Origin of the sequence: Rhodococcus sp. NPDC076796 (assembly GCF_040702765.1) — a bacterium.
GTDB lineage: Bacteria > Actinomycetota > Actinomycetes > Mycobacteriales > Mycobacteriaceae > Rhodococcoides.
The window spans coordinates 518,537-576,207 of the sequence record NZ_JBFBMS010000003.1; the positions used below are offsets into that span (position 1 = coordinate 518,537).

Below are 57,671 nucleotides of genomic sequence, written 5' to 3' on the forward strand. Positions count from 1 at the left end.
GGCGCAGGACTTCTGAATCTCGAGGGCACGCTGGGAATCGGAGCACGCGATGACGGTTGCGGCAGGCTGCCCCTCGGCGATCGGGCGCGCGAGATTCGGCCCGGACAGGCACGCGACCCGGCTGGGATCCGCACCGGTGACCTGAGAGATCACCTGGCTCATCCGCATGAGCGTTCCGGTCTCGATTCCCTTCGCCAGGGAGAGCAGCGTTGCGTGCGGCGGGATGGAGTCGGTCCACGCCTCGAGATTGGCCCGCAGACTCTGCGACGGCACGGCCAGCACCACGATGTCGGCTCCGTCGAGTGCGCGGACGGGATCACTCGTCGCGCGGATCGACGACGGCAGCTCGATTCCCGAAAGGTAGTCCTTGTTCTCGTGGTCGTCGGTGATGGATGCAGCGAGTTCCTCGCGGCGGGCCCACATGGTGACGTCCGTTCCGGCATCGGCCAACACCTTGGCGAATGCGGTTCCCCACGAACCTGACCCCAATACCGCTGCTCTGCTCATTCCGCCAACCCCTCGCCTACTTCGCCGATGCCCTGTCCACGCGCGCATCACCCTAACTCGCAGACCTGCTCGGGCGGTCGGAGTCGGCACAGATCCATGACGCTGGCAGGATCGAGCACCATGGGTGCATCACGAGACGACCACGGCGACCGGGCCGGCGCGTCGCCGGACCCTGCCCGCCGCGCCGTCAGGGTTCTCATCGCGGTGAAGGATCTCACCGCGGCGAAGTCGCGCTTGGCGGCGGAGTTCTCGGCACCCGACCGGACACGATTGGTGCTCGCGATGCTCAGCGACACCGTGGCGGCCGCAGACGCGGTGTCGGTGGTCGATTCGGTCACGGTGGTGACCCCGGATCCTCTCGTCGCAGAGACCGCCCGCAGAATCGGTGCACGAGTGTTCGACGAACCGGTCCGCGATCCTGCGCTGCTACCGGACGAACGCCTCAATCACGCGTTCGCGGCAGCTTCGCACGTACTGCGGCACGGTCACGTCGACGCGGATGTCGGTGGGCGCGAGACCGTCCCCGCACACCGCGTCGACGTCATCGCGTTGCAAGCAGACCTTCCGGCGATGCGTTCGGCAGAACTCGCCCAGGCCTACAGCGGTGCCCGACTGGGAGGCAGATCACTCGTGGTCGACCATCACGGCACGGGGACCGCCGCACTGATCCTCAAGGACTCCCCCGACGAGCTGGCACCACTGTTCGGACGAGACTCCGCACGCCGCCACACCGCGTCGGGCGCACGGGAACTCGACGGCGCGTGGCCGGGTCTTCGACTGGACGTGGACACCGCCGACGACGTCCGCAGAGCGCACCGTCTGGGAGTCGGACCGGCCACGGCGGCCGTCCTCCACTCGCTCGGGTGGAGTGACGAAGCATCTGCGACGACTGCATGAGCGTGCGGACCGGCACGGCAGTCGAGTGAACACGGACCCGAGTTCGGCCATCGGAGTTTCACCCACGCCGGGTTTGGGGGATGATCGTGCGGTGAGCAAAGACGACGTGCAGCCAGCGAACCAGGATCCGCCGATCGAGACCGGAAAGGCCACCGGTTCGGATCCGGCATGGAGCGCTCCGATCGCGGCGACTATGCCGAGTATCCCCTCCGCGCTACCGGCTGCTACACCCGAATCGGTGGACGCCGGCACCGTGCTCCCCGAAAATCGCTATCTCAACCGGGAATTGAGCTGGCTCGATTTCAACTCACGGGTTCTCGCGCTCGCGCAGGACTCGTCGCTCCCTCTGCTCGAACGGGCGAAGTTCCTCGCGATCTACGCGTCGAATCTCGACGAGTTCTACATGGTTCGGGTTGCCGGCCTAAAGCGCCGTGACGAAACCGGTCTGTCGGTTCGCTCCGCCGACGGTATGACTCCGCGCGAGCAGCTCGCGGTGATCGGGCAGCGCACCCAGGAGCTCGCGCTCAAACATGCGCGAGTGCTGCTCGATTCGATCCTTCCCGAGCTCACCGCCGAGGGAATCGCGATTATCCGGTGGTCCGATCTGGACAGCGACGAGCGCGCTCGACTGTCGGAATATTTCACCGAGCAAGTCTTTCCGGTTCTCACGCCACTGGCCGTCGACCCGGCCCACCCCTTCCCGTACATCAGCGGTCTGAGCTTGAATCTTGCTGTGACAGTGAAGGATTACTCCACAACCGGTGAGCACTTCGCCCGTGTGAAGGTTCCCGACAACGTGGATCGCTTCGTGCGGGTCAAGCGCGGCGAGGGCAACCACCGCATCGACGCCTTCCTGTCGATGGAGGAATTGATCTCGGCTCACCTCGATGTTCTCTTCCCCGGGATGGAGGTCGTCGAGTCTCACGCGTTCCGTATCACGCGCAACGCCGATTTCGAGGTCGAGGAAGACCGCGACGAGGACCTCCTGCAGGCACTCGAGCGAGAGCTCGCCCGCAGGCGCTTCGGCTCACCTGTCCGCCTCGAGATCGCCGACGACATGACCGAGCACATGCTCGAATTGCTGCTTCGCGAACTCGATGTCGATCCGGGCGACGTCATTCAGGTCCCCGGACTGCTCGATCTGTCGTGCTTGTGGCAGGTCTACAGCGTCGACCGTCCCAACCTCAAGGATGCCCCCTTCGTCCCGGCCACCCACCCGGCATTCGGTGAGCGCGAGACCCCCAAGAGCGTCTTCTCCACCCTGCGCGACGGCGACGTCCTGGTACATCATCCCTACGATTCCTTCTCCACCAGCGTTCAACGCTTCATCGAGCAGGCCGCGGCCGACCCGCAGGTGCTCGCCATCAAGCAGACGCTGTATCGGACCTCGGGAGATTCCCCGATCGTCAACGCGCTCGTCGATGCCGCCGGAGCGGGCAAGCAGGTCGTGGCACTGGTCGAGATCAAGGCGCGTTTCGACGAGCAGGCCAACATCGAGTGGGCACGCAAGCTCGAAAAGGCGGGCGTGCACGTGGTGTACGGGCTCGTCGGCCTCAAGACACACTGCAAGACCTGCCTGGTCGTGCGCCGAGAGGGGTCCGTCATTCGCCGGTACTGCCACATCGGTACCGGCAACTACAACCCCAAGACAGCACGGATCTACGAGGACGTGGGTCTGCTGACGTCGTCGCCCGAGATCGGGGCCGACCTCACCGATCTGTTCAACTCACTGACCGGATACTCGCGAAAGTCCAAGTACCGCAATCTTCTCGTGGCCCCGTACGGGGTGCGGCGCGGCATCGTCGAACGCATCGAGGCCGAAGTCGAACACCTCAAGGAGGGCCGCGGCGCCGGAATTCGGCTCAAGGCCAACGCCTTGGTCGACGAGCAGGTCATCGACGCGCTCTACCGAGCATCGATGGCAGGGGTTCCGGTCAAGGTGGTGGTGCGCGGAATCTGTGCACTCAAGCCAGGAGTTCCCGGTCTGTCGGAGAACATCGAAGTCCGTTCCATCCTCGGCCGATTCCTCGAACACTCGCGAGTTCTGCACTTCCAAGGCGCGGACGAGTTCTGGATCGGCAGCGCAGACATGATGCACCGCAACCTCGATCGCCGAGTCGAGGTGATGGCTCAGGTCAAGGATCCTCGACTGGCGAACCAGCTGAGCGAGATCTTCGATTCTGCCCTCGACCCCACCACTCGATGCTGGGAGTTGGGACCGGACGGCGGCTGGGTCGCGTCACCGGCTCAGGGTGAGAAAGTTCGTGAGCATCAGGTGGACTTGATGCGCAGTCGGAGGAATCAGGCGTCCTGATGGGCACTTCCGACGGCTCTCCCCGCGCCAACATCTTTGCGGCGGGCTCGATCCTGTGGCGACATTCACCGAGCGGCGACTCGGGCGTCGAGGTCGCCCTGGTGCACAGGCCCAAATACGACGACTGGTCGTTCCCCAAGGGAAAGCTCGATCCCGGTGAAACAGCTGTCGACGCAGCGGTCCGAGAGGTCAAGGAGGAGACCGGATTCGACTCACGACTGGGACGGTCGCTGTCCTACGTCACCTACCCGATCCCTGGGCACCGTCGGGTCAAGAAGGTTCTCTACTGGGCGGCCGAGGTCACCGGGGGCGAGTTCGTCCCCAATGTCGAGGTGGACGAAATTCGCTGGGTAGCGCCCGAGGAGGTCGGCCGCGAACTCTCGTATCCCATGGACCACAAGATCCTTCGGCGGTTCGTGGCCAAGCCCGCCGACACCTCCACGGTGCTGTTGGTTCGGCATGGCAGTGCCGGGTCGCGCTCGCGGTACAAGGGCAACGACGTCGATCGTCCACTCGACAGGACCGGACGTCGACAGGCCGAATCCTTGGTCTCGTTGCTTCGGGCATTCGGCGGCGATGCCGTCTATGCAGCCGACCGCGCTCGATGCGTCCAGACGGTCGCTCCGTTCGCGGAATCGTTGGGGGTGGACATCACTCCCGAGCACCTGCTGTCCGAGGAAGGGTACGCCGACGACCCTCGCAAGGGGCGACATCGCGCTCGCGACATCGCCGAACTGCCCGGCACCCCCGTGGTCTGCAGCCAGGGAAAAGTGATCCCCGACTTGATGCGCTGGTGGGCCGAGAAAGACGGAATCACGTTGCCTGCCAACAGGAACCGCAAGGGTAGCGTATGGGTGCTCTCGCGCCGTGACGGCAGGCTCATCTCTGCCGACCACATCGCCAGTCCCTTGCCCACCCTCACCGCCGACGGCTGAGCGGCTCGACACTTACGACAGAAGGCCCCCGACTCGATCTTCGAGTCGGGGGCCTTCTGCGGTATCAACGCTGTCACACGTGCAAGTGGAGCCTGCAGGCTCTACTTCTTCGCTGCGCGCTTCGCGGGTGCCTTCTTGGCCGGAGCCTTCTTGGCCGGAGCCTTCTTTGCAACGGTCTTCTTGGCCGCTGTCTTGGCCGGAGCCTTCTTGGCGGGAGCAGCAGTCGTTGCAGCCTTGCGCGCAGTCGTCTTGGCCGGAGCCTTCTTCGCAACGGTCTTGCGCGCGGTGGTCTTCGCGGGAGCTGCCTTCTTGGCGGCGGCCTTTGCGGGAGCCGCTGCCTTACGAGCCGTGGTCTTGGCCGGTGCTGCCTTCTTGGCGGCAGCGGTGGTTGCCTTGCGGGCGGTCGTCTTCACGGCCGCCTTCTTCGCAGCCGTCTTCTTCGCAGCCGCAGTCTTCTTGGCCGGAGCCGCAGCCGCACCGCGCTTGACGGCAGGACCGGTGGCGGGCAACTTCTGTCCACCCGCGATGACGGCCTTGAACTGTGCACCCGGACGGAATGCCGGGACGTTGGTCGGCTTCACGCGAACGGTCTCACCGGTGCGGGGGTTACGGGCAACTCGCGCTGCGCGACGACGCTGCTCGAACACGCCGAAGCCCGTGATCGTGACACTCTCGCCGCGGTGTACTGCACGCACGATGGTGTCGACGATGTTCTCGACAGCCTCTGTGGCGCTCCGCCTATCAGACCCCAACTTCTCGGTCAGGGCGTCAATCAGCTCTGCCTTGTTCATGGATTTCCTCCGCTATATGGTGGCCCATCGTCGGACCGACTACTACAACGGTAAACCCCAAGTCGTCAAGAGTCTATGCGCCACGCCAATTTTCATTCTGGTGTCGCGGAATGATTCACGGCCGCAAAGCGTGTCGGACCGCTGCTCGGTCAGCTTTCGGTGGGTGTCTCGATCCGCGCCGGAAGGGTCAGGGGTTTGTATGACGGCCTTGACTTTTCGTACTCCGTAATGGCCTCTACCTGGCGTAATGTCAATCCGATGTCGTCCAGACCCTCCAGCAGACGCCACCGCGTGTAGTCGTCAATCGCGAAGCGCACCACCAACGTTCCAGCCGTTACGGTCTTGTCGACGAGGTCGACAATTATTTCCAGACCGGGCTGTTCTTCTAAGGCTTTCCACAGCAATTCGACGTCCGACTGGTCCACTTCGGCGGCCAGCAGCCCGGCTTTGCCCGAGTTTCCGCGAAAGATATCGGCGAAGCGGGAGGCGATCACAACCCGAAATCCGAAGTCCGAGAGCGCCCAGACGGCATGCTCGCGTGACGATCCCGTACCGAAATCGGGCCCGGCAACGAGCACCGAACCTCGGTTGTAGGGCTCGAGGTTCAAGATGAAGTTCGGGTCCGAGCGCCAGGCGGCGAACAACCCGTCCTCGAATCCGGTCCGGGTGACGCGCTTGAGGTAGACCGCGGGGATTATCTGGTCGGTATCGACGTTGGACCGTCGTAGCGGAACTCCGATACCGGTGTGTCGAGTGAAAGCTTCCATCGAATGTGCTCCTATGAGTTCGATCGATCCGAGCGAAGACGCGTTCAGGCGAGATCCGCCGGAGAGGACAGGGTTCCGCGGATTGCAGTTGCCGCCGCAACCAACGGTGACACGAGATGGGTGCGACCGCCCTTGCCCTGCCTACCCTCGAAATTCCGGTTGGACGTCGACGCCGATCTTTCACCCGACGCCAGTTGGTCCGGATTCATTCCCAGACACATCGAGCAACCGGCTTGACGCCACTCCGCTCCTGCGGCCGTGAATATCTCGCCCAGACCTTCCTCTTCGGCCTGCGCTCGCACCCGCATGGAACCGGGTACCACCAGCATTCGCACTCCGTCGGCAACCCGGTGCCCTTCGAGAACGGATGCAACGGCCCGCAGATCCTCGATTCGACCGTTGGTGCACGAACCCACGAACACGGTGTCGACGGCGATCTCGCGGATGGGTGTGCCCGCTTCCAGACCCATGTACTGCAAAGCCTTCTGGGCTGCGACCCGCTCGCTCTCGTCGACCATCGCCTCCGGGTCGGGCACCGTATCGCCAAGTGGCGCACCCTGACCCGGATTCGTTCCCCACGTGACGAACGGCGTCAACGTGTCGGCGTCGATGTGGACCTCGTTGTCGAACACCGCATCCGGATCGGTCGCCAGTTCGTTCCACGCCGCGACCGCCGCGTCCCAGTCGGCTCCCTGAGGAGCGTGCGGGCGCCCCTTCAAGTATTCGTAGGTGATCTCGTCGGGTGCGATCATGCCTGCCCGCGCTCCGGCTTCGATCGACATGTTGCAGATGGTCATTCGCGCTTCCATCGACAGCTTGCGAATGGCCTCACCGCGGTACTCGAGGACGTAGCCCTGACCGCCGCCGGTGCCGATCTGTGCGATGACAGCGAGGATGAGGTCCTTGCTCGTCACACCGGGGGCCAGCTCACCGTCGACGGTGATCGCCATCGTCTTGAAAGGACGCAGCGACAAGGTCTGCGTGGCCATGACGTGCTCGACCTCGCTGGTACCGATGCCCATCGCGATCGAGCCGAAGGCACCGTGCGTCGAGGTGTGACTGTCTCCGCACACCACGGTCATGCCGGGCTGGGTGAGACCCAACTGTGGGCCGATGATGTGCACGATGCCCTGATCGAGATCGCCCATCGGGTAGAGCCGAACACCGAATTCCTCACAGTTGCGTCGAAGGGTGTCGACCTGTGTGCGCGAGACCAGATCGGCGATGGGCGCGAAGATGTCGGCTGTCGGGACGTTGTGGTCCTCGGTCGCGATCGTCAGATCGGGACGCCGGAGTCCACGGCCGGCCAACCGGAGTCCGTCGAACGCCTGCGGGCTCGTCACCTCGTGCACCAGATGGAGGTCGATGTAGATCAGATCCGGCTCACGCGCTCCGCCTTCTCCGCCGCCTCGGACCACCACGTGCTGGTCCCATACCTTCTCCGCCAAAGTCTTCGGTGTTTCGGACATCGCTGTCGCGGACCTCGTCTTCCCTGTCGTCGTCGCGCCGGTGGACGGGCTGGTCCACCTCGCGTGATCGTCTCGACATCATGCCCCTGGCGCGCACCGAAGATCTCGTAGTTGTGCAATCTCAGCATGCGGGAGGCTAATATCGTTCTATGAGACAGCATAGCCCCAACGGCCTCGTCGACAAATCGAGCGGTATCGGTGTCCTCGACAAGGCGATGACGGTGCTGCACGCGGTGGCCGAGAAGCCCTGCAATCTCAATGATCTGTGCGCTCGAACGAGCCTGCCCCGGGCCACGGCCCACCGCCTCGCGGTCGGCCTGGAGATCCACCGACTTCTGGTACGAGATGCCGACGGTCTGTGGCGGACCGGGCCGGGACTGGGAGAGCTTGCGGCGAGCGCATCGGATGCCCTGCTCGATGCTGCCGCCTCGGTACTTCCACGGCTGCGCGAAATCACCGGTGAGAGTGTGCAGATCTATCGGCGCGAAGGGACGGTGCGGGTGTGTGTGGCATCCATGGAGCCGCCGACCGGACTTCGAGACACCGTGCTCGTCGGCGCACGTCTGCCGATGACAGCAGGATCGGGTGCCAAAGTCCTTCTTGCATGGGCAGATTCGCAGACCCAACGAACAGTTCTGCCCGATGCAGAATTCAGCGAGCGCATTCTCCTCGAGGTTCGGCGGCGCGGTTGGGCACAGAGTGCGGGCGAGCGCGAACCGGGCGTGGCGAGTGTTGCCGCGCCGGTGCGCGACAGCAACGACACTGTGGTGGCGGCGATCTCGGTGTCCGGACCGATCGATCGAATCGGACGCAAGCCCGGGGCGCGCTGGGCTGCGGATCTCCTGGCGGCCGCGGACGCTCTGCACAAGCGACTCTGAGGGAAACCCGCAAACCTGTCGGCCCGAGGAAAACGAGCTGATCGAGCTGCGAGAGTGGGGTACCTTCGTCTCGAGCGGCCTACCCGGCCGGTCGTCGACTGCGAGGAGTCACCCATGCCCGAATCCGGCAGTGAAGAACTGAAGAAGAAGTTCCGCGAGGTTCTGGAACAGAAGAACAGCAAGTCCCACAATTCCGTCGAACACAAGGACGGTGGACCGAAGGTCAACAACGCCCACGGTCCGGCCGACCATCAGAAGATGTTCCGCCGCAAGAGCGTCTGAGACGCTCGCAGCGAAACGACAACACCCTCTCGATCCGCGGATCGAGAGGGTGTTGACTGTTGTAGCCCCGACGGGATTCGAACCCGCGCTACCGCCTTGAGAGGGCGGCGTCCTAGGCCGCTAGACGACGGGGCCAGGAACTTCACCTGCAGTGTTGATCGAGCTTGTAGTGCTGAGCCAGCTTAACTGCCTCGGCCTCGGCGACAAAATCGCCTTCACCTGCTCGCTGGGGTACCAGGACTCGAACCTAGAATGGCGGTACCAGAAACCGCTGTGTTGCCAATTACACCATACCCCAATGGACTTGAATCGAATTGCTCATCACGATCGATGTGCACTGCGTTTCGAGCCGGGATAGAGACTATCAAAGGTGACTACCCATTCTCCAAATCGGCTGCTCAGAGCCACCGAAACCGCGCCGTGGACGGGTCGCGAGCGGTCTGAGGCACTGTCTCACCGGGACCCGCGAGCCCCCTCTACGCCTCGTCCGACGAGTGGAGCACACTTGTTCTCCGTGACCGATCGCAGACCCCGCCGAGTCCGATGAAGGTTCTGCTCGTTCCTCAGGGCGAGCAGGCCGTGCTGACGTACCTCGCCGACGACGGCTCGACGCAGAGCGATCCCACAGTGGTCGAGGATCCGGTCGCGGCCGTAGCCGAGCTCGAGCGAAACGAACGGCCGAGGTGGGTATGGGAAGACACGAGCCGGATCTACCCTCGGTTGCTCGAACGAGGGGTTCGCGTACGCCGCTGTCACGATCTCGCACTGGTCGGTGCAATTCTGGCGATGCGGGCCGGCTCCGCGACTGTCCCGTCGGCTCCCGCCGACCTGCGACCGGGTCTGTTCGACGCGAACCCGAACTCCGATCCCGCGGCAGTGCTCACCGAGTATCGGCGTCAGCTTCGGGACATCGGTGACGATCGCGCACTGCACCTGCTGGCAGCGGCCGAGTCGGCCGGAGGCCTGGCCGCAGCGGAGATGACCTTCGACGGGTTGCCATTCTCGGCCTCCGCGCATCGCCGTCATCTCGACACGATGCTCGGCGCTCGGCCGCTCGACGGATCCCCTCCCCCGGCTCTCGTGGAACTCGAGAACCAGATTTCCTCGGCGTTCGGCCGACGCATCAACCCGGCCTCGCCCGCGGAGCTGGTGGCCGCGTTCGCGCGCGTCGGAATCGAACTGACATCGACTCGCGCGCACGTCATCCGCGACATCGACCACCCGGCAGTTCCGCTGCTGTTGCGCCACCGTGATCTCTCGAAGCTGCACGCCGCGAACGGGTGGGCATGGCTCGACGCGTGGGTTCGCGACGATCGTTTCCGTCCGGTCTATGTTCCCGGCGCTGTGGTGTCGGGCCGGTGGGCCAGTCGCGGCGGAGGCGGCCTTCAAATTCCGAAACCCCTGCGCGCCAGCGTGATCGCCGATCCCGGCTACACCTTCGTGGCCGCCGACGCCGGTCAGCTCGAACCACGCATCCTCGCTGCGATGTCCGGCGATCCCCGCATGGTCGCCGCTGCAGGCACCGCAGATCTGTACGCACCGGTGGCGGCAGAATCGTTCGGCGGCGATCGCAGTCACGCCAAGGTCGCCGTTCTCGGGGTGCTGTACGGCGCGACCTCGGGTGAGGCGCGCGCTCTGCTGACGCGACTACGGGCCTCGTTTCCCGGTGCCGTCGCACTGGTCGAGGAGGCCGCCCGCGCCGGTGAACGGGGCGAGGTCGTTCGTTCGTGGTTGGGACGGGCCTGCCCACCGCCCTCGGCGCAGTGGTGGTCTACCGGTGACGCACACGCGCGGGGCCGGTTCACTCGCAATTTCGTCGTGCAGGCCACCGCCGCCGAGTGGGCGCTGTGCTTGCTGGCCGATCTCCGTGGTCGGTTGGCCGGGAGCGGAGCCCGCAGGAGCGAGCATAGTTCCCGGACCCACAGCGAGTTGGTGTTCTTTCAGCACGACGAAGTGGTGGTGCATTGTCCCGTCGCAGATTCCGATCGTGCCGCCGAAGCGATTGCAGCATCGGCGTTGTCGGCAACTCGGCTGATGTTCGGCGACACGGCCGTCCGGTTTCCGATGGAGACGAGAATCGACCGCTTCTACGGCGCTTCGGCTGCCGGTTCGGAGCCGGATTCGGACTGACCTCGCGGCGGGCCCACGAACGTCACGTCGATGTCCTCGAACGGCTTGCTGCGTTGCGCTTCTGCCTGCCCGGTGTAGGTGAGCTTGTCGCCCTCGGTCAGTTCGACGTCGTCGGTGAACGGGGCCAGCAACGCTCGCGGAAAGAGCCGGTCGACGCGAACCACGTTGATCTCGATGCACATCACGATCGACACCGACGTCACGTACAGAAACGCCAGCAGTCCCAGTACGACGGCGAACACACCGTTGGTGACGGTCGCGTTGCTGACGACGTACTTCACGTAGACACTGCCGAAGGTCTGCAGCAGCTGCCAGATCAGACCGGCAACAACGGCTCCGGGAAGAACCTCCGGTATCGACACCGGTCTCGCCGTGGCGAGCCGGAACGCCACGACGAACACGCCGACGTAGAAGGATGTGCCGACCACGAACACCACGAGCCCGGATTCCGGACCGAAATATCCTGCGGCACTGAGCACATTGAGTGCCGTGATGGCCAGGACGGCCAGACCGACCGTGCTCAACAGACCCAGTCCGCGCACCCGGGCCCGAATGGGATCGGGCCGTAGGTTCTTCGGCACCGTCCACGCAGTGTTCATCGCGTTCTGCAGCGCCACGGCCACCCCCAGTCCGCCGTACAGGGAGCCGAGAACACCCACCACGAGACCGACGGTGCCGCCACCGATGCGTTCGGGGCGGCCCAGTTCGTCGCCGATCGCCGGGATCTGACCGAGCGCCGAGTTGAGGATCTGTTGTTGTAGTTCCGGACTACCGGCCAACACGATGCCCAGAACCGTCGAGAACAGCAACAGTGCAGGAAACAGCGAGACGAAGGCGTAGTAGGTGATCAGGGCGGCGAGGTAGCCGCCCTGATCGTCGACGAACTTGTACACCACCGCAATGGGAAACCCGAGAACCGGCCGCCTGCGCTGAAGTCGATCCAGTCGATCGGAGACACTCATTCGAGGCTGTCCCCGAGGACCGGGGTGCGCCGGCGACCGTGCGCCGTCACGCCACCTGGGTGCGCGCTGCAGCCAGGCGCGCCAAAGTCTTCTCGCGCCCGAGCAGTTCCATGGACTCGTACAGCGGCGGGCTGATGTGCGACCCGGTCACTCCCACCCGAATCGGGGCGAAAGCCTTGCGCGGCTTGAGCTCGAGCTTCTCGATCAACGCGTCCTTGAGAGTCGCCTCCAGGTCGGCCGTCGTCCAGGTCTGCAACGCCGTCAATGCCTCGATCGTGGCGTCGAGAACGGGTGCCGCATCGGCACCGAGGTTCTTCGCCGCGGCTGCAGGGTCGATCTCGAAGTCCGCCTCGTCGACGAACAGGAACTTCAGCAGTCCCCAGGCGTCCGACAGGACGACGATGCGGGTCTGCACCAGATCGGCCGCGACGGCGAAGATCTTCTCGTCGACCGGCTCGGTGAGATGGCCCTGTGCGACGAGGTATTCGCGCAGTCGCGCCGCGAAATCGTCTGCCGCCAGCATCCTGATGTGCTCGGCGTTGATCGCGTCGGCCTTCTTCTGATCGAAGCGTGCCGGATTGGAATTGACCGACGAGATCTCGAACGCCGCCACCATCTCGTCGAGCGAGAAGACGTCGTGATCGTCCGAGATGCCCCACCCGAGAAGTGCGAGGTAGTTCAGCAGGCCTTCCGGCACGAACCCACGATCACGGTGGATGAACAGATTCGATTCGGGGTCACGCTTGGACAGCTTCTTGTTGCCCTGGCCCATGACGAACGGCAGGTGCCCGAACTCGGGGGTGAGTTCGGCGACACCGATCCTGATCAGTGCCTCGTAGAGAGCGAGCTGACGAGGCGTCGACGACAGCAGGTCCTCGCCGCGCAGGACGTGGGTGATCTTCATCAGTGCGTCGTCGACCGGATTGACCAACGTGTACAGAGGAACTCCGTTGCCGCGGGTCAGGGCGAAATCCGGTACGGTCCCCGCCTTGAACGTGGTCTCCCCGCGCACCAGGTCGTTCCACGTCAGATCGTGATCTGGCATCCGCAGCCGCACGACGGCCCCGCGCCCCTCGTCCCGAAAGCCCTGTCGCTGCTCGGGCGTCAGGTCGCGGTCGAAGTTGTCGTAGCCGAGTTTGGGGTCGCGCCCGGCCGCCTTGTGACGGGCTTCCACTTCCTCGGGCGTGGAGAAGGACTCGTACGCCTCGCCGGCGTCGAGCAACTGCTGCACGACGGCGACGTGCTGGTCGCGGCGCAACGACTGACGGTAGGGCTCGTACGGGCCACCCACTTCGGGGCCCTCGTCCCATTCGAGGCCGAGCCAGCGCAACGCGTCGAGCAGGGCGGCGTAGGACTCCTCGGAGTCGCGTGCGGCGTCGGTGTCCTCGATACGAAAGACGAAGGTGCCGCCGTGATGCCTGGCGAACGCCCAGTTGAACAATGCGGTTCGGACCAGACCGACGTGCGGGGTACCGGTGGGCGACGGGCAGAACCGAACGCGGACATCTGTTGCTGTGGTCATGCTCGCCCTACTTCTTCGCTGCGACGGGGTTGGTCAGGGTACCGATTCCCTCGACGGTGATCGACACGCTGTCTCCGTCGGTGATGGGTCCGACTCCCTCGGGGGTTCCGGTGAGAATGACGTCTCCGGGGAGCAGCGTCATCACCGCGGAAACCCACTCGATGATCTTCGGAATGTCGTGCAGCAGAAGCGAAGTGCGACTCTGCTGTTTGACCACGCCGTCGACCTCGGTCTTGATCTCGAGATCGGTTGGGTCGAGCGAGGTCTCGATCCACGGACCGAGCGGACAGAAGGTGTCGTGCCCCTTGGCGCGAGTCCACTGTCCGTCGTGCTTCTGGTGGTCACGGGCCGAGACGTCGTTGGCGACGGTGTATCCGAGCACCACCTCGTACGCCTTGGCGGCGGGGACGTCCTTGCACGGACGGCCGATGACGATCGCCAGTTCGCCCTCGAAGTGCACCTCGCTGGAGGACGGTGGCAGCACGATGGCCGCACCGGGGCCGACGATGGAGGTGTTCGGCTTGATGAAGATCACGGGGTCCTTCGGTGCCTCACCGCCCATCTCTGCCACGTGCGCGGCGTAGTTCTTACCGATGGCGATGACCTTGCTGGCGAGGATGGGCGCGAGCAGTCGCACATCGGCCAGAGGCCACGACCGACCCGTGAATGTTGGTGTGCCGAAGGGATGTTCGGCGATTTCCTTCGCAGTCTGCGAGTCACCCTCACCTTCGATACTCACGAATGCCACACCATCAGGACTTGCAATTCGACCGAGACGCATGCCGGAAGTCTATCGACCGTCGTTCTCCGCACGTCGACGCCGTCCTATCCGCAGATCTTTCGCCGGTGTAATGTTCACGGCTGATCCACATAGCAAGATTGCGAGTCCATATATTGAGACGAAAGGCCGGAATGAGTGCCACGAAGCAGTTGTCCAGCATCGGCGAGACGCGACGGTGGTTCATGCTCGTGCTCGGGATGCTCGCGCAGACTGCGGGCGCCGTCTTCATCAACGGTGCTGCATTTCTCATTCCCGCCCTGCACGACGACCGGGGACTCGGCCTTGCGACTGCAGGATTCGTGGTTGCGATGCCCACCGTGGGCATCATGGCGACCCTCATCGCATGGGGCGTGCTCGTCGACCGCATCGGCGAACGTCTCGTTCTGGTGATCGGTCTCGGGCTCACGGCCGCCGCGAGTCTCGCCGCAGTGGTCAGCACCTCCATCCCGGTGCTCGCCGTCCTGCTGTTGATCGGCGGTATGGCAGCGGCCAGTGCGAACAGCGCGAGCGGACGCGTGGTGGTGGGGTGGTTCCCGCCGCATCGCCGTGGACTGGCAATGGGCATCAGACAGATGTCGGTGCCCCTCGGCGTTGCCCTTGCCGCACTGACCATCCCACCCATCGCCCGTGACCACGGCGTCGGAGCTGCATTGCTCGTACCCGCTGCCGTGTGCGCTGCGAGCGCCCTGCTGTGCCTGGCAGTCGTCGACCCTCCCCGGCCGAATCGTATCGATGCGGCGGCGCAGGGTTTGCTCGACAATCCGTACCGAGGCAGCAGCCAACTGTGGCGCATTCATGCCACGTCCATCCTGTTGGTGGTTCCGCAGTACGTGGTCTGGACATTTGCACTCGTCTGGCTGATGACCGACCGGGGATGGACTGCTGCGGCCGCAGGCGTCCTCGTCACCATCACCCAGATCCTCGGTGCACTGGGCCGGATGAGCGTCGGAGCGCTGTCCGATCGTGTCGGTAGCCGCATGCGGCCCCTACGGTGGATTGCGGCTACTGCCACCGTCAGCATGCTGGGGCTCGGCATCGCCGACTGGTTCGACTCCCCCGCCGCCATCGTCCTGCTCGTCGTCGCGTCCGTCGCCACCGTTGCCCCGAACGGTCTTGCGTTCACCGCTGTTGCAGAGATATCAGGACCGTATTGGAGCGGACGCACTCTCGGGGTGCAGAACACGAGTCAGTACGTGTTCGCATCGGCTGTACCGCCGGTGTTCGGGGCAATCGCGGCGATCAGCTTCCCAGTCGCATTCCTGGTGTCGGCGGTCTTCCCCGCACTCTCGGTGCCGATCGTCCCCGACGATCCGGCTCCCCAGCCCTCGGACGAACCTTCCGACGAGAGTGCAGACCGCGCACGATGACGTGCCGAAGGTGACGTGCCCGTAATACACGACATGCCACGGTGGGCTGTCGGCCCACCGTGGCATGTCGTGGCGTGAGGGTTACAGGCGCGCTGCGATTCTCGCGCCGATGTCCTTGGTCGACGCGGTGGTGGTTCCTCGCTCGGCGAGATCCGCTGCGACAGCGGCCTCCACGCGCGCCGCTCCTGCCGCATCGCCGAGATGATCGAGCAACAACGACACCGACAGGATCGCCGCCGTCGGATCGGCCTTCTGCTGACCTGCGATGTCGGGAGCACTGCCGTGCACGGGCTCGAACATGCTCGGATTGGTACCGGTCGCATCGATGTTTCCGCTTGCGGCCAAACCGATTCCACCGGTCACCGCCGCCGACAGGTCCGTCACGATGTCTCCGAACAGATTGTCGGTGACGATCACATCGAAGCGGCCCGGGTCGGTCACGAGGTGAATCATCGCGGCATCGATGTGCTGGTACGCGACCTCGACGTCCGGGAACTCGGCCGCGACCTCCTCCACCGTGCGAGCCCAGAGGCTGCCGGCGAACGTGAGCACATTGGTCTTGTGCAGCAGCGTCAGATGCTTGCGCCGAGTCAGAGCCCGCTCGAAACCGTTGCGCACCACCCGTTCGACGCCGTAGCGGGTGTTGACACTGACCTCGGTGGCCACCTCGTGCGGTGTGCCGACCCGAAGCGCTCCGCCGTTCCCGGTGTACGGACCCTCGGTGCCCTCGCGCACGACCACGACGTCGATCTGCTTGTCACCGGCCAGCGGGCCGACCACTCCGGGGTACAGCTTGGCCGGGCGCAGATTGATGTGGTGATCGAGCTCGAACCGAGCTCGCAACAGCAGTCCACGCTCGAGCACGCCGCTCGGCACCGACGGATCTCCGATGGCTCCCAACAGAATTGCGTCGTGCTCACGCAATTCCGCCAACACCGAGTCCGGCAGCAGTTCTCCGGTTGCGTTGTAGCGACGCGCACCGAGGTCGTACTCGGTCTTCTCGGCACCGGGTGCAACCACGTCGAGCACGGCAAGCGCCTCGGTGACGACCTCGGGCCCGATTCCGTCCCCGGCGATGACGGCCAGCTTCATCTCACTCCTCGTGATTCTTCGACGTCGTTCGATCGACTGCGAGCGATGCTCAGGACAGGTCGACCAGTTCGATGGTGGACGCGCCGACCGCGGTGGCGATGCTCGCGCTCAGTTCCTCCGGAACGTCCTTGTCGACGCGCAGCAGAATCGTTGCACCGTCGCCCTCGGAGTCCTGGCTCAGCGCGGCGGCCTGGATGTCGATGCCTGCATCGCCGAGCAGGGTGCCGATCCGGCCGAGGCTGCCGGGCTGATCCGCGTAGTTGACGATGAGGTTCTTGCCCTCGGCACGGAGGTCGAAGTTGCGACCGTTGATGTTGACGATCTTCTCGACCTGCGTGGTGCCGGTCAGCGTGCCCGCGACGTTGAGCACCGAACCGTCCCCGTACACGGCGCGGATGTCGACCACACTGCGGTGGTTCTCGCTCTCGGACGCCATGGTGACCTCGGCGGTGACGCCACGCTCCTCGGCGAGCGACGGAGCGTTGACGAACGTGACCGAGTCCTCGATGACGGCGGAGAACAGTCCACGAAGCGCCGAGAGCTTGAGGATCTCGACGTCCTCGGTGGCGAGTTCGCCGCGTACGTCGACCGACAGCGACGTGGGAAGTTCGGTGGACAGAGCGCCGAGCAGCACACCCTGCTTACGCACGATCTCGAGCCACGGCGACACCTCCTCGCCCACTGCGCCACCCTTGACGTTGACCGCGTCGGGCACGAATTCGCCTGCGAGAGCAAGCAGAACCGACTTGGCGACGTCGGTGCCCGCGCGGTCCTGGGCCTCGGTCGTCGACGCACCGAGGTGCGGGGTGACCACGACCTGGGGCAGCTCGAACAGGGGGCTGTCGGTGCACGGCTCGGAGGCGTAGACGTCGATTCCGGCGGCGAAGACGTGTCCACTGGTGATGGCGTCGGCCAAGGCCTGCTCGTCGACCAGTCCACCGCGAGCGGCGTTGACGACGATGACACCCGGCTTGGTCTTGGCCAGGGCTTCCTTGCCGATGATTCCCTTGGTCTCCGGGGTCTTCGGCAGGTGAACCGAGAACATGTCGGCGCGCTCGAGCAGCTCGTCCAGGCTCACCAGTTCGATGCCGAGCTGGGCGGCACGCGCGGACGAGACGTAGGGGTCGTAAGCGATGATGTGGGTCTCGAACGCAGCGAGACGCTGTGCGAACAGCTGACCGATGCGGCCGAGTCCGACGACGCCGACGGTCTTGCCGAAGATCTCGACACCGTTGAACTTGCTGCGCTTCCACTCGTGCTGACGCAGAGTGGCGTCGGCAGCGGGAATCTGGCGCGCGGCCGACAGCAGCAGCGTCACCGCATGCTCGGCCGCCGTGTGGATGTTGGACGTCGGTGCGTTGACGACGAGGACACCGCGCTCGGTGGCTGCAGGTACGTCGACGTTGTCCAGGCCGACACCGGCGCGGGCGACGATCTTGAGGTTGGTTCCGGCGGCGAGAACCTCTGCGTCGACCGTGGTCGCGGAACGCACCAGGATCGCGTCGGCCTCGGGAACCGCGGCGAGCAGCGCGGGGCGATCCGGGCCGTCGACCCAACGGACCTCGACGCCGTCGCCCAATGCCTCGACGGTGGACGGCGCAAGTTTGTCGGCGATCAGAACGACAGGACGGCCTGGCTGGCTCACGTGAAAAACTCCCTATGTCGGTTCGAGACTGTTGTCGGTGAAAGTTCGGAGCTGGTGCAGCAGAAACAGTTTAGAGGCCGGAGACGTCGAACTGTGACGCCACCTGGTTCACGCACCGAAGGGCACCCCTACGGATGCAGGGGTGCCCTTCGATCAGCATGCGTGAGAACGTGATTCGATGAGAATCAGGCCGTTTCGGTGATCGGGCGATCGACCCAGCTCATCAGGTCGCGCAGCTTCTTGCCGGTGACCTCGATGGGGTGCTCGGCGTTGGCCTTGCGCAGGCCCTCGAGCTCGGTGTTGCCGTTCTCGACGTTGGCGACCAGGCGACGGGTGAACTCACCCGACTGGATGTCGGCCAGGATGGCCTTCATGCGCTCCTTGGTGCCTGCGTCGATCACGCGCGGGCCCGAGAGGTAGCCACCGAACTCCGCGGTGTCGGACACCGAGTAGTTCATCCGAGCGATGCCGCCCTCGTACATGAGGTCGACGATCAGCTTGAGCTCGTGCAGCACCTCGAAGTACGCCATCTCGGGCGCGTATCCGGCTTCGACCATGACCTCGAAGCCCGTCTTGACGAGCTCCTCGGTGCCGCCGCACAGCACGGCCTGCTCGCCGAAGAGGTCGGTCTCGGTCTCTTCCTTGAACGTGGTCTTGATGACGCCTGCACGCGTTCCACCGATGCCCTTGGCCCAGGACAGGGCCAGTGCCTGGCCTTCGCCCTTGGGGTCCTGGTCGATGGCGATGAGCGCGGGAACACCCTTGCCGTCGACGAACTGGCGACGCACGAGGTGGCCGGGGCCCTTGGGTGCGACCATGCCGACGGTGACGAACTCCGGAGCCTTGATCAGGTCGAAGTGGATGTTGAGTCCGTGGCCGAAGAACAGCGCGTCGCCGTCCTTGAGGTTGGGCTCGATCTCCTCGGAGAAGATCTTGGCCTGCGCGGTGTCCGGTGCGAGCACCATGATCACGTCGGCCCATTCGGACACCTCGGCGGGAGTGCCGACCTTGAGGCCCTGCTCCTCCGCCTTGGCGCGGGACTTCGAGCCCGCTGCCAGGCCGATGCGTACATCGACACCGGAGTCGCGCAGGCTCAGCGAGTGCGCGTGGCCCTGGCTTCCGTAACCGATCACAGCGACCTTGCGGCCCTGGATGATCGACAGATCAGCATCGTCGTCGTAGAACATCTCGACTGCCACTGTTTGTAACCTTTCCTCTTCGATTTCGCTGAAAATCACGTCCGTCGCTCAGCGCGACGCTGTGATCGATTTCGGTCCACGTCCGACGGCAACGACTCCCGACTGAACTATTTCTCGAATTCCATAGGGGTCCAACATCTTCAGCAACGCATCGAGCTTCGAGCGGGTGCCCGTCGCCTCGACCGTCACGGCCTCGGGAGACACGTCGATCACCTTGGCGCGGAACAGGTTCACCGTTTCGATGACCTCGCTGCGCACACTGGCGTCGGCGCGGACCTTGATCAGCACCAACTCGCGAGCCACCGAGGAGTCGTCGTCCTGCTCGACGATCTTGATGACGTTGATGAGCTTGTTGAGCTGCTTGGTCACCTGCTCGAGCGGGAATTCGTCGACGGTCACCACGATCGTCATCCGCGATATCTCGGGAATCTCGGTGCCGCCGACGGCAAGCGAGGAGATGTTGAATCCACGGCGCGAGAACAGCGCGGCGACGCGGGCCAGCACACCTGGCTTGTCCTCGACGAGGACGCTGAGGGTATGGCTCGTGCTCACTTGTCGGTGCCTTTCACGTCGTCGATCTGCGGGTGCGGGGCCTGCTCGCGCTCCATGGCCTCGTCGAGGCCGGGCTCGCTGCCCACGGTCTCGTCCTCGTCGAACAGCGGACGAATTCCGCGGGCGGCCATGATCTCGTCGTTGCCGGTTCCGGCAGCGACCATCGGCCACACCTGTGCATCGGCTCCGACGATGAAGTCGATGACGACCGGACGATCGTTGATCGCTCGCGCCTGAGCGATCACTGCATCGACGTCCTCTTCGCGCTCGCATCGCAGCCCGACGCAACCCAGCGCCTCGGCGAGTTTGACGAAATCGGGGATGCGGACGGCCCCGTGCGTACCGAGATTGGTGTTGGAGTAGCGCTCCTCGTAGAACAGGGTCTGCCACTGGCGGACCATGCCGAGGTTGCCGTTGTTGATGAGCGCGACCTTGATCGGGATGCCCTCGACCGCACAGGTCGCGAGTTCCTGGTTGGTCATCTGGAAGCATCCGTCGCCGTCGATGGCCCACACCTCGGCGTCGGGCAGGCCCCTCTTGGCACCCATTGCGGCCGGGACCGCGTACCCCATCGTGCCGAGGCCACCCGAGTTGAGCCACGTACGCGGCTTCTCGTAGTTGATGAACTGCGCGGCCCACATCTGGTGCTGACCGACGCCTGCGCAGTAGATCGCGTCGGGGCCGGCGAACTTGCCGACCGAGCTGATGACGAACTCCGGTGACATCGATCCGTCGGCCGGGCGGTCGTAGCTCAGCGGGTAGGTCTTGCGGATGCCGTTCAGGTACACCCACCACTGTTCGAGATCGAGCGTGGTTCCGGTCGCCCGGTCCGCCCGCAGCGCCTCGATGAGCTCGGTGATGACCTCACGGCAGTCGCCGACGATCGGCACGTCCGCGTAGCGGTTCTTGCCGATCTCGGCCGGATCGATGTCGGCGTGGATGACCTTGGCACTCGGAGCGAACGACGCGAGCTGGCCGGTGACTCGGTCGTCGAACCGGGCACCGAGCGTGATCAGCAGATCGCTCCGCTGCAAAGCGGCCACCGCGGCGACGGTGCCGTGCATGCCCGGCATTCCGAGGTTCTGATTGTGCGAGTCGGGGAACGCACCGCGGGCCATCAGAGTGGTCACGACAGGGATTCCGGTCAGTTCGGCGAGCTCGAGCAGTTCTGCCGAGGCGTTGGCCTTGATGACGCCGCCGCCGACGTACAGCACCGGCTGCTTGGCGTCGGCGATGTAGCGGGCTGCCTCGCGGACCTGCTTGCCGTGCGGCTTGGTGACCGGACGGTAGCCGGGCAGACGCATCTCCGGCGGCCACGAGAACGTGGTCTGCGCCTGCAGGACGTCCTTGGGGATGTCGACGAGCACTGCACCGGGACGGCCCGAGGACGCGATGTAGAACGCCTCGGCCATGATGCGCGGAATGTCGGCACCGTCGGTGATGAGGAAGTTGTGCTTGGTGACCGGCATCGTGATACCCGAGATGTCGGCTTCCTGGAAACCGTCGGTGCCGATGAGACTGCGGGCGACCTGACCGGTGATCGCGACGACGGGAACCGAATCCATCTGAGCGTCGGCGAGTGGGGTCACGAGGTTGGTCGCGCCGGGACCGGACGTCGCCATGCAGACGCCGACCTTGCCGGTCGCCTGGGCGTAGCCGGTCGCGGCGTGGCCGGCACCCTGCTCGTGGCGCACCAGAATGTGGCGCACCTTCACGGAGTCGAAGAGTGGGTCGTAGACCGGCAGAACCGCGCCACCGGGAATGCCGAATACGGTGTCGACGTCGAGTTCTTCGAGGGCCCGAACAACTGACTGTGCGCCGGTGACCTTCTCCGGTGCGACGTGGCGTCGCGATCCGTTGGTCGCCGCTTCTGCGGACGGGCTGGTCGACGGGCTGGAGGTTGTCCCCGACTTACGGGTCGTGGGCCCTGGGCGTGCGGTTGGTGCGCTCACTGATTGCTTCCTCAGGAATGTGAAATTGCTGGGCGATCTCTGGGCAAGAAAAAACCCCCGTCAGCGTGAGCTGTACGAGGGTGGCGCGTCGATGCGAGTTTGAACAACCGGCTCAGGCGTTGACGCGCCGGCCGATTACGAGTATCCAATTCCGCTTCACGCGCTCGACGGTAGGCGCGCGCTCAGGGAAGAGTCAAACTCGTCACGACGCAATCCCATTATGTGAGATCGCGTAGATGCAATGCGAAGATGAATGGGTGTCGTCTTCGCAGCAGTCCGAACCACCTCGGCCATCATCCCACACCGCACCCGAGTCACCGAACGGTGCCGAGGGTCCGCAACCATCGACAGCGCAGGTCATTCGAGTCCCGCGCCTCGCACTCCTCGGCGTCGGCCTGTTGCTGTTCGGCACGGGACTGACCGCCGCCAGCTGGCCCCTGGCCATGGGATGGCTGCTGATCCTTCCGATCGTCGCGTGCATCTGGGTGTTTCGAGTGCGCACGGTCATCTCTCCCGAGGCCATCACGGCTCGACGGTTCGTCGGTTCGGATGTGATCGCCTGGGAATCGGTGGCCGGTCTGCACTTCCCGGACCGCCGGTGGGCGCGTGTGGTCCTGACCGACAAGAGCGAGAAGTCGCTGCCGCTGGTGCGATTCGATCTACTCCCCCAACTCGCCGCGGCCAGCGGCGGCCGCATCACCGACCCCTACGCCGCGGCCGCCGCCGCTGCAGAGGACCGAGACCGTGAGGAAGCCGACGACGCAGAGGTCGACGGCGAGCAGGCACCGAAGGAGCAGTAGTCGGCGGCGAGTAATCTCGTCGATGCGAGAAACCGCTGCAACGAACGAGGACAACGCACTATGCCGCCGCTACGCTCACGGGTCACCACTGTCGGACGCAATGCCGCGGGCGCACGCTCGCTGTGGCGCGCCACCGGAATGACCGATTCGGACTTCGGAAAACCCATCGTCGCCATCGCGAACTCCTACACCCAGTTCGTCCCCGGCCACGTGCATCTGAAGAACGTCGGCGAGATCGTCGCCGACGCCGTCCGAGCTGCAGGCGGCGTTCCCCGGGAGTTCCACACCATCGCCGTCGACGACGGTATCGCCATGGGCCACGGTGGGATGCTGTACTCGCTGCCCAGCCGCGAGATCATCGCCGACTCCGTCGAGTACATGGCCAACGCCCACACCGCCGACGCACTCGTCTGCATATCCAACTGCGACAAGATCACTCCCGGCATGCTCAATGCCGCGATGCGCCTGAACATCCCGGCCGTCTTCGTCTCCGGTGGACCGATGGAGGCAGGCAAGGCGGTGGTCGTCGACGGCGTCGCGCAGGCACCGACCGACCTGATCACCGCGATCTCCGCCAGCGCCAACGACGCCGTGTCCGAGGCGGGCCTCGACGAGGTCGAGCGCAGCGCGTGCCCCACGTGCGGGTCATGCTCGGGCATGTTCACCGCGAACTCGATGAACTGCCTCACCGAGGCGCTCGGCCTGGCATTGCCCGGCAACGGCTCAACCCTGGCCACTCACGAGGCCCGCCGCGCGCTGTTCACACGCGCAGGCACCACCATCGTCGAGGCAGCGCTGAAGTTCTACCGCGACGAGGACGAATCCGTCCTCCCCCGCAACATCGCCACTCCGGCCGCGTTCCGCAATGCCATGGCACTCGACGTGGCGATGGGCGGATCCACCAATACGGTGCTGCACACCCTCGCTGCTGCACAGGAAGGCGAGGTCGACTTCGACCTCGACTCCATCGACGCCATCAGTCGCAAGGTCCCGTGCCTGTCGAAGGTCTCCCCCAATTCCGATTACCACATGGAAGACGTGCACCGCGCCGGCGGAATCCCGGCTCTCCTCGGCGAATTGCGACGGGCGAACCTGCTCGAAACCGACGTCTCGACCGTGCACACGAAGAGCTTCGACGAATGGCTCGACACCTGGGACATCCGGTCCGGCAAAGCGTCCGCCGAGGCCGTCGAGTTGTTCCACGCCGCCCCAGGCGGTGTCCGCACCGTCGAACCGTTCTCCACGAGCAACCGCTGGTCCTCGCTCGACACGGACGCCGCAGGCGGCTGCATCCGCGATCTCGAGCATGCCTACACGGTCGAGGGTGGCCTGGTGGTATTGCGCGGCAACATCGCCGTCGACGGTGCGATCCTCAAGACCGCGGGCATCGACGAGGACCTGTTCTCCTTCCAGGGACCGGCGCTGGTCGTCGAGTCGCAGGAAGAAGCCGTCTCGGCCATCCTGCAGAAGAAGATTCAGCCCGGTGACGTGCTGGTCGTTCGCTACGAGGGACCCAAGGGCGGTCCGGGTATGCAGGAAATGCTCCACCCGACGGCTTTCCTCAAGGGTGCCGGACTGGGCAAGGTCTGCGCCCTGATCACCGACGGCCGCTTCTCCGGCGGAACCTCGGGACTGTCCATCGGGCACATTTCCCCCGAGGCCGCTGCGGGCGGTGTGATCGGGCTCGTCGAGAACGGCGACCAGGTCCGAATCGACGTCGCCACTCGCACCCTCGAGATCCTCGTCGACGACGAGACCCTCGAGACGCGACGCGCGAAGATGAACGCGTCCGAGCGGCCGTGGCAGCCCGTCGATCGCCAGCGCACGGTCACCACTGCTCTGCGCGCATACGCCGCCTTGGCGACATCGGCGGACAAGGGTGCCGTTCGCTACGTCCCCTGAGGCTGAAAAACACGTGAGCGGAACCTCGTAGCAGGCTACGAGGTTCCGCTCACGTGGTCGGGTGCGTGTCCGAGGTCAGCGGACGACGGGGTTGGCCCCGTTGAGGAAGATCCAGATGCACACGCCTGCGGCGATGCCGACGGCGAGCGCGAGGAACGAACCGATCCGCGGCCGGGTTGCCCATCCTCGTCGGCCGTCGAACGCGATGCGTCCCGGACCGGTGAGGATGATCGCGGCCGCAGCGAAGCCGAGGACCGTCTCGTACTCGACGCCGCCGGTGCCGGAGAATTGCAATCCGGGCTCGACGGCCTGCTTGAAGCACCAGGCGTTGATGATCGTGGCCAGCACGGCCGCGCCTGCCAGTGGTGTTGCCAGACCCAGGATCAGCAGTGCTCCACCGAGGGTTTCGCCCGCCGCGGCCGCGATCGCGAGGATTTCCGAGTAGCGGAATCCCGAACTCTCCAGCAGGTTCTGAAATCCGTCGAGACCGGGGCCGTCCCACAGTCCGACGAGCTTCTGCAGTCCGTGACCGAGAAACACCGCTCCGATGGTGACGCGAAGGACGAACAGACCAAGGTCGGTGCTGCCGCGGCGTGCGGGAACCTCGACGGTCTCGGTACGAACCTCGGGCTCCGGGGCGAGGGCCGCCGCAGGCGCAGCGGCCGGGGTGGTCCCGAGGTATTCGGTGGAGTGATCGGAGTACGCACTCGACGACGTGCTGTCCGACGTCGACGGACGGTCGGTCGGCGTATCGGCGAACGCAGAGGGTCGATAGGTCTGCATCTTCTCCGTTGGCTGCGCATCGGCCGAGCGTGCGTCGGACGAAGACGAGTACGGAAAATCGAGTTCGTCGTCGGTTCGCGGCAGTCGGTCCGAGCGCTGAGCCCCGAACGCCGTGGTCGGCGTACCCGAGGCGTCGGTGTGCTCGGACGCCGACGTCTCGGAGGTAGAGCGCGAGGGCGGAATCTTCTCCGTGGGATTGTCGTACGGGCTCTCGGCCGGTTCGTACGACGGATCCGGCCGGTTGGGGTCGCGCGGTGTATCGGTCACCTCTCCACAGTAGAGCCGATGAGCGCTCCTCACCGACGTCGACGCTCACAGCCGCGTGGCGAGTCTCCCCCGACGTTCCGTAACGTTCGAAGTATGAAGCCGGTCGGAGCGTCGCCACGAACTGCAACCGCTGCCGTCGTCGCCCTGTCGATGACCGCTGCCCTGCTCGCCGGGTGCGCCCGTTTCGACGACTCGAACGCGACGCCGTTCACTCCTGCGCCTGAGGTGGGTGCGGCCGAACTGGAGCCGACCACCCCCAGCGAGACGCCACCGCCGTCCGATCCGGGCGCACCGCCCCCGCCGTCCGGTCCCTGCGTCGACCCCGATTCGGCGGTGATCGCGACCTGTCTGGATACCACGGGCGGGCTCGTTGCGCTCCCCGATGGACAGTCGGCACTGGTTGCCGAGCGTCGCACCGGTCGCATCATGGAGGTCGCTGCAGGCCGGACGCCGGTCGAGGTGGCCCGAGTCGACGTGGACGGCACCGGTGACGGCGGCCTTCTCGACATCGCGCTGTCTCCGACGTACATCGAGGACGGGTTGCTCTACGCCCTCATCACCACATCCGCGGACACCAGGGTGGTCCGACTCGCTCAGGGCGACGTACCCAAGGACATCCTGACCGGCATCCCCCGCGGCGCGACGGGCAATCGCGGAGCGATCGACTTCTACACACCGAACGAACTACTCGTGCTCACCGGCGACAATGGCGATCCAGCTGCGGCTGCGAGCCCGAACTCCCTGTCCGGCAAGCTGTTACGGGTCACCTCGCTGTCTCCGACGACAAACCCGCCGCGCCCGCAGATCGCACTGAGCGGCATCGGTACGGCGGGCGACGTCTGCACCGACGGCACCGGAAACATCTACGTCACCGACCGCACGGCGCTCGAGGATCGCCTGCAGCGCATCGACACTCTCGGTGCGGTGTTCAACCCGGTGTGGACGTGGCCGGACCGTCCCGGTGTTGCCGGATGCGCAGCGGGCGCAGGTGGAGTGGCAGTAGCCCTCACGACGGCCAAAGCTGTTGCAGCACTGACCACGGACCCGAACACCGGAGCTGTCTCGGCCGAACCGACACTGCTCATCCAGGACGAGTACGGCCAGTTGAACGGTGCGACGAGTTCGGCCGATGGCCAGATCCTGGTGGGCACCGTCAACAAGAACGGGCCGACCGTCGGACCCACCGACGACCGCGTCGTCAAGGTGCCGTTCCCCGGCGGCGGCGGAGGCGGCTTCGACTGAGCGAGAGACGACTGCGGCCGAGCGCGTATCGCGCTCGGCCGCAGTCTTTCTCGGCCGTGATCAGGGCTGGCCGCAGGCCTCGAGTACGAGTTCCTTGACGCGAGCGGCATCGGCTTGACCGCGTGTCGCCTTCATCACCGCACCGACGATGGCCCCGGCGGCCTGAACCTTGCCGCTGCGGATCTTCTCGACCACACCGGGATTCGCTGCGAGCGCCTCGTCCACGGCCGCCTGCAACTTGGTGTCGTCCTTCTCCAGTACGAGATTGCGCGCCGCCATGACCTGCGCAGGCTCGCCTTCACCCGCCAGCACCCCGTCCACCACCTGACGGGCACCGTTGTTGTTGAGCTTGCCGTCGGCCACCAACGCGGCCACCTGGGCAACCTGAGCCGGAGTGATGGACAGATCGGTCAGTTCGACGCCGGCGATGTTGGCCTGCTGAGCCAGGTACGACACCCACCACGACCGCGCCGCCTGTGCCGACGCACCCGCCTCGACCGTCGCCGCGACGAGCTCGAGCGCACCGGAGTTCACCAGGTCGCGCATCTCCTCGTCGGAGACGCCCCACTCCTTCTGAATCCGACCGCGGCGCAACCACGGCAGCTCGGGCAACGTCGTCCGGAGCTCCTCGATCCAGGCCGCGTCGGGAGCGACGGGCGCAAGGTCGGGCTCGGGGAAGTAGCGGTAGTCCTCGGCGGTTTCCTTCTTGCGGCCTGCAGTGGTGGTGCCGTCCGACTCCTGGAAGTGCCGAGTCTCCTGCGTCACCTCTCCGCCCGATTCGAGAACCGCTGCCTGACGCCGCATCTCGTACCGAACGGCAACCTCGACGCTCTTGAGCGAGTTGACGTTCTTCGTCTCGGTGCGCGTGCCGAATTCGGTTGCCGTCTTCGCCATCAGAGACACGTTGGCATCGCAGCGCAACGAGCCCTGATCCATCCGCACGTCGGACACGTTCAGCGACTTCAACAGGTCACGCAGCGCGGTGACGTACGCACGTGCGACCTCGGGCGCACGGGCACCGGTTCCCGTGATGGTCTTGGTCACGATCTCCACCAACGGCACACCGGCACGGTTGTAATCGAGCAGCGAATGCGACGCGCCCTCGATGCGGCCGGTCGCCCCGCCGACGTGCGTCGACTTACCGGTGTCCTCCTCCATGTGCGCACGCTCGATCTCGACTCGAAACGTGCTGCCGTCGTCGAGCAGCACATCGAGGTAGCCCTCGGTCGCGATGGGCTCGTCGTACTGCGAGATCTGATAGTTCTTCGGCTGATCCGGGTAGAAGTAGTTCTTGCGAGCGAACCGTCCCCACGGGGTGATCGAGCAATTGAGCGCCAGCCCGATCCGAATCGCCGACTCCACCGCAGCAGAGTTCACCACCGGAAGCGCGCCGGGAAGGCTCAGGCACACCGGGCACACCTGCGTGTTCGGCTCGGCACCGAACTCGGTGGGGCAGCCGCAGAACATCTTGGTCGCCGTGCCCAACTCCACATGGACCTCCATGCCCAACACGGGGTCGAACTTGGCGAGCACATCGTCGTAATCGATCAAATCGACGGTTGCAGCAGTCATGGTCAGTAGTTTATGCACCGTCGACCTGGGTCGTTCCTGCAGGCTCCACTCCCGTACGACGCGCGAGTAACCACGTGCACTCGTTACCGTGCACGGGTGACTCCACCAGAGAAACAGACACTGGCCATGACCGTGCTGATGACACCCGACATGGCCAACTTCTCCGGCAACGTCCACGGCGGCACGATCCTGAAGTTCCTGGACCAGGTGGCGTACGCCTGCGCCAGTCGCTACGCGGGGGCTTACGTCGTGACTCTGTCGGTCGATCGCGTCGTGTTTCGCGAACCCATCCACGTCGGAGAACTGGTCACGTTCTCTGCGTCGGTCAACTACACCGGCCGCACCTCCATGGAGGTCGGCATCCGAGTGGAAACCGAGAACATTCAGTGCGGTGAATTACGCCACACCAACAGTTGCTACTTCACCATGGTCGCGATCGGCGACGACGGCAAGCCGAAGACACTGCCTCAGTTGACGCCGACCACCGAGGTCGGTGCTCAGCGTTTCGAGGCAGCGCGGCGACGGCGCGAACTACGCCGCGAGACCGAGGAACGTGAGGCCGAAATCCAAGAGGCTGCCGGTCGCATCTGACGGCTCACGCCGTCGCACCGGAGTCACCCGAAGAACGCGGCGGCGTCGTCGTATCGGGTCTGCGGTACCCGCTTGAGTTGCTTGGTGGCCTCGGCCAGAGACACCAGGCCGATCTCGGTGCCGCGCAACGAGACCATCTTGCCGAAGTCTCCCGAATGGGCCGCATCGGTCGCGTTGACGCCGAATCGTGTTGCGAGAACACGGTCGTACGGCGTCGGCGTTCCACCGCGCTGGACGTGGCCCAGCACCGTGGTACGTACTTCCTTGTTGATGCGGCGCTCGATCTCGACACCGAGCTGATGGGCAACCCCGGTGAATCGAACGTGGCCGAACTCGTCGATACCGCCGTCGAGAAGCTTCATCGAGCCCTCCATCGGCTTGGCACCCTCGGCCACGACACAGATGAAGTGCGAGTCTCCACGCTGAAAACGCTTGCGCACCAACGTGCACACTTCTTCGACGTCGAACGGCTGCTCGGGGATGAGCGTCATGTGCGAACCCGACGCCAGGCCGGCGTGCAGAGCGATCCACCCCGCGTGCCGACCCATCACCTCGACGAGCATCACGCGCTGATGGGATTCTGCGGTGCTGTGCAGGCGGTCGATCGCATCGGTGGCGATCGTCAGCGCCGTGTCGAAGCCGAATGTGACGTCGGTGCAGTCGATGTCGTTGTCGATCGTCTTGGGCACACCGACCACGGGCACACCCTCTTCCGACAACCACGCTGCCGCGGTGAGGGTCCCTTCGCCACCGATCGGGATCAACACGTCGATGCCGTTGTCCTCGAGAGTCTGCTTGACCCGGTCGAGTCCGGCGCGCAACACATCCGGATTGGTGCGCGCGGTGCCGAGCATCGTGCCGCCCTTGGTGAGCAACCGGTCGTTGCGGTCGTCGTTGCGCAGTTGCACCCGACGGTCTTCGAGAAGCCCGCGCCATCCGTCCTGGAAACCGACGACAGTGGAGCCGTACCGCGCGTCCGCGGTGCGTACGACTGCGCGAATCACCGCGTTGAGCCCTGGGCAATCGCCGCCTCCGGTCAGAACTCCGATGCGCATCGATTTTCGCCTCTCTGCTCGCAGGTCCGTGAAGCGGACCCGGTGACGGACGTCAGCCTAATCGGGCGTGGGATGCTGCGCGCGTCGGTATCGTTCGGTCCTCACTTCGGGGTGACGACACCGGTCTCGTACGCCAGTACCACCGCCTGGGCGCGGTCGCGCAGTCCGAGCTTCGCAAGAACCTTGCCCACGTGCGTTTTCACGGTCTGCTCGGCCAGGAACAGTGAACCCGCTATCTCGGAGTTGGACATGCCGGTGGCGACGAGTTCGAGAACCTCGCGTTCCCGCGGAGTCAGATCGCTCAGACGCCCAGAGGTGTGTCGCCGCGCTCCCCGCCTGGAGGTGACGTCGGCGATGAGCCGTCTCGTCACCGACGGTGCCAGCAACGCGTCGCCTGCGGCGACGACCCGAACACCTCTGATCAACTCCTCGGCCGGTGCATCCTTGAGCAGAAAGCCACTAGCACCGAGTGCCAGGGCCTCGTAGACGTAATCGTCGATGTCGAACGTCGTCAGCATCAGAATGCGCACCGGCGACGGAAGTGACGCAGAGAGAATTGCGCGAGCGGCATCGAGACCGTTCATCTCGGGCATCCGAACGTCCATCAGCACCACGTCGGGCAACAACCGGGCGACCTCGCTGACCGCGGTCCTGCCGTTGTCGGCGTCTCCGACGACCGAGATGTCGGCCTGAGCACCGAGAAGCGCACCGAACCCCTGCCGCACCATTGCTTGGTCGTCGGCGATGAACACCGTTGTAGCCACGCGCAACAGCCTAGGCGAGATCGTTCCGGACAACCGGTGCCGTCGAGATCGGCATGCCGTTCGGAACGTGCACCGCGACCTCGAACCCGCCGTCGGGCAGAGCGGTGGCATGCAGCCAGCCGTGCGCCGCGCGCGCACGATCGCGCATACCCGCAATCCCGTGCCCACCGGTATCGGCTCCAGCGGTGCGTCCGACACTTTTGCTCGGTGACGGCGCATTGACCACGGTCATGACCACCGTGCTCGGCCCGACCGTGATGTCGACGGTCACCGCGGCGTCGGGGGCGTGCCGGGCAGCATTGGACAGCGACTCCTGCAGAATTCGGTACAGCGCCAAACCTGTTGTGTCGGAGATCGAATCGACCGGACCGGTGACAGTCCACCGCACATCCATACCTGCCTTGCGACTCGCCTGCAGGGTACGTTCGAGGTCCAGTGCATTCGGTGCCGGTGCGTCCTGCCACTGCTGTCCGTCGCTGCGCAGCACCCCCAGCATCCCCCGGATCTCGTTGAGCGCTTCCCGTGCGGTAACTGCGATCGACTCGAATTCCTTTGCTGCGGCGACAGATACGTCATCGAGCCGATACGGCGCACTCTGCGCCTGCACGACGACCATCGACATGTGGTGTGCAACGACGTCGTGCAGATCCCGGGCGATCTTTGCCTTCTCCTCGAGAACGGTGCGTCGGGTGCGCTCGAGTTCACTGACTTCCTCTTGCTGCGCGAGCTGCCTGCGGGAGAGAACGAGCCAGCGGATCAACAGTCCGAACACCACGACTGCGGTCAGACCCACCGACCAGCCGACCCTGCCTTCGGAATCCTCGAAACATGCCGTGCAGCTGTCCGAGCCCGGTATCCAGGTGAAGAACACCAGCACGCTGGACAACCAGGCTACGAGCAGCAGCGACGGCGGCGATCTCAGAGCGACGGCGAACAACAACGACAGCAGAACGAGAATGTGCACTACCTGCCAGGGATAGTCGTAGCCCGGCACGCGATCGAACGCCACCGGAATCACCAGTGCGGACAGCGCCGAGACCGCCCACCCGAGTGCGGGATTGATGCGGATCAACGCGAACGGAAACGCGGCGAGCGCGCCGACGATCGGCAGCAACGGTCCCGAAACATCATGTGTCAACGGCAATGTCGGCCACGAGATCGAATACAGCACCGCCGTGACAGCCACGATCAGTACGTCGATCGAGCGGAAGCCGGCAATGCGAGTCGGCACTCGACGCCGAACTACGCCGGTGCCGGGTTCTGTCGCTCTGTTCTTACGCACGGACCGAGCTTAAGGAGTGTGAGCCGACCAGGTCGTCATACCTGAGTATCAGTTCGATCCACTACCGGGGTCTCGGGTCGCTCCCCGAACGCCCTCCACGGGCGCTGCAGAACGAGACTTCGGTCCGATGTTCGACGGGTACATCGCTCCCTAGCGTCGAAAGCCATGAACAGGAACACTTCTCGCGCCGTGATGTGCACGGCTGCAGCGATCGTAGCGGTGACGGCAACGACCGGCGCGGCATCGACACCGCCCGCTGCCGACTTCACTTCACCTGTCGCGGTCTCGGTGCACGCACTGGTCACCGAGTCCGCGGACACCGCCGCCCTGACCATCCCCGACGACTTCGGGTCGGTGATGGGGTACCGGCCTCGGGTGCAGGACGACATGGCAGAGAACCCACACGGCGACTGTTCGTCGCCCGTTCCGCTGCCGTCCGACTTCGATTCCGCATGCAGGGCCCACGATCTGGGCTACGACCTGATTCGGTACGCCGCGGCGACAGGAACGACAGTGGACCCGCAGTGGCGCAGATCGATCGATGCCCAGCTGGAAGAGCGTATGCACGCCGCCTGCACGGACCGGGCCGACGACGGGCCTCGCCAGGTCTGCGACGCCGCCGCATCGGTGGCTGCCGCGGCCGTCGACGTCAATTCCTGGCGACAGTCCTTCGGCGCACCGGTGGCCGAACCCGCGTTGCCCTTTGCGTCGGTCGGCGCGGGCATCGCACTGATTGCGCTGTCGGCCCTGTCGGCGGGCCGATACCTGCGCAGGCGAGTGTCGGTACCCGAGATCGGCGAACGCGCATGATCACCTCGGTCACCGGAGCCTCCGGACGAATCGGTGCTGCACGATCCGACATCGAACCCCAGCCGTCGACGGGCGTACGGCTACCGCGCGTCGGGACCTCCGTCGCTCTCACTGCCGCGATGTTGGCGTCGTCGGCCCCTGCGCTGCTCCCCCGTCCAGCTGTCACCCAGGCTCTGTTGACCGGCGTATCGATGGCAATCGCCCTCGCCGTCGCGTGGTCGGCTCGGCGCGCACTCGGCACCCGGCGACCTGCTCGACTCCGAGCGCAGGCCTGGACAGCAGGCGTTGGAGCACTGATCTCGACGGGTGCAATTCTCTCGAATATTCAGTGGCAGAACCGGTTACGAGTTTCGATGGGTACGCCCTCAGTGGACTGGCACTATGCCGTCGACGTAGTCGGTGGAGCGACATGCGTTGCTCTCACCCTGTGGGTAATCGGTCTTGCTATCCGGAGAATGTGCACTGCGATGGGCAGCATTCGATCGGTCGTCCTGATCGGTGTCGTCGGCGTGCTGTCGTATTTCGTTGCCGTGCCCGCGCTCTGGTCGGCCATGTCCAGTTCTTTCGCGGCCTCGAACTCGGCGCTGGACGACGCGGTGACCGCACCCGTGGCTGTGGCGAGATCAGGAAGTCCGAACTCACTCGTGCCGTGGCGCACTCTCGGCCGAGAGGGCAGAAAATTCACCACCGGCGGCCTCGACCCCAGCACCGTACGTACCTATGTGGGGCTCGACTCGGCTGCCACCCTCGATCAGCGGGTCGAGTTGGCCGTAGCGGACATGGAACGCGCCGGCGCTTTCGATCGCAGTGTCGTGGTTGTTGCGATACCGACCGGATCGGGCTGGGTGGACGAAAATGCCGTCACCGGTGCCGAAAGCAGATTCGGCGGGGACGTCGCGACCGTGGCGGTGCAGTACTCGAACAAACCGAGCTGGGCGACGTTCGTGTTCGCCGAGGACGACGCACGGCGGTCGGCAGATGCGGTTGCCCGCGCAGTCGCAGCACGCGCGGCCACGAGCTCGACACCGCCGCAGATCATCGTGTACGGCCAGAGTTTGGGTTCGGTAGCGGGAAGCGACGCGTATCTGTCTCTCCGGCATACGGATCCGCGCATCTGCGGTGCCGTATGGGCGGGTCCACCCGCCGGAGCCGTCGACACCGACGGCGCAACGGTACTCGCCAATTCCTCGGACCCCGTCGTTCGGTGGTCTGCCGACCTACTGTGGTCACCGCCTGACACGTCGACCACCCGACCCGACGCACCGACGCCGATGTGGCTGCCCTTCGTGAGTTTCGTCCAGACGTCCGTCGATCTGGCGGCCGCCCTCGATGTCGGTGCCGGTCACGGCCATCGGTACGGCACCGACCAAGGTACGAGCATGCCGCGGTGTCGGTGACGACAAGCCCGGGCGCTCAGCCGAGCAGCCCCAAACGCCCACCGAGCCAGTCCATTTCCTGCTCCAGCGCCGGAGCCCACACCTGCATCGAGTGGCCACCGGGCAACTCGCTGTAGTGCGCGTCCACACCGGATGCCACTGCAGCCTCGAACGCGCGCTCGGTCTGCGGCCGGAATTCTTCGTCGTCGGCACCGACGACGAAGCCACCGGCCGAATCGGGAAAGCTGTTGCGCGAGAGTATGTTCAGCGGCGTCGTGCGCTCGAAACGCGCTTCGTTCGCCGGGGTGTCCGTGCCGTATGCCGCTGCGACGGATTCGCTTCTCGTCCCCCGGCGCTGCTCGTCCTCACCGGAGATGTCGAGAAAGGTGGGGTACACCGACGGTGCCGTCACCGCCAATTGCAGCGCACACGTTCCCCCGTAGGAATAGCCGCCCACCGCCCAGGCTCTCGGATCCGAGGACACCCGAAAGTTCGACCGAATCCAGTGCGGCACATCGACGGACAGGTACGTCGCGGCATTTCCGAGGTCCGAATCCATGCACATCGGATTTGCCTCGGTGTCACCCAGGCCGTCGGCCACCACGACGATCGGGGCCGCACCGCCGTGACGTGCTGCGAAGGCGTCCATCGTCTGGGCCAGACGACCACCCTCGATCCAGTCGACGACATGGCCGGGTTGGCCGGTGAGAAGCACCAGCACCGGTAGGTCGCTCGCTCCGGCGTCGTACGACGCCGGAAGGTAGACGGTCGCGGGTCGAGCGGCGAAGTGCGACACCGTGCCGGGCACGTCCACATCCATCAACCTGCCGGTGCCCTCGGTCTGGACTGCCGGTCGATGGCCCAGCGCCACGGCCACCGTCGGGTATCGAGTGACGGTCAGATTGGTGAGCACCGTCGCCGCGACCAGAAGCGACGCCACGAGACCGAGAGCACTCAGCGGGCCGAACACCGTTCCCAGTGCTCGGCCCCGCCTGACCCGCAGTACGACAGCGACGAGCAGCACAGCCGTCACGACAGCGGTTGCAGTCGACGCGACCGCGGGCACTGCACCGGACAGCAGGGGCAGATGAGCCAGATCGACGGCCCACCGATGCAGCACCTCGAACTACCTCAGAGCGCCGCGAGCGGCCTCGTATGCGGCACCGACACGGTAGAGACGCTCGTCCGCGAACGCCGGAGCCATGATCTGCAGACCCACGGGCAGTCCGTCCTCGGAGGCAAGACCCGACGGTACCGACATCGCGCAGTGACCCGCGAGGTTCGTCGGCAGCGTGCACAGGTCGTTGAGGTACATCGCCATCGGATCGTCGACCTTGTCCCCCAACGGGAATGCCGTCGTCGGGGTCGTCGGCGAGACCAGCACGTCGACCTTCTCGTATGCGTCATCGAAGTCGCGGGCGATCAACGTGCGCACCTTCAGGGCGGAGCCGTAGTAGGCGTCGTAGTATCCCGCGGAGAGGGCGTACGTCCCGATCATGATGCGACGCTTGACTTCCGGTCCGAACCCCTCCGCGCGCGTGGTGGCCATGACCTGCTCGGCACTGTGCTTGCCGTCGTCACCCGCCCGCAATCCGTACCGCATGCCGTCGAACCTAGCCAGGTTGGACGACACCTCCGACGGAAGAATCAGGTAGTAGGCAGCCAACGCGTGCACGAAGTTGGGGCACGACACCTCGACCACCTCGGCACCGAGTTCGGTGAGACTCGCCACCGCGGCGTCGAAGGACGAGATCACACCGGGCTGGTACTTGTCCGAGTGCAATTCCTTGACCACACCGACGCGCACGCCCGTCAGGTCACCGCGAGCACCCTCCCGTGCCGCTGCGACCACCGGTCGAACTGCCGTCTCCACAGACGTGGAGTCCCGCGCGTCGTATCCGGCGATGACCTCGTGCAGCAACGCGGTATCGAGCACGGTGCGACCGCACGGGCCGCCCTGATCGAGGGAGGACGCACAGGCGATCAGTCCGTAGCGCGAGACGCTGCCGTAGGTCGGCTTGGTTCCCACGGTGCCGGTCAGTGCCGCCGGCTGACGGATCGATCCACCGGTGTCGGTACCGATGGCCAGCGGGGCCTGGTACGACGCGAGCGCCGCAGCACTGCCGCCGCCCGAGCCGCCGGGGATGCGGGTGGTGTCCCAGGGGTTCTTGGTCGGTCCGTAGGCAGAGTTCTCGGTGGACGAACCCATCGCGAACTCGTCCATGTTGGTCTTGCCCAGCACCGGAATGCCCGCGGCCCGCAGCCTCGTGGTCAGCGTCGCGTCGTACGGCGACATCCACCCGTCGAGAATCTTCGATCCGGCCGTCGTCGGCATGTCGGTGGTGGTGAACACGTCCTTGAGGGCGAGCGGCACGCCCGCCAGAGCCGAGGCAGGTGCGTGTCCCGCAGACAATCCCGCATCGACGTCGGTCGCCGCTGCGAGTGCCTCGGCTGCTGCGACATGCAGAAATGCGTGCAGGTCTCCGTCGACCTCGGAGATCCGGTCGAGATGGGCCTGGGTCACCTCGACGGCGCTGATCTCACGCGCGTGGATACGGGTGGCGAGCTCGGACGCGTCGAGCTTCGTCAGGTCGGTCATTCGCTCTCTCCCAGAATCTGCGGCACCGCGAAACGGCCCTCCTCGGCGTTCGGTGCACCGGACAGCGATTGCTCCGGCGTCAGGCCGGGAACGATCACGTCGGGACGCGTCACATTCACGATGTCACTGGGGTTGGCCGTCGGCGGTACGTCGTCCGTCGCCACCTCCGCCACTGCCTTGACGTGATGAAGAATCGAGTCCAACTGGCCGGCGAACTCGTCGAGTTCGGCGTCGCTGAGAGCCAAGCGCGACAGCCGGGCGAGGTGAGCGACCTCGTCGCGGGAGATGTCTGGCACCGCGTAGACCCCTTTCAGACGGTAGGAGCGGAGCCTGCAGAAGCGGCCCCGTATTCGTGCAGAGCGAACCTCACGGGTTCGCGAACGCGGTCCAGCCTAGTGCGTAGTGTTACGCGGGCTTTTCGCGCACTCCTCGTGGGCACAGCGGGTGTCGGAATTGTCACGGCCCGCGTTGCGCGACGTACCGGACAGGTCGAAGATGCAAGGATTGCTCGCGCCGGGGTGCATCGTGTTCCCTTTCTTTCGCCAGCAACGACCGATGACGCTGGGGTGGCCGAAGTACGTTAGAAGTCGAAAGGGAGCGTGACATGTCCTACCTGCTCCGCGTCCAACTGCCGGACCGGCCGGGCAGCCTCGGATCGTTGGCCGTCGCGCTCGGTTCGGTCGGGGCGGACATCCTCTCCCTCGACGTCATCGAACGCGGCGACGGATACGCGGTCGACGATCTGGTGGTCGATGTTGCTCCGGGTTCGCTTCCCGACACGCTGATCACCGCTGCCGAGAACCTCACCGATGTTCGGGTCGATTCCATCCGCCCGTACACCGGCGTCCTCGACACGCACCGGGAACTGGAATTGATCGATCGGGTCGCCGCGGCGTCCGACGATCGACTTCAGGTGCTCGTCGACGGAGCCCCCCGTGTCCTTCGAGTGGGGTGGAGCACCGTCGTCGCCACCAACGCGCACGGCCCGTTCCGTCTGGTGGGCAGCTCGGGGGCTCCCGAGACGCACGCCGCCGAGCTGCCGTGGTTTCCGCTGAACGCCCCTGCCGCTCTCGATTCCGACGCCGAGTGGGTGCCTCAGGTATGGCGTGACATGGACACCAAGATCGCCGCTGCTCCCCTCGGCACCACCGGCACCGTGCTGATGCTTGGCAGGCCCGGGGGCCCGGAGTTCAGGCCCTCGGAGGTTGCCCGACTCGGGTATCTCGCCGGCATCGTCGCGACGGTACTGAACTGACGCGTCCCGGCCCGATCAGTCCGTCGATCCAGGTTCTGCTTCGGTCGGAGCCACCGCATCGGGCCCCTCGGTCAGCAGCAGAGTGAATCCCGCTTCGTCGAGCACCGGCACGCCGAGCTCGATTGCCTTGTCGTGCTTGGACCCCGGAGCTTCGCCGACGACCACGAACGCCGTTTTCTTGGACACCGAACCTGCAGCCTTCCCGCCTCGCAGCAGGATCGCTTCCTTGGCCTCGTCACGTGAGTACGACGCCAGCGACCCGGTGACCACGATCGACAGCCCCTCGAGATTGCGCTCGATCGAGGCATCACGCTCGTCTTCCATCCGCACGCCCGCGGCCCGCCACTTGTCGACGATGGCGCGGTGCCAGTCGACCTCGAACCACTCGGAGACTGCGGCCGCGATGGTGCCGCCAACCCCGTCGACCGCCGAGAGTTCCTCGACCGACGCCGCCCGGATTCGCTCGAGACTGCCGAACTCCCCTGCCAATGCGCGGGCTGCCGACGGACCGACGTGCCGAATGGACAGACTGACCAGCACTCGCCACAGCGGCTGGTTCCGTGCGGTGGCCAGGTTGTCGAGCAACTTTCGACCGGTGGCGGACAACGCCCCGGACTTGGTGCGGAAGATCGCCGTCTTCATCAGGTCGTCCTCGGTGAGCGAGAACAGATCACCTTCGTCCTCGATGGCCCCGGTGGCCAACAGGTCGGATGCGGCCTCGTACCCGAGGCCCTCGATGTCGAATCGCTGCCGCTCGGCCACGAAGAACACCCGCTCGCGACGTTGCGCCGGGCAGAACTGCGAGTTGGGGCAGCGAAGATCGGCGTCACCCTCCTTGGCCGGAGCCAGGGGCGTCGAGCACTCCGGGCACTCGGTGGGCATGACGAACTCGGTCTCGTCACCGGTCCTGGCGGCGACGACGGGACCGAGAACCTCCGGAATAACCTCTCCCGCTTTGCGAATGGTCACGGTGTCACCGATCAGAACGCCCTTACGCTTGACCTCCGAGCCGTTGTGGAGCGTCGCCAGCGACACAGTGGAGCCGGCCACGAGAACCGGCGTCATGTACGCGAACGGGGTCACTCTGCCCGTCCGGCCCACGCTGACCCGGATGTCGAGCAGCGTGGTGGTGACTTCCTCGGGTGGGTACTTGTACGCGATGGCCCACCGCGGCGCGCGAGACGTCGTTCCCAGTCGACGATGCAGCGACATGTCGTCGATCTTGACGACCAGGCCGTCGATCTCGTGTTCGACGTCGTGTCGGTGCTGGTCCCAGTAGACGACTTTCTCGATGACGGCGTCGACGCCCTGCACGCGGGTCGTATGGCTGGAAATGGGCAGACCCCAGGCGCGCAGCGCCTCGTAGGCGTGCCACTGCGACTCGGGGGTGAAACCCACCATGCGACCGAAGCCGTGGCAGATCATTCCCAGACGCCGCTTGGAGGTGACCGCCGGATTCTTCTGTCGCAGCGACCCCGCCGCCGAATTCCGCGGATTCGCGAACGGGGGCTTACCCTCCGCCACGAGTGAGGCGTTGAGCGCCTGGAAGTCCTCCAACCGGAAGAAGACCTCGCCGCGCACTTCCAACAACTCCGGCACGGGGTACTGCTCGCTACCCGTCAGAGTGTCCGGGATGTCGTCGATCGTGCGTGCGTTGAGCGTCACGTCCTCACCGGTACGTCCGTCACCTCGGGTGGCACCGCGCACGAGGGTGCCGTTCTCGTACACCAGATTCAGTGCAACGCCGTCGATCTTGACCTCGCACAGGTACTCCAGATCCGGCCCTGCTTCGATCTCGACCCGTTTGGCCCAGGCCCGAAGCTCGTCGTGGTCGAACACGTTGTCCAGGCTCAACATTCGTTCCAGGTGGTCCACGGCGGTGAATTCCGTCGCGAAGCCGCCCCCGACGAGTTGTGTCGGTGAATCCGCCGTGCGCAGATCCGGGTGCGCCTCTTCCAGCTCGTTCAGCTCACGCAGCAGTGCATCGAATTCACCGTCGGACACGAGCGGCGCGTCGCGCACGTAGTAGCGGAACTGATGACCGCGCACTTCCTCGGCCAGCATCTGCCATCGCTCGCGATCGGCCGACGCGGCATCGAGTTCGACACCGACGGTCCCTGCGGTCTCGTCGTTTCCTGCTGGCGGTTCGGTCGATTCGGGCACGTGTCGAAGATTATCCGAACCCACCGACAGAGCAGCACCCGCTGCAGCGCAGCGACTACCGCCCCATCAGACCCAGCAACAGCGTGGCGGCGATGATCGCCACCGCGCAGATACCGGCGGTCAACGCGAAGCCGGTCAGGAAGGAATCGGCGTAGATGCCCCCGAGCACAGAGGCCATCACCGACAACAGCACTCCGGCAGGTAGTCCACGTCGCTGGGCATCCGATAGCCGATACATCGCACGATCATCGCAGAGGTCTCTCCCGAGCACACCGGCGCATCGAGCGACGTCGGTTCGAGTCCTCAGATCTCGTCGATGACCAAACTGTTTCCACCGGACTGCTTGGACCGGTACATCGCCGCGTCCGCCGTTCGAGCTGCTCTGCCGACCACGGACTTGCCCACGTCCCACAGAGCCGAGTCCTCGCGCAACAACGCCATTCCCACACTGACGGTGACGGGAATGTCGTCGCGGCGGTCCCAGAGCACCCGAACGACGTCGAAGCCGAGATCGACCATCCCCCGCGCATCACCGACCATGGCGACGAGGAACTCTTCACCACCGGTTCGGGCGAGCACTCCGCCCTGATGCCGGACCAAGCGGCGCAGCCGATCGGCGACCCGCACGATCACTTCGTCGCCGCGGCTGTGCCCGAATCGGTCGTTGACGGCCTTGAACTTGTCGATGTCGACAACCAGGAAGGCCATGGACATGCCCGCCTTGCTGGCCTGGTGCCACAGGTCGAGCAGTTCGCTGTCGATGCCGCGCCGGTTGTAGACCCCGGTCAACGGGTCGAGAACCGACCGCTTGGCGTCGTTGGACAGCGTCGTCCAGGCCACCTGAGCGAACACGGGTACTCCCACCGTCGCCAGAAGGAGAACCACCGTCGCGGTCGCGACGGCGGGTCCGTCGATGTAGTCGACCTCGTCGTTCATCACCGACACGAAGGTGCGGATACCGAAGCCGACGATGAACGTTGCGGTCCACACCAGATGCGCCACCAGCAGTCGCGGACTGAGGAAGTAGGTACAGAACGCTCCCGTGACGGCGAACAGCACCGTTCCGATCAGGGACGCGACAGGTGCGTACAGAATCAGCACCGAGGTCGTGAGAATGTCCCCGAAGGCCAGAAACGCGACGAAGAACTTCTTCCCCGGGAGTGGCCCGAGCACGCACCGTGCGGCGACGAACACCTGAGTGACGAGAACGAAGAGAACCCAGCCGATCGCCACACTGCCCTGAGGCCCGAGGTCGCTGAACAGCATCAGGATCGAGGTGACGGCGTACATCAAGGTGGCGGTACCGAACACGGCACGGATGATCCCGGTCAGCGGACGGGTCGATCTGTGATTGAGGATCCACTCGAAATCGTGCGGCGCTCGATACCAGTCGGAGGTGGCCGCGGCCAGTTTCGCTACGAGACCTCGACGGTGCCTGCCGGAACGCCGGAGGGAGGCAACCTCGTCGAAGTCGCGACCACCTGATGCCATTTTCCGAACTCCCACGTATTCAACAGACCCCCAACGGCCATGTGAATAGTGTCACATCTGTTCGGCGTCCTAATGGTAGTGGGCTCGATCGGCCCGAAGTCCGCGATGTTTCACTCCGACCTGCTGTGTGATCTCACAACGAATCGGGTGAATCCGCGAACGCGGCAGCCACGTCGTGGGCGAGTCCTGTTGCGCGACGGGCCCACTCCGGTGTGCTGCCGGCCAATCCACATGCAGGCGTCACCGAGATCCGGGAGGCGAGAACCGATCTGTCGAAACCGAGTCGGTCGATCAAATTGACACCCGGCTCGGCCAGTTCGCGCCAATGGGGTGGCCGCACGGGCGTTTCGGACGGAATCAACCCGAGCATCAGCGTCTTGCCGGATTGCAGCAGCTCGCCGACTCCGTCGAAGTCGCTGCGGCGCAGCGCAGTCGCGTCGACGGCGACCGCAACGGCGCGCGACCGGCGAAGCAGATCGAACGGAACGTCGCCGGCGCAACAATGCACCGCAACGGGGAGGTCGATCGTCTCGATCAACGAATCGAGCAGGTCGAGAACATCCGGTTCCGGGACTGCCCGCACCGAATCGAGCCCGGTGATTCCCGTCAGGCTGCCGGCCAGAACGGCTGCGAGACTGGGTTCGTCGAGCTGAACGAGAACCTCGACTCCGAGCCGACGCGTCAACTCCGCGCAATGCAGGCGCAGTCCCTCGCCGAGGGATTCGGCGAAATGCCGCAGCGCCCCGCGATCGGTCAGGGCCCGATGCCCGTGCCGAAGTTCGACCTGAGCTGCCATCGTGAACGGACCGGCGGCCTGGACCTTGATGGTGCGGCCGCTGCCGCGAAGCCCCGACACCTCCCACAGTTCCTCGAGCACGTCGAGGTCCTCGGCCAGGAAATCGGTCGCCCGGCGACCGGCGAGCATCGGACGCGGCACGACGCGATAGCCGGAGGTGCGCACGTCGAGTTCGACGTCGACCATGATGGCTCCGGTGCGTCCGATCATGTCCGCACCCAAGCCGCGCGCCGGAAGTTCGACGACGTGTGGAAGCTCGGTGAACTCCCCGACGACGACCGCCGCAGCCTCACGGATGTCGGTGCCCGGCCACGAGCCGATGCCGGTCGCCAGTCCAGCGAAGACGCCCGGGGTCACTCGCGCTCGGATCGAGTGCCCGAGATGGTCGAGCTGCCGATGACGATGTCTCCGTGAATGTCCTTGCGGTACAGCACCGCTGCCTGCCCCTTGGCCACACCGGTCAGTGGAGCCCGCAGTTGGATTTCCATACCGTCGCCCGCTGCCTCGGCGACGGCCTCGGTCAGTCCGCCGTGTGCGCGGACCTGAACGACACACTCGATGGGGCCGGTCGGAGCGGTACCTTCGGTCCACACCGCGCGATCTCCGCTGATCGCCCAGACGTCGAGCTTCTGCGCCGAGCCGACCATGACCGTGCCACTGTCGGGTTCGATCGAGGTCACGTAGCGGGGACGGCCGTCCGCGGCCGGTCCTTCCACGCCGAGGCCCTTGCGTTGTCCGATGGTGAACCCGTGCACGCCTTCGTGATCGGCCAGTTCGGCTCCGGTCTCGGAGTCGACGACCTTGCCCGGGCGCACACCGATCCGCGCGCCGAGGAATGCGCGAGTGTCGCCCGAGGGGATGAAACAGATGTCGTGACTGTCCGGCTTGTCGGCAACAGCCAACCCACGCTCGGCAGCCTCCTCACGAATCTCGGACTTCGGGGTGTCTCCGATGGGGAACATCGCACGCGAGAGCTGCGCCTGATTCAGCACTGCCAACACGTACGACTGGTCCTTGTCCGCGTCCACGGCACGTCGCAGGACGCCGTCGTGCAGTTGCGCGTAGTGCCCGGTCGCCACGGCATCGAAGCCCAGTGCCAGAGCGCGGTCCGCCAGAGCGGAGAACTTGATCTTCTCGTTGCAGCGTAGGCACGGATTCGGGGTCTCACCGGCGGCATAGGACGCGACGAAATCGTCGATGACGTCCTCTTTGAAGCGATCGGCGAAGTCCCATACGTAGAAGGGGATTCCGAGTACGTCGGCAGCTCGACGCGCGTCACCCGCGTCCTCCTTGGAGCAGCAACCACGCGAACCGGTGCGCAGAGCGCCGGGAGCGGTCGACAGAGCCAGGTGCACGCCGACGACGTCGTGGCCCTCGTCCACGGCGCGGGCCGCGGCAACGGCCGAGTCGACTCCGCCGCTCATTGCAGCCAGAACACGCATCAGCGATTTCCTCCTCGAGCTCCGACGCCGGCCAGTCCGGCGGCGCGAGCACGTTCGACGACCTGCGGCAGAGCCGCAAGCACAGTGGTGACGTCCGATTCGGACGAGCCGGTCCCCAGCGAGAACCGCAGTGATCCGCGGGCGACGGCCGGATCGCACCCGAGCGCAATCAGTACATGACTGGCGCTGGCCACGCCTGCAGTGCACGCCGAGCCCGTAGAGCATTCTATGCCCGCCGCGTCGAGGAGCATCAACAGCGAATCACCCTCGCACCCGGGAAAGGTGAAATGCACGTTCCCGGCCAGCCGGTCGTCGCCTTCCGGACCGTTGAGGACGGCGTCGGGAACGGCGTCTCTGATTCCGACGATCAACCGATCGCGCAGTGCTCTCAGTTCTGCGCGGTGCCGCGCCGAGTTCTCGACGGTCGACCGCAACGCAGCAGCCATCGCGACGACGCCTGCAGTGTCCGGGGTGCCCGAACGAACGTCTCGCTCGTGTCCCCCGCCGTGGAACAGCGGAACACACGGGACCTGGCGGCCGAGCAACAGCGCTCCGACGCCCTGCGGTCCACCGAACTTGTGTGCGGCGATGCTGAGCGCGGACAGACCGCTCGCGGAGAATCCGACGGGCAGATGCGGCACCGCCTGGACCGCGTCACTGTGCATCGGGACCCCGTATTCGGCGGCCACGGCTGCCAACTCGGCGATCGGCATGACGGTGCCGATCTCGTTGTTGGCCCACATCACGGTGACCAGCGCAGTCTCGTCGGCATGCAGGGCCAGCTCGGCGCGCAGCGTATCCGGGGTGACCCGCCCCTCGGTGTCGACCGGGAGCCAGGTGACACTCGCACCTTCGTGTGCGACGAGCCACTCGACTGCGTCGAGCACCGCGTGGTGCTCCACCGAGCTGGCGATGATCCTGGTCAGTGCTGCATCGGAGTCTCGACGGGCCGCGAAGATGCCCTTGACGGCGAGGTTGTCACTCTCGGTGCCGCCGGAGGTGAAGATCACCTCGGACGGGCGCGCGCCCAGGTCCGCGGCGATCGACTCGCGAGATTCCTCCACTCGACGCCGAGCGGACCGACCTGAGGTGTGCAGCGAGGACGCGTTGCCCACCGTGGCGAACACAGAGGTCATCGCCTCGATCGCGCTCGGCAGCATCGGGGTCGTCGCTGCGTGATCGAGGTACACCGGTGGCCGCGGCGGGACGGGAGCAGTCGTACTGCGCACAGAAGGCATAACAGGCTAGACGATACCCGCTGCCGTGGCCGCGGACCTACCTGCGCGAGGTGGGTCCGCGGTCACGGTGATCGATGCTCGGTCAGGCCGCCGCAACCGTCGGCGGCATCGGGCTGCGTTCGGCCTCGGCCATCACCTCGTGCACGGTGGGGTCGTAGACGTCATCGCGTCGAATCGCCACCTCGCATCGTCGAGCGAGGTCGCGGCGATCGCCGCCGGGTGCCTCCGGGGCCGTGAACTCCACCTCGGCACGCAGTCCGCGCAGTCGGAAGATCCGGCCGATGGATGCGCCGATCGTTTCGTCTCCCACGAAGCACGTGGCGGTGGTCTGCTCGCCGGTCCGGTCGAGGTAGCGCAGCCGAATCGGCTGCACCCAGGTCTCCGAATCGATCGCGGCCTGAAGCAGCGCAGGCCGAAGCGAGCCGTAGGCGCGACCACACCAGGTGGTGGCCTCGGGGAAGACGACGACCGATCCGCCGGCGCGGACACGATCGGCCACCTGATCGACGACGCCGGGGAGCTGATGCAGTCGAGCTCGATCGATCGGAAGTACCTTCATGGCCCGCGCGAGGCGACCGAGCACCGGCCAGTCGATCAGGTCGGCACGCGCGACGAAGGTCGACGGCTGTACCGCGGTGAGCACAACGACGTCGGTCCAGGAGATGTGACCGGCGACGTGCAGTGCACCTGCGGCGGTTCGGGAGCGTTCCCGCTCCGAGCGGGCGTCGAGCAGGGTCAGGTCGATTCCGATGGCGAACAGCAGGGTGCGAGCACCGATCCGCGTCAGCGACCGGCGAACCCGCGGGAAGGGAACCCCGAGGACGACCAACACCGGCAGCAACCCGAACGCCGCCAACGCCAGTACGATTCGCAGTGCGAGGACGATTCGTCCCACCGTCGGTGGATTCTTCGGCAGACAGCCGTCACTGCACGGCGACGACGGCATCCACGCGTGCACGATCGGTTGTGTCACCGGACACCGGACTCGAATGTCGTTGCTGCCGAACGCAAGCGGTCGAGATAGCGAGTGTTGGTCTCGTGCAAGCCGAGCAGCGCGACGAAATCGGCGACACCGAATTCGGGATCGTGCGCCGGCTCACCGCAGATGGAGGCACCGAGTCGCAGGTAGCCGTTCATCAACGGTGGCATCGACGTTCGCTTCGCGGGTTCGATGTCGATCAGATCCACGCCGTCTACGACGACCGGAGAGTACGGCCGGACCCGACGGTCGAGCGGCGTTGCGTGCTTGCCCAACAGCCGGTCTCGAACACTGCGAACGTTGGCCCCGATGGGGTCCCCGGGCACCGACTGCATGGGCACCGACACGCAGCCCATCACCCACTCGTATCCCGTCACATCGAGGTAATGCAGGATTCCGGCCCACATCAGCCCGAGTACGGACCCGGACCGGTGATCGGGGTGCACTGCAGCCCTTCCCATTTCGACGATATTCATGCCGACGGGATCGAGTGCGGAGATATCGAATTCGGTTGCCGTGTAGTACCCGCCTGCGGACACTGCAGCCTGCGGCGGCAACATGCGGTAGCAGCCGACGAACGTGTCGGTCCACTGGTCACGAACGAGCAGGTGATCACAGAATTCGTCGAACCGATCGGCGTCGAGGCCGTCGGTGTCGGTGGGAATGGAAAACCCCGGCTCGGAAGCGAACACCTCGTAGCGCAGACGCTGCGCGGCGAGTCGGTGTTCCGGGTCGGTGGACAACACCAGCGAGTAGCGGTCGGTGGCCGGGACGATCGATGCAGTCGAGCTCATGACGGAAGTGGTCATGAGGTGTGTCTAACGAGCGGGGAAGACTACCGGGCATCGTCGGGGAAACGTGTCGGAAGAGTTTGCGTGAACAAGGTTGCGCTACTCGACACGACAGGCCCCCACCGCGCGGGCGGTGAGGGCCTGTGTGGAACAGCGATCGAAGCTATCCCTTGTGCTTCTTGACTGCCTCGGTCAGCTGCGGTGCGACGTTGAAGAGGTCACCGACGATGCCGTAGTCGGCGATCTCGAAGATGGGCGCTTCCTCGTCCTTGTTGACCGCGACGATCGTCTTCGAGGTCTGCATGCCTGCACGGTGCTGGATGGCTCCGGAGATACCCAGTGCGACGTACAGCTGCGGGGAGACGGTCTTGCCCGTCTGACCCACCTGGAACTGGCCGGGGTAGTAGCCGGAGTCGACAGCGGCGCGCGAGGCACCGACTGCGGCACCGAGCGAGTCGGCGAGCTCCTCGACGACGGAGAACTTGTCGGCACTGCCGACACCACGTCCGCCGGAGACGACGACCGATGCCTCGGTGAGCTCCGGACGGTCGCCGCCGACGATCGGGTCACGCGAGGTGACCTTGACGGCCCCTTCTTCCTGCGCGGGGACCTCGACGGTTTCGCGGGTACCCGCTCCGGCCTTCGGCTCGGCCTCTACTGCACCGGGGCGCAGCGAGATGACCGGAACGTCGCCGTTGGCCTTGGCCTCGACGGTGAACGCGCCACCGAAGATGGAGTAGACGGCACTGCCGTCGCCGTTCAGTGCGACGACGTCGTTGTGGTAGCCCGAGCCGAGGCGTGCTGCGAGTCGACCCGCAACTTCCTTGCCCTCGATCGTGGCCGCGGTGATGATCGCTGCCGGCGAGACCGACTCCGCGAGTGCCGACAGCACGTCGACCTTCGGGGTGACGAGGAATCCGTCGACTGCGTCGGATTCGGCGGCGTAGATCTTCTCGGCACCGGCTTCGGTCAGCGCGTCGGCGACCTTGTCGGTGGTGCCGACCGGGCCGGTGACGACCGCGGACGGCTCACCCAGCGCACGAGCGGCGGTGATCAGCTCGTGGCTGACCTTCTTCAGTGTTCCCTCGACGTGCTCCACGAGCACGAGTACTTCTGCCATGACTTGCTCCTCGTTTGTCTTCGATTGCTCGGTGGGGCGGGATCAGATGATCTTCTGGCCGACGAGGTAGGTGGCGATCTTGTCGCCGCCGTCGCCCTCGTCGGTGAGCCGCTCGCCTGCAGTCTTGGGAGGCTTGGGGGTGGACGACGTGACGGTCGTTCCCGCGTTGTCGACGCCGACGATGCCGTCCTCGACACCGATGTCGGCGAGCGTGATGGTCTGCACCGTCTTCTTCTTGGCGGCCATGATGCCCTTGAACGACGGGAAGCGCGGTTCGTTGATCTTCTCGGTGACGCTCACGATGGCGGGCAGCGCGGCTTCGAGGCCGAAGATGCCTTCGTCGGTCTCCCGCTCGCCGGTGACCTTGCCGTCGGCGACGGTGAGCTTGCGCATCTGCGTCAGGGCCGGGATCTGCAGGTACTCGGCGATGATCGCGGGAACGGCACCGGTGCGACCGTCGGTGGCCTCGTTGCCTGCGATGATGAGATCGGCCGGCTCGTCGTTCTCGAATGCGACATTGCCGAGCGCTGCGGCCAGCGCGTATCCGGTCTGGATCGCGTCGGAGCCGTGCAGGGTCGGATCGTTGAGGTGCACTGCGCTGTCTGCACCCATCGACAAGGCCTTGCGGATGGCATCGGTGGCGCGATCGGGGCCTGCGGACAGAACCTTGACCTCACCGCCCTGGGCTTCCTTGATGAGCAGCGCTTCTTCGACGGCCCGCTCGTTGATCTCGTCGAGGACGGCGTCGGCAGCCTCGCGATCGAGGGTGTAGTCACCGTCGGTGAGCTTGCGCTCGGACCACGTGTCTGGAACCTGCTTGATCAAAACAACGATGTTCGTCATGGGTCTGCGTCGACCTCCTGGTCATGTTCTGCTGATCGTGAGTGTTCTAACGGTTCGTGCAGTTCTACGGTCTGGGACGAGGTTACCTCACCGTAGTTACTGGTGGGTAACTTACCTCCTTGCCTGTCCGACCATACATCTGTACCCCGACTGTTATGGAGACCACGTTGGCTTACCTCTCCTGCGCCTCCACTAACCTTTCGTCGGTGAACGATTCATCGGCTCAGGCACCGGCACCGGAACCACTCCCCCTCACCGGGGAGCGCACCGTGCCCGGGATCGCCGAGGAGAACTACTGGTTCCGCCGCCACGAGGTGGTCTACCGCGCACTCGTCGAGCGCTGCCGCGACCGAACGGTACTCGAAGCGGGATCGGGAGAAGGCTACGGAGCCAACATGATTGCCGATGTCGCGACGAAGGTTCTCGGTCTCGACTACGACGCGTCGGCCGCCGCACACGTGCATGCCCGCTACCCCAGGGTGACGATGCTGCGTGGCAACCTCGACCGCCTTCCCGTCGCCGATTCCTCGATCGACGTGGTCGTCAATTTCCAGGTGATCGAGCACCTCTGGGATCAAGGTGCGTTCCTCGCCGAAGTGCACCGGGTGCTCGCGCCCGGGGGCATTCTGCTGATCAGCACTCCCAACCGCATCACCTTCTCGCCCGGCCGCGACACCCCGCTCAATCCGTTCCACACTCGCGAACTCGACGCGGCCGAACTCACCGAGCTTCTCGTGGACGCACGGCTCGAGGTCGACGAACTCACCGGAGTCCGGCACGGACGCACGCTGGCCGCACTCGACGCCAAGCACGGCGGTTCGTTCATCGACGCGCAGATCGAACGAGCCCTGGCCGGTGAACCCTGGCCGACCGAACTCACCGAGGACGTCGCGGCCATCTCGATCGAGGACTTCGACATCGCCGCCGACCGCATAGACGACAGCCTCGACCTGGTCGCCGTCGCCCGCAAGAGCTCGAGCACGGTGATCGGGTGACATCCGGTGCCACCGTGCCGGGCATGTTCTCTCTCGTTCTGCACTCCCACCTGCCGTGGTTGGCCAACCACGGACGCTGGCCGGTAGGCGAGGAATGGCTGTATCAGTCCTGGGCCGACTGCTATCTACCGCTCACCGCGGCACTCGAGCAGCTGGCCGACGACGGCCACAGCAACGTGCTGTCGCTGGGGATCACCCCGGTGCTGGCTGCTCAACTCGACGATCCGCACTGCCTGTCCGGAATGCACCACTGGCTCGCGAACTGGCAGCTCAGAGCCCACGAAGCAACGAACCGCGACCTGTCCGTTCGTGAACACCGAGGTTCTGCCGCTGCGCTCGATCGATTCGAGTCCCGGTGGCGGCACGGCGGGTCCGCGGTACTCCGGCCGCTGATCGAAACCGGAACCGTCGAACTACTGGGTGGACCGTTGGCGCACCCGTTCCAGCCGCTGCTCGATCCCCGACTACGCGAATTCTCGCTCCGAGAAGGTCTGCTCGACGCCCGCGCCCGGTGGGGCTCCACGCCCCGAGGTATCTGGGCACCCGAATGCGGATTCACCCCCGGCATGGAATCCGACTACGCCGCGGCCGGGGTCTCGCACTTCATGGTCGACGGGCCCGCAATGCGCGGAGACACCTCCCTCGGTAGGCCGGTCTGGGACTCCGATGTCGTCGCATTCGGACGCGATCTGCCGGTCAGCTACCGCGTCTGGTCACCGAAGTCCGGCTATCCTGGCCACGGTTCCTATCGGGATTTCCACACCTACGATCACGCCACCGGTCTCAAACCGGCCCGGGTCACCGGCCGTTCGGTCGCGTCGAACGACAAGGCTCCCTACGATCCCGAGCGGGCCGCGACGACGGTGGACCGTCACGTCGCCGACTTCGTCGATGTGGTTCGCAGGCGATTGATCTCCGAATCCGAGCGGATCGGTCGCGACGCCCTGGTGGTGGCGGCATTCGACACCGAGCTGTTCGGACACTGGTGGCACGAGGGCCCACAGTGGCTCGGCAAGCTCATGCGCGCGCTTCCGGCGGCCGGCATCACCGTCGGCACGCTCAGCGACGCCCGCGAGCAGGGTTACGTCGGAGCGCCACTGGAACTGCAGGATTCGTCGTGGGGATCGGGCAAGGACTGGCGAGTGTGGGCGGGCGACGACGTCGCCGACCTGGTCGCGCTCAATTCCGAGGTATCTCGGACCGCACTCGACGCCGTCGACACCGCCCGAGATGTACAGCGTCGCGCCGGCGGGCCCGAACTACGCAATCGGGTCAACGATCAGATACTGCGTGAGACACTGATGGCCGTGGCCAGCGACTGGGCATTCATGGTCAGCAAGGATTCCGCCGCAGGCTACGCACGGGAGCGCGCGCACGTCCATGCACATGCGCTGCGCGAGATCGCGGCCGCGGCCGCAGGTGGGTCACCTGCCCGGGCGAACGAACTGGCTCGGCAATGGAACCGAGCGGACGGACTGTTTCCTGCGTTGGATGCGCGCAGGCTGCCCGGTGCACACGGTGACGGCGAGCGAGAAGGTGCAGGGGGGCGTCGATGAAGATTCTGATGGTGTCGTGGGAGTACCCACCCGTGGTGGTCGGCGGGCTCGGTCGGCACGTGCATCACCTGGCCACCGAACTGGTCCGATGCGGGCACGAGGTCGTCGTTCTGTCGCGTCGACCCACCGGAACCGACGCCGCCACCCACCCGACGTCCCACCACATCGAGGACGGGGTGCTCGTCGTCGCCGTCGCCGAGGACCCGGCTCACTTCGTCTTCGGGGAGGACATGCTCGCGTGGACCCTCGCGATGGGGCACGCGATGGTCCGTGCCGGCGTCGCGCTGGGAAAGCCGGGTCTGGGCGACGGCTGGCAACCCGACGTCGTTCATGCTCACGACTGGCTCGTTGCGCACCCGGCGATCGCCCTCGCCGAGTTCTACGACGTACCACTCGTCTCGACCATCCACGCCACCGAGGCCGGACGCCACAGCGGCTGGATCTCCGGCCCCGTCAACCGCCAGGTGCACTCCGTCGAGTGGTGGCTCGCCAACGATTCCGATGCGGTGATCACCTGCTCGGCATCGATGAAGGACGAGGTCACCACTCTGTTCGGAGTATCGGAGTCGGCGGTGAAGGTGATTCGCAACGGAATCGACCGATCCACCTGGCACTTTCGGCGACGAGAGCCTCGATCGGAGCCGGCCAAGTTGCTCTACGTCGGCCGACTCGAATACGAGAAGGGCATCCAGGATGCCATCGCAGCTCTGCCCCGCATCCGACGAAGCCACCCGGGTACCACCCTGCACATCGCCGGCGAAGGAACACAGTTCGCCTGGTTGGCAGGGCTGGCGCGCACGCACCGGGTGGCCCGCGCAGTGTCGTTCCTGGGCAATCTCGACCACACCGAACTACTCGGCTGGCTGCACGGGGCCGACGCCATCGTCCTGCCCAGTCGATACGAACCTTTCGGCATCATCGCGCTCGAGGCAGCGGCTGCGGGCACCCCGCTGGTCGCGTCCACCGCAGGCGGGCTGGGTGAAGCCATCGTCGACGGCGTGACCGGCCTGTCCTTCGAGCCCGGCGACGTCGGCGGGCTGGCCGCCGCCGTGCGGCGTGTTCTCGACAACACGGACGCCGCGCAGGAACGGGCCGTGGCCGCCCGCGAGCGCCTCACCGTCGATTTCGACTGGAAGCACGTCGCGGAATCGACGGCCGAGGTCTATCGGGAAGCCAAACGCAAAGTTCGGCATCCGCTGGCTCGCCCGCACATCGTCGAGCGCGCTCTCCCCGGCCGTACCTGAAAACAGGAGGGTCAGTTCTCCCGCACCGCCTCGGCCTGTCCGAGAGCCTTCTTGCGGGCGATGTCCTCCAGCGCAGCAATGTATTTCGCGCGCTCGGCGGCACCGGCCTCCCAGGCGACCTTGCGATTGCGGACGACCTTGGCCGGGGCACCGACCGCGATGCTGTAGTCCGGGATCTCACCCTTGACCACGGCGTGGGCACCGAGCACGCAGCCCCGGCCGATGCGGGTCTCGCGCAGGATCGTCACCTTGGCCGCGATCCACGTGTCCGGACCGATTCTCACGGGTCCCTTCACGATTCCCTGATCCTTGATGGGCATGTTCACATCGTCCATCCGATGATCGAAATCGCAGATGTAGCACCAGTCGGCCACCAGCGTCGACGCGCCGATCTCGATGTCGAGGTAGGTGTTGACGACGTTGTCCTTGCCGAACACCACCTTGTCGCCGATCCGCAGCGAACCTTCGTGGCAGCGAATGGCATTGCCGTCCCCGATGTGTACCCAGCGTCCGATCTCGAGGCGCGAGAGCTCGGGAGTGGAATGAATCTCGACGTTCTTGCCGAGAAACACCATGCCCTTGAGGATCACGTGCGGATTGGCCAGCTTGAACTTCGCGAGGCGGTAGTAGCGGACCAGGTACCACGGCGTGTACGCCTTGTTGGCGAGAACCCAGTCGAGGGACGCGCGCGTGAGGAACCGCGCCTGTTCGGTGTCGCGTCGTCTCGACCCGCGCCAGCGTGTCCGCAGCGGCGCGTTCCACATACTCGTCATGGACGTTCACCCTAGTTTCTCGTTCGCCCGCTCTCTGCCGCCACCCTTGCGCGGGCTAGGGTTGCCTGTCGACTGTTGCTCGTCGGCAGAACGAACACAGACGCCCCGGCACCATGTCGGGCACGGACTCGAGTCATGGGGAGCGATCGATGCGCGGCGTCAGGGCCAAGGGCAGGACCGGCAGAAGGGTCACTGCGCTCGCAGCAGCGCTGGCGCTGGTGACCGTGAGCGGTTGTGGCACCGACACGCCGGCCATAGAACCACTCTCTCCCGATTCATGGCCTGCAGCGCACGCGAACTCCCACAACAGCGGCGCCACCGCAGTGTCGGTGTCGACTCCTCTGTCCTTGGACTGGACGCGCCCCACCGGCGGCACGGTGACCTCCCCGGTGTCCATCGGGTCGACCGGTCAGATGTTCGTCACTGCCGCCACCGAATCCGGCTGCAACGTCTTCTCGTTCGAGATCGACTCGGCACGCAAACGCTGGTGCAATCGCGTCGGGCCCTCCGTCGTCACTGCAACGCCGACCGTCGATTCGGCGATCAACGTCTACATCGGCGACGACGGCGGCCTGAACTCGTACAACGACCACGGCCAACTGCGGTGGCGCACACCGGTGTACGGAGTGCCCAAGTCTGCGCAGTTCCTCGGGGACGGCAGCGTGCTCTCGATCACCCAGATGGGGCAGGTCAGTGTTCTGGATTCGCAGAACGGTCAACTTCGAGTACCGATTCTGGATCTGATTCCGACGCCGAATTTCCTGACCGACCCGAATACCGACTTCCTGCCGGTCGACACCGGACTCGACCGGTGCAGCTCGGGCGGATCCGAATGCCCCGTGCCCGCAGCGCCCGCGGTCGACAGTGCGACCGGAACGATCTACTTGACGCTGTGGCGTCCCGGTTCGATTGCGCCACAGCTCGTTTCCCTGCAGTACAACCGAGACGGTTCTCCCGGTCTCGTCGAACGTTGGTCCTCGGACCTGCTGCCCGCCGGTGTCGCGTCGAGTCCGGTGCTGTCCGAGGACGGGTCGACGGTCTACCTGGCCGATGTCGACGGCAGGCTGACCGCGTTCGACACCGCCGACGGGCGACAGAAGTGGACCGAGGGCACCGGGCTCGGAATCGGTGCCAGTCCCTCGATTTCCTCGGACGGCACGATCGTGCCGTCGGGCGGCGACGGCACCCTCGTCGGCCTGCGCGACAACGGTGATTCGGCCGAGCGAGTCTGGGTCCGCGACGACGTCGAACAGGCAGGCAGCGCAGCCCAATCCGCAGACGGACGCGGCCATACCGTCGTTCGTGAGGACGACGGACTGGCGCTGCTCACGTTCGACGCAGCGACCGGTGAGACGGTGGATGTACAGCCGGTTCCCGACGTCGTCGGCACCACCGTCGGCACGTCGATCGGCCCGGACGGTCAGGTCGTCACCGCAAGCTACCTCGGCGAGATCTTCACCTACACGGGCTGACCGATAGATCCTGGAGCGCAGACGAACGCCACCGCGGATCGATCCACTCGGGCGATCACCACCGACAACGCCACGGATCCGCGAAGTTTGAGCCTGGGCCGCAATATCGCCGGATCCACATCGACTCCGCGGACGAGAATCTCCACCGAACCGCAGTCCATCCGATTCAGTTGTTGCCGAAGCACTTTCTCCGAGAACTTGAACTGCTCCAGAATCCGAAAGCCGCGCACCCCGGCCGGGACCGTGTCGCCGGTCAGATACGCGATTCTCGGATCGAGTTGCCACAGACCGAATCTGGCACCGTAGTGCCGAACCAGACCGGCCCTGACCACCGCCCCGTCGGGATCGACGATGTAGCGCCCCGGCGGCCGAACCGGAATGTCGTCGGATTCTGCATCGGTGAATTCCATAACGCTGCCGTCGGATCGAAGAACAGCCGCCCGACGCCGAACACCGTTCTCGCTCAAACCTTCCGACCAGAGGCACGCTTCTCGCACTCCCCCGTCGAGCGAGACCACCTCGATCTCGCCGGCCCAGTCGACAGCGTCGAAATCCAGACCGGGCGCACACTTGACAACCAGGTCTCGGCCTCGATAGGCGTCGAACAGGTCCGGTAGGGGTGGTTGCAGCGCCGCCGGGTCGTGGCGTCGCCGCCCACCCGCTCGGCGGCCGGGGTCGGCGATCACGACGGTCTCCCGCGTCGTCGGGGTCAGTGCGTCGGCCCGCAACACGGTGGCGTCCGGCACGTTGTGTGCGGCCATCCGAAGCCGAATCGGGTCGAGATCGCTGCCCACCGCCAACTCGGCCGTGCCGATCAGGACGGACAGTTCACTGCCGATCGAACACGTGACATCGTGCACGCGTCGTCCGGCGAGTCGAGCGGCCCGCCTGCGCGCGACCAGAGTCGGCGTGGCCTGCTGCACCGCCTCGTCGGTGACCCACCATCGGTCGGAGTCGAGCAGCTTCACCCGCGCCTTGCGGCGGACGGTGACGGTTTCGATCAGTGCACCCGCGTGGGCAGGAAAACGCTCCCGCATCGAGGAGATATCTCGCACCGTCGTTCTCGCACTGAACTCGAGCCCGTCGGCGGCGTCGAGCGCCTCGATACCGACCTCGCTGTGCAGGAAATCGAGGTCGGCACCGGTGAAGTCATACCCCACGGCAGGCCCCGAAATCGAGACCTACGGCATCACTGCCTGTCAATCGCGAGGTGCAGGCTTGATGCCGGTGATCATCACGTTGTAGAACAGCCCGCGCGGTACCACGTGCTGCAGCACGTTCTCGTCGACCCAGCTCAGTGTCTTCCAACCGCCGAAAGCGAACTTGGCCCAGTTCCACCCCAGCTTGCCCGCGGGTACTGCGGCCTCGAATGTCCGCACCGGCCAGCCGAGCAGAGCGGCGGCGAACTCCTCGGTGTTCGCCTGCACGGACTCCGCACCGGCCGAGAGCGCGATGTGCTCGAGATCGGTCGGATCGAACGTGTGCAGGTCGACGACGGCTTCGAGTGCCGCTGCTCGCGAGGACTCGTCGAGCTCTTCCTGTGGCTTGCGCCAGCTCGCCAGGAACGGGAGCTTGGTTGCGCGGGTGGTCGCCTCCCAGGTGATGCGTCCGAGCCAGCGTGCGTAGAAGTTGCCGACCGTGGTGGGTTCGCCCGCGAAAACGAAGCGACCGCCCGGCTTGAGCACCCGCAGCACCTCGCGCAGCGACTGTTCGACGTCGGGGATGTGGTGGAGGACGGCGTGCCCGACGACGAGATCGAACGTGTTGTCGTCGTAGGGAATCGTCTCCGCGTCGGCGACGCGGCCGTCGACGTCCAGCCCGAGGTGCTCGGCGTTGCGCAGTGCGACCTTGACCATGCCTGGCGAGAGGTCGGTGACCGAGCCCTTGTCTGCGATGCCGGCCTGCATCAGGTTGAGCAGGAAGAACCCGGTACCGCAGCCCAGTTCGAGCGCGCGGCCGTACGGCAGTGCGTAGTGCGCCGACGCGTCACCGGAGACCGCCTGATCGAACCTGCCGCGTGCGTAGTCGATGCAGCGCTCGTCGTAGGAGATCGACCACTTGTCGTCGTAGGTCTCGGCTTCCCAGTCGTGATAGAGCACCTGCGCCAGTTTGGTGTCCGACCGTGCAGCCTCGACCTGCTCGGCGGTGGCGTGCGGATTCGGGGCTGGATCGACCTGGCGGTCTTCGGCCTCGGACGACGCCGAAGGCATCAAGTTCGAGATCGATCGATTGACACCGTCGTGGGGGCTTGCAGTCATCAGGCGAGCCTACTATCCGGTAGCTGTGGAACAACTTTTCTCTGTGGACGGCTGCCGAATCACCGTCCGGTGAAGGTCGCCTTGCCCGGGCCGTCGGCCACGAAGGACGTCATCCCGATGGTGCGATCCTCGGTGGCGAACAGGGCCGCGAACTGCTGAGCCTCGATCCG

At 65.6% G+C, this 57,671-nt stretch carries 52 protein-coding genes and 2 tRNA genes (2 of these 54 running past the window's edge); 18 read left to right on the forward strand and 36 right to left on the reverse strand.

Features of this window, described 5'->3' with window-relative positions:
- Positions 1–507, reverse strand: the 5' portion of a protein-coding gene (locus tag AB0366_RS12660) for an NAD(P)H-dependent glycerol-3-phosphate dehydrogenase (protein WP_121870178.1). Its footprint begins 492 nt before the window's first position; the window shows 507 of its 999 coding nt (coding positions 1–507); it begins with the start codon at positions 505–507; its stop codon lies beyond the left edge, outside the window.
- 120 nt (positions 508–627) lie between these two features.
- Here AB0366_RS12660 and cofC point away from each other — a divergent pair, with 120 nt between their 5' ends.
- The 3 genes from cofC (at position 628) to AB0366_RS12675 (ending at position 4,653) form a co-directional block, all read left to right on the forward strand.
- The gene (gene cofC / locus AB0366_RS12665; protein ID WP_366244208.1) at positions 628–1,404 is read left to right on the forward strand and encodes a 2-phospho-L-lactate guanylyltransferase; all 777 of its coding nucleotides are present in this window, start codon (positions 628–630) and stop codon (positions 1,402–1,404) included.
- Between the two features lie 193 nt (positions 1,405–1,597).
- Positions 1,598–3,718 carry an RNA degradosome polyphosphate kinase gene (locus tag AB0366_RS12670; protein ID WP_366244433.1) on the forward strand — a complete coding sequence of 707 codons (2,121 nt, stop codon included), beginning with the start codon at positions 1,598–1,600 and terminating at the stop codon, positions 3,716–3,718.
- Positions 3,718–4,653: an NUDIX hydrolase gene (locus AB0366_RS12675; RefSeq protein WP_366244209.1), complete on the forward strand. Its 936-nt coding sequence runs from the start codon at positions 3,718–3,720 to the stop codon at positions 4,651–4,653. The genes AB0366_RS12670 and AB0366_RS12675 overlap by 1 nt, the downstream gene beginning before the upstream one ends.
- A 101-nt stretch (positions 4,654–4,754) precedes the next feature.
- Here AB0366_RS12675 and AB0366_RS12680 read toward each other — a convergent pair whose 3' ends face one another.
- The 3 genes from AB0366_RS12680 to leuC form a co-directional block, all read right to left on the reverse strand.
- Entirely contained in the window at positions 4,755–5,444 is a 690-nt protein-coding gene (locus AB0366_RS12680; protein WP_366244210.1) for an HU family DNA-binding protein, read from the reverse strand.
- Between the two features lie 149 nt (positions 5,445–5,593).
- Positions 5,594–6,211 carry a 3-isopropylmalate dehydratase small subunit gene (gene leuD, locus AB0366_RS12685; protein ID WP_366244212.1) on the reverse strand — a complete coding sequence of 206 codons (618 nt, stop codon included), beginning with the start codon at positions 6,209–6,211 and terminating at the stop codon, positions 5,594–5,596.
- 44 nt (positions 6,212–6,255) lie between these two features.
- Positions 6,256–7,680, reverse strand: a complete 1,425-nt coding sequence (leuC, locus tag AB0366_RS12690) for a 3-isopropylmalate dehydratase large subunit (RefSeq protein ID WP_121870182.1) — start codon at positions 7,678–7,680, stop codon at positions 6,256–6,258.
- A 149-nt stretch (positions 7,681–7,829) separates the two neighbouring features.
- On the opposite strand from leuC, the gene AB0366_RS12695 reads away from it, so the two are divergent.
- Together AB0366_RS12695 and AB0366_RS12700 are read left to right on the forward strand one after the other, a co-directional pair.
- Positions 7,830–8,558, forward strand: coding sequence for an IclR family transcriptional regulator (locus AB0366_RS12695; RefSeq protein WP_121870183.1), 729 nt, complete (start codon positions 7,830–7,832; stop codon positions 8,556–8,558).
- A 114-nt stretch (positions 8,559–8,672) separates the two neighbouring features.
- Positions 8,673–8,840: a DUF5302 domain-containing protein gene (locus AB0366_RS12700; protein WP_170946045.1), complete on the forward strand. Its 168-nt coding sequence runs from the start codon at positions 8,673–8,675 to the stop codon at positions 8,838–8,840.
- Between the two features lie 62 nt (positions 8,841–8,902).
- Here AB0366_RS12700 and AB0366_RS12705 read toward each other — a convergent pair.
- Together AB0366_RS12705 and AB0366_RS12710 are read right to left on the reverse strand one after the other, a co-directional pair.
- Positions 8,903–8,975, reverse strand: a tRNA-Glu gene (locus tag AB0366_RS12705).
- Between the two features lie 91 nt (positions 8,976–9,066).
- Positions 9,067–9,138 (reverse strand) — tRNA-Gln (locus AB0366_RS12710).
- Between the two features lie 245 nt (positions 9,139–9,383).
- Here AB0366_RS12710 and AB0366_RS12715 point away from each other — a divergent pair.
- A complete protein-coding gene (locus AB0366_RS12715; RefSeq protein WP_366244213.1) occupies positions 9,384–10,970 on the forward strand; it encodes a bifunctional 3'-5' exonuclease/DNA polymerase in 1,587 nt (528 codons plus the stop codon).
- Here the strand turns inward: AB0366_RS12715 and AB0366_RS12720 are convergent.
- The 3 genes from AB0366_RS12720 to AB0366_RS12730 are packed head-to-tail and all read right to left on the reverse strand — an operon-like array spanning position 10,928 to position 14,235.
- Positions 10,928–11,932, reverse strand: a complete 1,005-nt coding sequence (locus AB0366_RS12720) for a YihY/virulence factor BrkB family protein (protein ID WP_366244214.1) — start codon at positions 11,930–11,932, stop codon at positions 10,928–10,930. The two genes, AB0366_RS12715 and AB0366_RS12720, sit on opposite strands and share 43 nt — an antisense overlap.
- Positions 11,933–11,978: 46 nt before the next feature.
- Positions 11,979–13,454, reverse strand: coding sequence for a glutamate--tRNA ligase (gene gltX, locus AB0366_RS12725; protein WP_366244215.1), 1,476 nt, complete (start codon positions 13,452–13,454; stop codon positions 11,979–11,981).
- Between the two features lie 7 nt (positions 13,455–13,461).
- Positions 13,462–14,235 carry a fumarylacetoacetate hydrolase family protein gene (locus AB0366_RS12730; RefSeq protein WP_366244216.1) on the reverse strand — a complete coding sequence of 258 codons (774 nt, stop codon included), beginning with the start codon at positions 14,233–14,235 and terminating at the stop codon, positions 13,462–13,464.
- A gap of 131 nt (positions 14,236–14,366) precedes the next feature.
- Between AB0366_RS12730 and AB0366_RS12735 the strand changes: the two genes are divergently transcribed.
- A complete protein-coding gene (locus tag AB0366_RS12735) occupies positions 14,367–15,602 on the forward strand; it encodes an MFS transporter (RefSeq protein WP_366244217.1) in 1,236 nt (411 codons plus the stop codon).
- Between the two features lie 81 nt (positions 15,603–15,683).
- Here AB0366_RS12735 and AB0366_RS12740 read toward each other — a convergent pair whose 3' ends face one another.
- The 5 genes from AB0366_RS12740 to AB0366_RS12760 form a co-directional block, all read right to left on the reverse strand.
- Positions 15,684–16,694: a 3-isopropylmalate dehydrogenase gene (locus AB0366_RS12740; protein WP_366244218.1), complete on the reverse strand. Its 1,011-nt coding sequence runs from the start codon at positions 16,692–16,694 to the stop codon at positions 15,684–15,686.
- Between the two features lie 49 nt (positions 16,695–16,743).
- A complete protein-coding gene (gene serA, locus AB0366_RS12745) occupies positions 16,744–18,339 on the reverse strand; it encodes a phosphoglycerate dehydrogenase (RefSeq protein ID WP_366244219.1) in 1,596 nt (531 codons plus the stop codon).
- 185 nt (positions 18,340–18,524) lie between these two features.
- Positions 18,525–19,526, reverse strand: coding sequence for a ketol-acid reductoisomerase (ilvC, locus tag AB0366_RS12750; protein ID WP_170944858.1), 1,002 nt, complete (start codon positions 19,524–19,526; stop codon positions 18,525–18,527).
- A 60-nt stretch (positions 19,527–19,586) separates the two neighbouring features.
- On the reverse strand, positions 19,587–20,090 hold the full coding sequence (ilvN, locus tag AB0366_RS12755) for an acetolactate synthase small subunit (protein ID WP_032397758.1): 504 nt from the start codon (positions 20,088–20,090) through the stop codon (positions 19,587–19,589).
- Complete coding sequence (locus AB0366_RS12760; protein ID WP_366244220.1) at positions 20,087–22,042, reverse strand: acetolactate synthase large subunit; 1,956 nt, start codon at positions 22,040–22,042, stop codon at positions 20,087–20,089. Before AB0366_RS12760 ends, ilvN begins: the two co-directional genes overlap by 4 nt.
- A gap of 257 nt (positions 22,043–22,299) precedes the next feature.
- Between AB0366_RS12760 and AB0366_RS12765 the strand changes: the two genes are divergently transcribed.
- Together AB0366_RS12765 and ilvD are read left to right on the forward strand one after the other, a co-directional pair.
- Positions 22,300–22,842, forward strand: a complete 543-nt coding sequence (locus tag AB0366_RS12765) for a PH domain-containing protein (protein WP_366244221.1) — start codon at positions 22,300–22,302, stop codon at positions 22,840–22,842.
- 60 nt (positions 22,843–22,902) lie between these two features.
- The gene (gene ilvD / locus AB0366_RS12770; RefSeq protein WP_121870192.1) at positions 22,903–24,744 is read left to right on the forward strand and encodes a dihydroxy-acid dehydratase; all 1,842 of its coding nucleotides are present in this window, start codon (positions 22,903–22,905) and stop codon (positions 24,742–24,744) included.
- A 75-nt stretch (positions 24,745–24,819) separates the two neighbouring features.
- Here the strand turns inward: ilvD and AB0366_RS12775 are convergent, their stop codons facing one another.
- Positions 24,820–25,794, reverse strand: coding sequence for a DoxX family protein (locus tag AB0366_RS12775; protein ID WP_366244222.1), 975 nt, complete (start codon positions 25,792–25,794; stop codon positions 24,820–24,822).
- A gap of 93 nt (positions 25,795–25,887) precedes the next feature.
- Here AB0366_RS12775 and AB0366_RS12780 point away from each other — a divergent pair, with 93 nt between their 5' ends.
- On the forward strand, positions 25,888–27,036 hold the full coding sequence (locus tag AB0366_RS12780; RefSeq protein ID WP_366244223.1) for a PQQ-dependent sugar dehydrogenase: 1,149 nt from the start codon (positions 25,888–25,890) through the stop codon (positions 27,034–27,036).
- Positions 27,037–27,096: 60 nt separating this feature from the next.
- On the opposite strand, the gene gatB is transcribed toward AB0366_RS12780, so the two are convergent.
- On the reverse strand, positions 27,097–28,608 hold the full coding sequence (gatB, locus tag AB0366_RS12785; protein ID WP_366244224.1) for an Asp-tRNA(Asn)/Glu-tRNA(Gln) amidotransferase subunit GatB: 1,512 nt from the start codon (positions 28,606–28,608) through the stop codon (positions 27,097–27,099).
- A 126-nt stretch (positions 28,609–28,734) separates the two neighbouring features.
- Between gatB and AB0366_RS12790 the strand changes: the two genes are divergently transcribed.
- Positions 28,735–29,199 (forward strand): acyl-CoA thioesterase, encoded by a 465-nt coding sequence (locus AB0366_RS12790; protein ID WP_170946068.1) that lies wholly within the window; start codon positions 28,735–28,737, stop codon positions 29,197–29,199.
- A 23-nt stretch (positions 29,200–29,222) separates the two neighbouring features.
- Here the strand turns inward: AB0366_RS12790 and AB0366_RS12795 are convergent, their stop codons facing one another.
- The 3 genes from AB0366_RS12795 to AB0366_RS12805 form a co-directional block, all read right to left on the reverse strand.
- The gene (locus AB0366_RS12795) at positions 29,223–30,254 is read right to left on the reverse strand and encodes an ATP-dependent 6-phosphofructokinase (protein WP_032397750.1); all 1,032 of its coding nucleotides are present in this window, start codon (positions 30,252–30,254) and stop codon (positions 29,223–29,225) included.
- A 101-nt stretch (positions 30,255–30,355) separates the two neighbouring features.
- Complete coding sequence (locus AB0366_RS12800; protein WP_121870197.1) at positions 30,356–31,018, reverse strand: response regulator transcription factor; 663 nt, start codon at positions 31,016–31,018, stop codon at positions 30,356–30,358.
- A 10-nt stretch (positions 31,019–31,028) separates the two neighbouring features.
- Entirely contained in the window at positions 31,029–32,249 is a 1,221-nt protein-coding gene (locus AB0366_RS12805; RefSeq protein ID WP_366244435.1) for a histidine kinase, read from the reverse strand.
- A 216-nt stretch (positions 32,250–32,465) separates the two neighbouring features.
- On the opposite strand from AB0366_RS12805, the gene AB0366_RS12810 reads away from it, so the two are divergent.
- Positions 32,466–33,110, forward strand: coding sequence for a hypothetical protein (locus tag AB0366_RS12810; RefSeq protein ID WP_366244225.1), 645 nt, complete (start codon positions 32,466–32,468; stop codon positions 33,108–33,110).
- Entirely contained in the window at positions 33,107–34,507 is a 1,401-nt protein-coding gene (locus AB0366_RS12815; RefSeq protein WP_366244226.1) for an alpha/beta-hydrolase family protein, read from the forward strand. Before AB0366_RS12810 ends, AB0366_RS12815 begins: the two co-directional genes overlap by 4 nt.
- Positions 34,508–34,523: 16 nt before the next feature.
- Here AB0366_RS12815 and AB0366_RS12820 read toward each other — a convergent pair whose 3' ends face one another.
- From AB0366_RS12820 to gatC, 3 genes are read right to left on the reverse strand one after another with little or no spacing between them, the layout of a single operon-like run.
- Complete coding sequence (locus AB0366_RS12820; RefSeq protein ID WP_366244228.1) at positions 34,524–35,606, reverse strand: alpha/beta hydrolase-fold protein; 1,083 nt, start codon at positions 35,604–35,606, stop codon at positions 34,524–34,526.
- Between the two features lie 6 nt (positions 35,607–35,612).
- Positions 35,613–37,085, reverse strand: a complete 1,473-nt coding sequence (gene gatA / locus AB0366_RS12825; protein WP_366244229.1) for an Asp-tRNA(Asn)/Glu-tRNA(Gln) amidotransferase subunit GatA — start codon at positions 37,083–37,085, stop codon at positions 35,613–35,615.
- Positions 37,082–37,381: an Asp-tRNA(Asn)/Glu-tRNA(Gln) amidotransferase subunit GatC gene (gatC, locus tag AB0366_RS12830; protein ID WP_068045762.1), complete on the reverse strand. Its 300-nt coding sequence runs from the start codon at positions 37,379–37,381 to the stop codon at positions 37,082–37,084. Before gatC ends, gatA begins: the two co-directional genes overlap by 4 nt.
- 308 nt (positions 37,382–37,689) lie before the next feature.
- Between gatC and AB0366_RS12835 the strand changes: the two genes are divergently transcribed.
- Positions 37,690–38,340, forward strand: a complete 651-nt coding sequence (locus AB0366_RS12835) for an amino acid-binding protein (RefSeq protein WP_068045765.1) — start codon at positions 37,690–37,692, stop codon at positions 38,338–38,340.
- Between the two features lie 15 nt (positions 38,341–38,355).
- On the opposite strand, the gene ligA is transcribed toward AB0366_RS12835, so the two are convergent.
- The 10 genes from ligA to AB0366_RS12885 form a co-directional block, all read right to left on the reverse strand.
- On the reverse strand, positions 38,356–40,503 hold the full coding sequence (ligA, locus tag AB0366_RS12840) for an NAD-dependent DNA ligase LigA (RefSeq protein WP_366244230.1): 2,148 nt from the start codon (positions 40,501–40,503) through the stop codon (positions 38,356–38,358).
- A gap of 55 nt (positions 40,504–40,558) precedes the next feature.
- Complete coding sequence (locus tag AB0366_RS12845) at positions 40,559–40,741, reverse strand: hypothetical protein (protein ID WP_366244231.1); 183 nt, start codon at positions 40,739–40,741, stop codon at positions 40,559–40,561.
- 65 nt (positions 40,742–40,806) lie between these two features.
- Complete coding sequence (locus AB0366_RS12850) at positions 40,807–41,994, reverse strand: GGDEF domain-containing protein (protein ID WP_366244232.1); 1,188 nt, start codon at positions 41,992–41,994, stop codon at positions 40,807–40,809.
- A 133-nt stretch (positions 41,995–42,127) separates the two neighbouring features.
- Positions 42,128–43,147: a methionine synthase gene (locus AB0366_RS12855; RefSeq protein ID WP_366244233.1), complete on the reverse strand. Its 1,020-nt coding sequence runs from the start codon at positions 43,145–43,147 to the stop codon at positions 42,128–42,130.
- Complete coding sequence (gene mnmA / locus AB0366_RS12860) at positions 43,144–44,232, reverse strand: tRNA 2-thiouridine(34) synthase MnmA (RefSeq protein ID WP_121870206.1); 1,089 nt, start codon at positions 44,230–44,232, stop codon at positions 43,144–43,146. Before mnmA ends, AB0366_RS12855 begins: the two co-directional genes overlap by 4 nt.
- A complete protein-coding gene (locus AB0366_RS12865) occupies positions 44,232–45,470 on the reverse strand; it encodes a cysteine desulfurase family protein (protein WP_366244234.1) in 1,239 nt (412 codons plus the stop codon). Before AB0366_RS12865 ends, mnmA begins: the two co-directional genes overlap by 1 nt.
- A gap of 82 nt (positions 45,471–45,552) precedes the next feature.
- Positions 45,553–46,443: a lysophospholipid acyltransferase family protein gene (locus AB0366_RS12870; protein WP_366244235.1), complete on the reverse strand. Its 891-nt coding sequence runs from the start codon at positions 46,441–46,443 to the stop codon at positions 45,553–45,555.
- The gene (locus AB0366_RS12875) at positions 46,440–47,258 is read right to left on the reverse strand and encodes a GNAT family N-acyltransferase (RefSeq protein WP_366244236.1); all 819 of its coding nucleotides are present in this window, start codon (positions 47,256–47,258) and stop codon (positions 46,440–46,442) included. Before AB0366_RS12875 ends, AB0366_RS12870 begins: the two co-directional genes overlap by 4 nt.
- Positions 47,259–47,403: 145 nt before the next feature.
- Complete coding sequence (locus AB0366_RS12880) at positions 47,404–48,360, reverse strand: electron transfer flavoprotein subunit alpha/FixB family protein (RefSeq protein ID WP_121870209.1); 957 nt, start codon at positions 48,358–48,360, stop codon at positions 47,404–47,406.
- Between the two features lie 42 nt (positions 48,361–48,402).
- Positions 48,403–49,203, reverse strand: a complete 801-nt coding sequence (locus tag AB0366_RS12885) for an electron transfer flavoprotein subunit beta/FixA family protein (protein ID WP_121870210.1) — start codon at positions 49,201–49,203, stop codon at positions 48,403–48,405.
- A 155-nt stretch (positions 49,204–49,358) separates the two neighbouring features.
- Between AB0366_RS12885 and AB0366_RS12890 the strand changes: the two genes are divergently transcribed.
- The 3 genes from AB0366_RS12890 to AB0366_RS12900 are packed head-to-tail and all read left to right on the forward strand — an operon-like array spanning position 49,359 to position 52,998.
- A complete protein-coding gene (locus AB0366_RS12890; RefSeq protein ID WP_366244436.1) occupies positions 49,359–50,198 on the forward strand; it encodes a class I SAM-dependent methyltransferase in 840 nt (279 codons plus the stop codon).
- A 23-nt stretch (positions 50,199–50,221) separates the two neighbouring features.
- Entirely contained in the window at positions 50,222–51,754 is a 1,533-nt protein-coding gene (locus tag AB0366_RS12895) for a glycoside hydrolase family 57 protein (protein ID WP_366244437.1), read from the forward strand.
- Positions 51,751–52,998 carry a glycosyltransferase family 4 protein gene (locus tag AB0366_RS12900; RefSeq protein ID WP_366244237.1) on the forward strand — a complete coding sequence of 416 codons (1,248 nt, stop codon included), beginning with the start codon at positions 51,751–51,753 and terminating at the stop codon, positions 52,996–52,998. The genes AB0366_RS12895 and AB0366_RS12900 overlap by 4 nt, the downstream gene beginning before the upstream one ends.
- 11 nt (positions 52,999–53,009) lie before the next feature.
- On the opposite strand, the gene AB0366_RS12905 is transcribed toward AB0366_RS12900, so the two are convergent.
- Positions 53,010–53,771, reverse strand: a complete 762-nt coding sequence (locus AB0366_RS12905) for an acyltransferase (protein ID WP_366244238.1) — start codon at positions 53,769–53,771, stop codon at positions 53,010–53,012.
- A 149-nt stretch (positions 53,772–53,920) separates the two neighbouring features.
- Between AB0366_RS12905 and AB0366_RS12910 the strand changes: the two genes are divergently transcribed.
- On the forward strand, positions 53,921–55,243 hold the full coding sequence (locus tag AB0366_RS12910; RefSeq protein ID WP_366244239.1) for a PQQ-binding-like beta-propeller repeat protein: 1,323 nt from the start codon (positions 53,921–53,923) through the stop codon (positions 55,241–55,243).
- Here AB0366_RS12910 and AB0366_RS12915 read toward each other — a convergent pair.
- From AB0366_RS12915 to AB0366_RS12925, 3 genes are all read right to left on the reverse strand, one after another.
- Positions 55,231–56,403: a class I SAM-dependent methyltransferase gene (locus AB0366_RS12915; RefSeq protein WP_366244240.1), complete on the reverse strand. Its 1,173-nt coding sequence runs from the start codon at positions 56,401–56,403 to the stop codon at positions 55,231–55,233. The genes AB0366_RS12910 and AB0366_RS12915 overlap by 13 nt on opposite strands.
- A gap of 39 nt (positions 56,404–56,442) precedes the next feature.
- A complete protein-coding gene (locus tag AB0366_RS12920) occupies positions 56,443–57,453 on the reverse strand; it encodes a class I SAM-dependent methyltransferase (protein ID WP_366244438.1) in 1,011 nt (336 codons plus the stop codon).
- 107 nt (positions 57,454–57,560) lie between these two features.
- Positions 57,561–57,671, reverse strand: partial view of an enoyl-CoA hydratase-related protein gene (locus tag AB0366_RS12925; RefSeq protein ID WP_366244241.1) — the 3' portion only. Its footprint extends 669 nt past the window's final position; the window shows 111 of its 780 coding nt (coding positions 670–780); its start codon lies off the right edge, out of view; its stop codon occupies positions 57,561–57,563.

Bases quoted from the DNA above. Each gene is read 5' to 3' on its own strand.
- AB0366_RS12895 (WP_366244437.1), top strand. From the start codon at position 50,222: ATGTTCTCTCTCGTTCTGCACTCCCACCTGCCGTGGTTGGCCAACCAC.
- ilvC (WP_170944858.1), bottom strand. From the start codon at position 19,526: ATGTTCTACGACGACGATGCTGATCTGTCGATCATCCAGGGCCGCAAG.
- AB0366_RS12680 (WP_366244210.1), bottom strand. From the start codon at position 5,444: ATGAACAAGGCAGAGCTGATTGACGCCCTGACCGAGAAGTTGGGGTCT.
- AB0366_RS12795 (WP_032397750.1), bottom strand. From the start codon at position 30,254: ATGCGCATCGGAGTTCTGACCGGAGGCGGCGATTGCCCAGGGCTCAAC.
- AB0366_RS12730 (WP_366244216.1), bottom strand. From the start codon at position 14,235: ATGCGTCTCGGTCGAATTGCAAGTCCTGATGGTGTGGCATTCGTGAGT.
- AB0366_RS12700 (WP_170946045.1), top strand. From the start codon at position 8,673: ATGCCCGAATCCGGCAGTGAAGAACTGAAGAAGAAGTTCCGCGAGGTT.
- AB0366_RS12810 (WP_366244225.1), top strand. From the start codon at position 32,466: ATGAACAGGAACACTTCTCGCGCCGTGATGTGCACGGCTGCAGCGATC.
- AB0366_RS12735 (WP_366244217.1), top strand. From the start codon at position 14,367: ATGAGTGCCACGAAGCAGTTGTCCAGCATCGGCGAGACGCGACGGTGG.
- AB0366_RS12875 (WP_366244236.1), bottom strand. From the start codon at position 47,258: ATGACCACTTCCGTCATGAGCTCGACTGCATCGATCGTCCCGGCCACC.
- AB0366_RS12715 (WP_366244213.1), top strand. From the start codon at position 9,384: ATGAAGGTTCTGCTCGTTCCTCAGGGCGAGCAGGCCGTGCTGACGTAC.
- AB0366_RS12815 (WP_366244226.1), top strand. From the start codon at position 33,107: ATGATCACCTCGGTCACCGGAGCCTCCGGACGAATCGGTGCTGCACGA.
- gatA (WP_366244229.1), bottom strand. From the start codon at position 37,085: ATGACCGACCTGACGAAGCTCGACGCGTCCGAGCTCGCCACCCGTATC.
- leuC (WP_121870182.1), bottom strand. From the start codon at position 7,680: ATGTCCGAAACACCGAAGACTTTGGCGGAGAAGGTATGGGACCAGCAC.
- mnmA (WP_121870206.1), bottom strand. From the start codon at position 44,232: ATGCGTGTTCTGGCTGCAATGAGCGGCGGAGTCGACTCGGCCGTTGCC.
- AB0366_RS12670 (WP_366244433.1), top strand. From the start codon at position 1,598: ATGCCGAGTATCCCCTCCGCGCTACCGGCTGCTACACCCGAATCGGTG.
- AB0366_RS12740 (WP_366244218.1), bottom strand. From the start codon at position 16,694: ATGAAGCTGGCCGTCATCGCCGGGGACGGAATCGGGCCCGAGGTCGTC.
- AB0366_RS12885 (WP_121870210.1), bottom strand. From the start codon at position 49,203: ATGACGAACATCGTTGTTTTGATCAAGCAGGTTCCAGACACGTGGTCC.
- AB0366_RS12880 (WP_121870209.1), bottom strand. From the start codon at position 48,360: ATGGCAGAAGTACTCGTGCTCGTGGAGCACGTCGAGGGAACACTGAAG.
- AB0366_RS12865 (WP_366244234.1), bottom strand. From the start codon at position 45,470: ATGCCTTCTGTGCGCAGTACGACTGCTCCCGTCCCGCCGCGGCCACCG.
- gltX (WP_366244215.1), bottom strand. From the start codon at position 13,454: ATGACCACAGCAACAGATGTCCGCGTTCGGTTCTGCCCGTCGCCCACC.
- ilvD (WP_121870192.1), top strand. From the start codon at position 22,903: ATGCCGCCGCTACGCTCACGGGTCACCACTGTCGGACGCAATGCCGCG.
- AB0366_RS12695 (WP_121870183.1), top strand. From the start codon at position 7,830: ATGAGACAGCATAGCCCCAACGGCCTCGTCGACAAATCGAGCGGTATC.
- AB0366_RS12780 (WP_366244223.1), top strand. From the start codon at position 25,888: ATGAAGCCGGTCGGAGCGTCGCCACGAACTGCAACCGCTGCCGTCGTC.
- cofC (WP_366244208.1), top strand. From the start codon at position 628: ATGGGTGCATCACGAGACGACCACGGCGACCGGGCCGGCGCGTCGCCG.
- AB0366_RS12845 (WP_366244231.1), bottom strand. From the start codon at position 40,741: ATGTATCGGCTATCGGATGCCCAGCGACGTGGACTACCTGCCGGAGTG.
- AB0366_RS12850 (WP_366244232.1), bottom strand. From the start codon at position 41,994: ATGGCATCAGGTGGTCGCGACTTCGACGAGGTTGCCTCCCTCCGGCGT.
- AB0366_RS12675 (WP_366244209.1), top strand. From the start codon at position 3,718: ATGGGCACTTCCGACGGCTCTCCCCGCGCCAACATCTTTGCGGCGGGC.
- AB0366_RS12905 (WP_366244238.1), bottom strand. From the start codon at position 53,771: ATGACGAGTATGTGGAACGCGCCGCTGCGGACACGCTGGCGCGGGTCG.
- gatB (WP_366244224.1), bottom strand. From the start codon at position 28,608: ATGACTGCTGCAACCGTCGATTTGATCGATTACGACGATGTGCTCGCC.
- AB0366_RS12790 (WP_170946068.1), top strand. From the start codon at position 28,735: ATGACCGTGCTGATGACACCCGACATGGCCAACTTCTCCGGCAACGTC.
- AB0366_RS12890 (WP_366244436.1), top strand. From the start codon at position 49,359: ATGGAGACCACGTTGGCTTACCTCTCCTGCGCCTCCACTAACCTTTCG.
- AB0366_RS12900 (WP_366244237.1), top strand. From the start codon at position 51,751: ATGAAGATTCTGATGGTGTCGTGGGAGTACCCACCCGTGGTGGTCGGC.
- AB0366_RS12720 (WP_366244214.1), bottom strand. From the start codon at position 11,932: ATGAGTGTCTCCGATCGACTGGATCGACTTCAGCGCAGGCGGCCGGTT.
- leuD (WP_366244212.1), bottom strand. From the start codon at position 6,211: ATGGAAGCTTTCACTCGACACACCGGTATCGGAGTTCCGCTACGACGG.
- AB0366_RS12920 (WP_366244438.1), bottom strand. From the start codon at position 57,453: ATGCCTTCGGCGTCGTCCGAGGCCGAAGACCGCCAGGTCGATCCAGCC.
- AB0366_RS12835 (WP_068045765.1), top strand. From the start codon at position 37,690: ATGTCCTACCTGCTCCGCGTCCAACTGCCGGACCGGCCGGGCAGCCTC.
- AB0366_RS12910 (WP_366244239.1), top strand. From the start codon at position 53,921: ATGCGCGGCGTCAGGGCCAAGGGCAGGACCGGCAGAAGGGTCACTGCG.